The organism is Streptomyces sp. H27-D2, assembly GCF_035828615.1.
GTDB lineage: Bacteria > Actinomycetota > Actinomycetes > Streptomycetales > Streptomycetaceae > Streptomyces.
Map to the genome: position 1 here is coordinate 143,822 of NZ_JAYMZR010000001.1, position 52,635 is coordinate 196,456.

38 protein-coding genes are annotated in these 52,635 nt (G+C 70.5%); 28 read left to right on the forward strand and 10 right to left on the reverse strand.

Annotated features, from left to right (window positions below; genetic code table 11):
• The first annotated feature begins 122 nt into the window (after positions 1–122).
• On the forward strand, positions 123–764 hold the full coding sequence (locus QMK28_RS00655; protein WP_326434922.1) for a superoxide dismutase: 642 nt from the start codon (positions 123–125) through the stop codon (positions 762–764).
• 222 nt (positions 765–986) lie between these two features.
• Here the strand turns inward: QMK28_RS00655 and QMK28_RS00660 are convergent, their stop codons facing one another.
• Positions 987–1,673 (reverse strand): DsbA family protein, encoded by a 687-nt coding sequence (locus QMK28_RS00660; protein ID WP_326434923.1) that lies wholly within the window; start codon positions 1,671–1,673, stop codon positions 987–989.
• A 170-nt stretch (positions 1,674–1,843) separates the two neighbouring features.
• Between QMK28_RS00660 and pepN (QMK28_RS00665) the strand changes: the two genes are divergently transcribed.
• Entirely contained in the window at positions 1,844–4,456 is a 2,613-nt protein-coding gene (gene pepN, locus QMK28_RS00665; RefSeq protein WP_326434924.1) for an aminopeptidase N, read from the forward strand.
• Between the two features lie 153 nt (positions 4,457–4,609).
• Positions 4,610–5,710 (forward strand): hypothetical protein, encoded by a 1,101-nt coding sequence (locus QMK28_RS00670; protein ID WP_326434925.1) that lies wholly within the window; start codon positions 4,610–4,612, stop codon positions 5,708–5,710.
• A 98-nt stretch (positions 5,711–5,808) separates the two neighbouring features.
• Here the strand turns inward: QMK28_RS00670 and QMK28_RS00675 are convergent, their stop codons facing one another.
• The gene (locus QMK28_RS00675; protein WP_326434926.1) at positions 5,809–7,566 is read right to left on the reverse strand and encodes a TIGR03767 family metallophosphoesterase; all 1,758 of its coding nucleotides are present in this window, start codon (positions 7,564–7,566) and stop codon (positions 5,809–5,811) included.
• A 505-nt stretch (positions 7,567–8,071) separates the two neighbouring features.
• Between QMK28_RS00675 and QMK28_RS00680 the strand changes: the two genes are divergently transcribed.
• The 11 genes from QMK28_RS00680 (at position 8,072) to QMK28_RS00730 (ending at position 21,134) form a co-directional block, all read left to right on the forward strand.
• Positions 8,072–11,374 (forward strand): S8 family serine peptidase, encoded by a 3,303-nt coding sequence (locus QMK28_RS00680; RefSeq protein ID WP_326434927.1) that lies wholly within the window; start codon positions 8,072–8,074, stop codon positions 11,372–11,374.
• Positions 11,375–11,614: 240 nt separating this feature from the next.
• Entirely contained in the window at positions 11,615–12,046 is a 432-nt protein-coding gene (locus tag QMK28_RS00685) for a hypothetical protein (RefSeq protein WP_326434928.1), read from the forward strand.
• Positions 12,043–12,714, forward strand: coding sequence for a hypothetical protein (locus QMK28_RS00690; protein ID WP_326434929.1), 672 nt, complete (start codon positions 12,043–12,045; stop codon positions 12,712–12,714). The genes QMK28_RS00685 and QMK28_RS00690 overlap by 4 nt, the downstream gene beginning before the upstream one ends.
• Positions 12,714–17,390: a putative T7SS-secreted protein gene (locus QMK28_RS00695; RefSeq protein WP_326434930.1), complete on the forward strand. Its 4,677-nt coding sequence runs from the start codon at positions 12,714–12,716 to the stop codon at positions 17,388–17,390. Before QMK28_RS00690 ends, QMK28_RS00695 begins: the two co-directional genes overlap by 1 nt.
• A gap of 495 nt (positions 17,391–17,885) precedes the next feature.
• Positions 17,886–18,209 (forward strand): hypothetical protein, encoded by a 324-nt coding sequence (locus tag QMK28_RS00700; RefSeq protein WP_326434931.1) that lies wholly within the window; start codon positions 17,886–17,888, stop codon positions 18,207–18,209.
• 260 nt (positions 18,210–18,469) lie between these two features.
• Positions 18,470–18,964 (forward strand): hypothetical protein, encoded by a 495-nt coding sequence (locus QMK28_RS00705; RefSeq protein WP_326434932.1) that lies wholly within the window; start codon positions 18,470–18,472, stop codon positions 18,962–18,964.
• Between the two features lie 260 nt (positions 18,965–19,224).
• Positions 19,225–19,500 carry a hypothetical protein gene (locus QMK28_RS00710; RefSeq protein ID WP_326434933.1) on the forward strand — a complete coding sequence of 92 codons (276 nt, stop codon included), beginning with the start codon at positions 19,225–19,227 and terminating at the stop codon, positions 19,498–19,500.
• A gap of 15 nt (positions 19,501–19,515) precedes the next feature.
• Complete coding sequence (locus tag QMK28_RS00715) at positions 19,516–20,019, forward strand: Imm50 family immunity protein (protein ID WP_326434934.1); 504 nt, start codon at positions 19,516–19,518, stop codon at positions 20,017–20,019.
• Positions 20,006–20,413 (forward strand): Imm50 family immunity protein, encoded by a 408-nt coding sequence (locus tag QMK28_RS00720; RefSeq protein ID WP_326434935.1) that lies wholly within the window; start codon positions 20,006–20,008, stop codon positions 20,411–20,413. Before QMK28_RS00715 ends, QMK28_RS00720 begins: the two co-directional genes overlap by 14 nt.
• 212 nt (positions 20,414–20,625) lie before the next feature.
• Entirely contained in the window at positions 20,626–20,832 is a 207-nt protein-coding gene (locus QMK28_RS00725) for a toxin-antitoxin system HicB family antitoxin (protein WP_326434936.1), read from the forward strand.
• The gene (locus QMK28_RS00730) at positions 20,829–21,134 is read left to right on the forward strand and encodes a hypothetical protein (RefSeq protein WP_326434937.1); all 306 of its coding nucleotides are present in this window, start codon (positions 20,829–20,831) and stop codon (positions 21,132–21,134) included. The genes QMK28_RS00725 and QMK28_RS00730 overlap by 4 nt, the downstream gene beginning before the upstream one ends.
• Before the next feature lie 114 nt (positions 21,135–21,248).
• Here QMK28_RS00730 and QMK28_RS00735 read toward each other — a convergent pair whose 3' ends face one another.
• Positions 21,249–21,485, reverse strand: a complete 237-nt coding sequence (locus tag QMK28_RS00735) for a hypothetical protein (RefSeq protein ID WP_326434938.1) — start codon at positions 21,483–21,485, stop codon at positions 21,249–21,251.
• A gap of 179 nt (positions 21,486–21,664) precedes the next feature.
• Here QMK28_RS00735 and pepN (QMK28_RS00740) point away from each other — a divergent pair, with 179 nt between their 5' ends.
• A complete protein-coding gene (gene pepN, locus QMK28_RS00740) occupies positions 21,665–24,256 on the forward strand; it encodes an aminopeptidase N (RefSeq protein WP_326434939.1) in 2,592 nt (863 codons plus the stop codon).
• Positions 24,257–24,516: 260 nt separating this feature from the next.
• Here the strand turns inward: pepN (QMK28_RS00740) and alc are convergent, their stop codons facing one another.
• From alc to QMK28_RS00760, 4 genes are all read right to left on the reverse strand, one after another.
• The gene (alc, locus tag QMK28_RS00745) at positions 24,517–25,662 is read right to left on the reverse strand and encodes an allantoicase (protein ID WP_326434941.1); all 1,146 of its coding nucleotides are present in this window, start codon (positions 25,660–25,662) and stop codon (positions 24,517–24,519) included.
• A gap of 127 nt (positions 25,663–25,789) precedes the next feature.
• On the reverse strand, positions 25,790–26,722 hold the full coding sequence (locus QMK28_RS00750; RefSeq protein ID WP_326434942.1) for a LysR family transcriptional regulator: 933 nt from the start codon (positions 26,720–26,722) through the stop codon (positions 25,790–25,792).
• Between the two features lie 178 nt (positions 26,723–26,900).
• The gene (locus tag QMK28_RS00755; RefSeq protein WP_326434943.1) at positions 26,901–27,875 is read right to left on the reverse strand and encodes an acyl-ACP desaturase; all 975 of its coding nucleotides are present in this window, start codon (positions 27,873–27,875) and stop codon (positions 26,901–26,903) included.
• Between the two features lie 375 nt (positions 27,876–28,250).
• A complete protein-coding gene (locus QMK28_RS00760; protein WP_443050477.1) occupies positions 28,251–28,565 on the reverse strand; it encodes a hypothetical protein in 315 nt (104 codons plus the stop codon).
• Positions 28,566–28,912: 347 nt separating this feature from the next.
• Between QMK28_RS00760 and QMK28_RS00765 the strand changes: the two genes are divergently transcribed.
• Positions 28,913–31,264 (forward strand): MMPL family transporter, encoded by a 2,352-nt coding sequence (locus tag QMK28_RS00765; protein WP_326434944.1) that lies wholly within the window; start codon positions 28,913–28,915, stop codon positions 31,262–31,264.
• Positions 31,265–31,271: 7 nt separating this feature from the next.
• On the opposite strand, the gene malQ is transcribed toward QMK28_RS00765, so the two are convergent.
• Complete coding sequence (gene malQ, locus QMK28_RS00770; protein WP_326434945.1) at positions 31,272–33,806, reverse strand: 4-alpha-glucanotransferase; 2,535 nt, start codon at positions 33,804–33,806, stop codon at positions 31,272–31,274.
• Positions 33,806–34,093, reverse strand: a complete 288-nt coding sequence (locus QMK28_RS00775; RefSeq protein ID WP_326434946.1) for a hypothetical protein — start codon at positions 34,091–34,093, stop codon at positions 33,806–33,808. The genes malQ and QMK28_RS00775 overlap by 1 nt, the downstream gene beginning before the upstream one ends.
• A gap of 325 nt (positions 34,094–34,418) precedes the next feature.
• Here QMK28_RS00775 and QMK28_RS00780 point away from each other — a divergent pair, with 325 nt between their 5' ends.
• Positions 34,419–37,772, forward strand: a complete 3,354-nt coding sequence (locus QMK28_RS00780; protein ID WP_326434947.1) for a beta-N-acetylglucosaminidase domain-containing protein — start codon at positions 34,419–34,421, stop codon at positions 37,770–37,772.
• Positions 37,773–37,950: 178 nt separating this feature from the next.
• Here QMK28_RS00780 and QMK28_RS00785 read toward each other — a convergent pair whose 3' ends face one another.
• On the reverse strand, positions 37,951–38,487 hold the full coding sequence (locus tag QMK28_RS00785; protein WP_326434948.1) for an HNH endonuclease: 537 nt from the start codon (positions 38,485–38,487) through the stop codon (positions 37,951–37,953).
• 278 nt (positions 38,488–38,765) lie between these two features.
• Between QMK28_RS00785 and QMK28_RS00790 the strand changes: the two genes are divergently transcribed.
• From QMK28_RS00790 to QMK28_RS00840, 11 genes are all read left to right on the forward strand, one after another.
• Positions 38,766–39,857 (forward strand): mechanosensitive ion channel family protein, encoded by a 1,092-nt coding sequence (locus tag QMK28_RS00790; RefSeq protein WP_326434949.1) that lies wholly within the window; start codon positions 38,766–38,768, stop codon positions 39,855–39,857.
• Between the two features lie 333 nt (positions 39,858–40,190).
• A complete protein-coding gene (locus tag QMK28_RS00795; protein WP_326434950.1) occupies positions 40,191–41,333 on the forward strand; it encodes an ROK family transcriptional regulator in 1,143 nt (380 codons plus the stop codon).
• Positions 41,334–41,460: 127 nt separating this feature from the next.
• Positions 41,461–42,816: an ABC transporter substrate-binding protein gene (locus tag QMK28_RS00800; RefSeq protein ID WP_326434951.1), complete on the forward strand. Its 1,356-nt coding sequence runs from the start codon at positions 41,461–41,463 to the stop codon at positions 42,814–42,816.
• 11 nt (positions 42,817–42,827) lie between these two features.
• On the forward strand, positions 42,828–43,835 hold the full coding sequence (locus QMK28_RS00805) for a carbohydrate ABC transporter permease (RefSeq protein ID WP_326434952.1): 1,008 nt from the start codon (positions 42,828–42,830) through the stop codon (positions 43,833–43,835).
• A gap of 5 nt (positions 43,836–43,840) precedes the next feature.
• Complete coding sequence (locus QMK28_RS00810) at positions 43,841–44,746, forward strand: carbohydrate ABC transporter permease (protein ID WP_326434953.1); 906 nt, start codon at positions 43,841–43,843, stop codon at positions 44,744–44,746.
• A 6-nt stretch (positions 44,747–44,752) separates the two neighbouring features.
• Positions 44,753–46,030, forward strand: coding sequence for a 6-phospho-beta-glucosidase (locus QMK28_RS00815; protein ID WP_326434954.1), 1,278 nt, complete (start codon positions 44,753–44,755; stop codon positions 46,028–46,030).
• 182 nt (positions 46,031–46,212) lie between these two features.
• Positions 46,213–47,235: an N-acetylglucosamine kinase gene (locus QMK28_RS00820; RefSeq protein ID WP_326434969.1), complete on the forward strand. Its 1,023-nt coding sequence runs from the start codon at positions 46,213–46,215 to the stop codon at positions 47,233–47,235.
• Positions 47,236–47,589: 354 nt separating this feature from the next.
• Positions 47,590–49,011, forward strand: a complete 1,422-nt coding sequence (locus QMK28_RS00825) for a hypothetical protein (protein ID WP_326434955.1) — start codon at positions 47,590–47,592, stop codon at positions 49,009–49,011.
• The gene (locus tag QMK28_RS00830) at positions 49,011–50,003 is read left to right on the forward strand and encodes a glutamate ABC transporter substrate-binding protein (RefSeq protein ID WP_326434970.1); all 993 of its coding nucleotides are present in this window, start codon (positions 49,011–49,013) and stop codon (positions 50,001–50,003) included. The genes QMK28_RS00825 and QMK28_RS00830 overlap by 1 nt, the downstream gene beginning before the upstream one ends.
• A gap of 261 nt (positions 50,004–50,264) precedes the next feature.
• Positions 50,265–51,617: a hypothetical protein gene (locus QMK28_RS00835; protein ID WP_443050478.1), complete on the forward strand. Its 1,353-nt coding sequence runs from the start codon at positions 50,265–50,267 to the stop codon at positions 51,615–51,617.
• On the forward strand, positions 51,614–52,635 hold a 1,022-nt coding region (locus tag QMK28_RS00840; RefSeq protein ID WP_326434957.1), incomplete at its 3' end, for a serine/threonine protein kinase. The genes QMK28_RS00835 and QMK28_RS00840, both read left to right, overlap by 4 nt.

Consider the following 52,635-nt stretch of genomic DNA (forward strand, 5'->3'; position numbering starts at 1 on the left):
CTTCAGGACCCACCCCGCCTCCGTCTTTTGGCCTAAGCACGGCACTCTTCCTGCTTACGCTGATCTCTTGCTGGTAGCGTTCACCTGCAAGTTAGTTGCAATAAGCAGTCGGAGGGCTCGGCATGGCCATCTACACACTTCCTGAACTTCCGTACGACTACGCGGCTCTGGCTCCGGTCATCAGCCCCGAGATCATCGAACTGCACCACGACAAGCACCACGCGGCTTATGTGAAGGGTGCGAACGACACCCTGGAGCAGCTCGCCGAAGCTCGGGACAAGGACCAGTGGGGCGCGGTCAACGGCCTGGAGAAGAGCCTGGCCTTCCACCTCTCGGGTCATATCCTGCACAGCATTTACTGGCACAACATGACCGGTGACGGCGGCGGCGAGCCGCTGGACAAGGACGGCGTCGGGCAGCTCGCCGACGCGATCGCCGAATCCTTCGGCTCCTTCGCCAAGTTCAAGGCGCAGCTGACCAAGGCGTCCGCCACCACCCAGGGTTCCGGCTGGGGCGTCCTCGCGTACGAGCCGGTCAGCGGTCGGCTCATCGTCGAGCAGATCTACGACCACCAGGGCAACATCGGCCAGGGCAGCGTCCCGATCCTGGTCTTCGACGCCTGGGAGCACGCCTTCTACCTTCAGTACAAGAACCAGAAGGTGGACTTCATCGACGCCATGTGGGGCGTCGTCAACTGGCAGGACGTCGCGGCGCGTTTCACCGCCGCCCAGACCCGGGCGAACACCCTGCTGCTGGCTCCGTAGTCTCCGCAGCCTCCGGAGCCTTTGGGCCGCAGTTCCGGCCGTAGCATCCGGGGCCACCCCCGGACCGGCCGCACCGAGCTCCTGCGAGCGTGATCGTCTTCTCAACCTTCACCTTGCAGGCGGTAGAAGGAAGGCCCCCGCGCGGTCGATTCGCGCGGGGGCCTTCTGCCATGCTCCCTCAGCCGGGTTCAGTCGAGCTGAGCCGGGGATTCGCTCCGCGCCTCAGTCGAAGATCGGCCCCTGCGTGCGGGTGCGCTTGATCTCGTAGAAGCCGGGGGTGCCGGCGACCAGCAGCGTGCCGTCCCACAGCTTCGCGGCGGCCTCGCCCTTGGGCGCCGGGGTGACGACCGGGCCGAAGAAGGCGATCGGCTCGCCCTTCGCGCCGTCCGGTCCCGGCACCGCGATGACCGGGGTGCCGACCTCCTGGCCGACCAGGTCGATGCCCCGCTGGTGCGAGACGCGCAGCTCGGCGTCGTAGGCGTCGCTGTCGGCGGCGTCCGCGAGCTCGGCCGGCAGGCCCGCCTCGGCCAGCGCGGCGACGATCGTCTCGCGGGTCTGGGGCAGGCCCTGGTTGTGGAAGCGGGTGCCCAGCGCGGTGTAGAGCGCGCCGAGGACTTCGCTGCCGAACTTCAGTTCGGCCGCTATGCAGACCCGCACCGATCCCCAGGCGGTGGTGCGCAGCATCTCCTGGTACTCGGGCGGCAGATCATCGATCTTGTCCTCGTTGAGCACGGCCAGGCTCATCACATGCCAGCGGACCTCGACCGGCCGGACCTTCTCGACTTCGAGCATCCAGCGCGAGGTCATCCAGGCCCAGGGGCACAGCGGGTCGAACCAGAAATCGGCCGGAGTCCTGGCGCTCTGATCGGCTGACTGCGCGGGCGTCCGCGCGGTGGACTGCTCGGTCACGGTGTCTCCTCATGAGAACGGGACAAGAACGGGCCGAAAGGCCCGGCCGGTGGTCGTGACTGCTGGAACGCGGACGGACACGGCGGCCATTCCCCCCACTGCGCGCGGACATCGCCGCGTGCCATGATTCACAACGTTCGAAATATGAGACGAAGACGAGGAGTCCCGTCGTGCCCGGTGAGAACCTGACCCGAGACGAGGCCCGTGCGCGGGCCCAGCTGCTGGCCGTCGACGGGTACGACGTGGTGCTCGACCTGCGGTCCGCCGTCGGCCCCGCCGACGGCCCCGAGCCGCGGACCTTCCGGTCCACCACCACGATCCGCTTCCGCTGCGCCGAGCCCGGCGCCCGTACCTTCGCCGACCTGATCGCGCCGTCGGTGACCTCGGTCGTGCTCAATGGCCGGGTGCTGGCCCCCGCGGCCGTCTTCGACGGCAACCGGATCGCGCTCGACCGGCTGCAGAGCGAGAACATCCTGACGGTGGACGCGCAGTGCGCGTACAGCCGGACCGGCGAGGGACTGCACCGCTTCGCCGACCCGGAGGACGGCGAGGTCTACCTCTACACGCAGTACGAGCCGGCCGACGCCCGGCGCGTCTTCGCCAACTTCGAGCAGCCGGACCTCAAGGCCCCCTTCACCTTCGCGGTGACCGCGCCCGCGGGCTGGACAGTGCTGAGCAACGCCGAGCGCACGGGCGAGCCCGCACCCGTCAAGAGCGACTCCGGGGCCACCGCCACCTGGCGGTTCGCGCCGACCAAGCCGATCTCGACGTACATCACGGCCGTCGTCGCCGGGCCGTACCACTACGAGAGCGAGCTCTACAGCCGCACCTTCGAGGACGGTGCGAAGCTGGAGATCCCGCTCGGCGCGCTCTGCCGCAAGGGGCTCGCCAGGCACTTCGACGCGGCCGACATCTTCACCGTCACCAAGCAGGGCCTGGACTTCTTCCACGACAACTTCGACTACCCGTACCCCTTCGGGAAGTACGACCAGGCGTTCGTGCCGGAGTACAACATCGGCGCGATGGAGAACCCCGGCTGTGTCACCTTCCGCGAGGAGTTCGTCTTCCGCGGCAAGGTGACCCAGGCCTCCTACGAGGGCCGGGCGAACGTCATCCTGCACGAGATGGCGCACATGTGGTTCGGCGACCTCGTCACCATGGAGTGGTGGGACGACCTGTGGCTCAAGGAGTCCTTCGCCGACTTCATGGGGGCCTTCTCGCTGGTCGAGGCGACCCGTTTCAAGGACGGCTGGATCACCTTCGCCAACCGCCGCAAGTCCTGGGCGTACCGGGCCGACCAGCTCCCCTCGACGCACCCGGTCACCGCCGACATCGGGGACCTGGAGGACGCCAAGCTCAACTTCGACGGGATCACCTACGCCAAGGGCGCGTCCGTGCTCAAGCAACTGGTGGCCTACGTCGGCCGGGACGCCTTCCTGGAGGGGGCCCGGCGCTACTTCAAGCGGCACGCCTACGGGAACACCCGGCTGGAGCACCTGCTGGAGGTGCTGGAGGAGACCTCCGGCCGCGACATGAGCCAGTGGTCCCGGTCCTGGCTGCAGACCGCCGGCGTCAACTCCCTCACCCCGCAGGCGACTTACGACGCGAGCGGGCGGATCACCGAACTGGCCGTCCTCCAGGAGGCCGTCCCCTCGCACCCGACGCTGCGTCCGCACCGGATCGCGGTGGGCCTCTACCGGCGGCAGCAGGCCGACGGCGCGCTGGTCCGCTACGCGCGAGCCGAGGCCGACGTCGCCGGCCCCCGTACGGTCGTGTCCGAGCTGGCCGGGGCCGAGCGGCCCGACCTGATCCTGGTCAACGACGACGACCTGACGTACTGCAAGATCCGCTTCGACGAGGTGTCGCTCGACACCCTGCGCAAGCACCTCGGCGAGCTCACCGACCCGCTGGCGCGCGCGCTGTGCTGGTCCGCGCTGTGGAACCTCACCCGGGACGCTCTGATGCCCGCCCGCGACTTCCTGGATCTGGTGCTGCGCTTCGCCGGGCGCGAGAGCGACATCGGCGTGCTCCAGATGCTGCACGCCTGGGTCCGCTCCGCGCTGGTGCACTACGCGGCACCCGACCGGCGCGAGCAGGGCGCCGAGGCGCTCGCCGAGGGTGCGCTGCGCGAGCTGCGGCTCGCCGATCCGGGCAGCGGGCATCAGCTGGCCTGGGCGCGCTTCTTCGCCTCGGTCGCGGTGCGCGACGCCGATTTCCAGCTCGCGCGCGGGCTGCTGGACGGCTCCGCCAGGATCGACGGCCTCGACGTCGACCAGGAGCTGCGCTGGACCTTCCTGGAGCCGCTCGCCGCGCACGGCGTCGCCGACGAGGCCGCCATCGCGGCGGAACTCACGCGCGACAACACCGCCTCGGGCAAGCGCCACCAGGTGCGCGCTCTGGCCGCCCGGCCCTCGGCGGCGGTCAAGGCCGCGGCCTGGGACGACGTGGTCGGCTCCGACGCCCTGTCGAACGCGCTGGTGGAAGCCACCATCTCGGGCTTCGACCAGCCGAGCCAGCGGGAACTGCTGGAGCCGTACGGGCAGAAGTACTTCGCGGTGATCGAGCAGGTGTGGCGGGACCGCTCCATCGAGATCGCGATGGCCGTGGTCAGGGGGCTGTTCCCGATGCTCCAGGGCGACCGCCGGACGCTGGACGCGGCGGACGCGTGGCTCGGCGGCCACCTTGAGGCGGCGCCCGCGCTGCGCCGGCTGGTGCTGGAGGCCCGCGACGACCTGGCCCGCGCGCTGCGCGGACAGGCCTGCGACGAGGCCGCGGGGAAGTAGCGGAGCGGTTGGTTCGGGCGGGGCGCGGGCGGGCAGGCCCCGCGCGCGTCCTCGGTCATCGAACGTCCGTACTTTAGGGCGAGGTTGTCCTGGTTTGCCGACGACTGTGTAACAGCGGTTAGGGAGGGGGGCGGCAGCGGGCATCGGGCGGTCATGAATCACGACACACCCGTCTCCCCCCGCCCCCTCCGTCACCTCGCCGACGCGCAGCGCCGGGTGCTGACCGCGCATCAGCTGCGCGAGCACGGCGTCGCCGCCGCGACCGTCGCCGAGCGCTGCCGCCCCGGCGGCCTGTGGCAGCAGGTCCTGCCGGGCGTCTATCTGCTGCACGCCGGCCCGCCGACGGACGAGGAGCGCCTGCACGCGGCGCTGCTCTACGCCGGGCGGCCGGTCGCCGTCCGGGGCGCGCGCCCCACCGCCGTACCGGAGCAGGCGTGCCCGCTGCGCGCCGGAGCGAACGGCTGGCCGCAGGGCGCGCGGGCGACCGTTCCCGCCCCCGGCGATCCGTACGGCGAGGCCATGATCACCGGCCTGGCGGCGCTCGCCCTGCACCGCTTCTCGTCCGCGCCCCCGCTGCACGCCCTCGACCGGATCGACGTGCTGGTCCCGCGCACCCGCCGGCTGCGCTCCACCGCCCTGGTGCGCCTGGTCCGCGCGCCCGCGCTCCCCCTCCCGGCCACCATCGACGAGGTGCCCGTCGCCCCCGCGCCGCGCGCGCTCGCGGACGCCCTCGCGCAGCTCGCCGACGCCTCGGTGGTGCGCCGGCTGCTCACCGAGGCGGTGCGCGGCGGGCACTGCGAGCCGGCCGCCGTCGTACGGGCGCTCAGCCAGGCCCGGCTGCTGTCCCGGCCGCACGTCATCGACGCCGTGGACAGCCTGCTCGCGGAGGGCCTGGCCATCGCGGAGGGGCGGCTGTACGAGCTGGTGCGCGAGCACGGGCTGCCCGAGCCGGTGTGGAACGTGGACCTGCGGCTGCCCGGCGGCCCCTACCTCGGCGGCCTGGACGCCTACTGGCCGGACCAGGCCGTGGCCGTCGAGATCGACGCCCGCACGCCCCGCCAGGACGAGGACGTCCTCTGGTCGGAGTACGCCCGCAAGCGCGAGCACCTGGAGCGGCTCGGCGTCACCGTCGTGCACGTCACGCCCAAGAAGCTGCGCGAGGCCGCCGAGCAGCAGGCCACGGTGATCCGCACCGCGCTGATCGCCTCGGCGGAGCGGGAGCCGGCCGCGTATCTGGTCGTGCTGCCGCGGTGAGGGCGGGCGGGCCTTTGCCGCCGCCCCGCGCGTCGCCTCCGCCGCTGCCCCGTACGTCGCCGCCCCGTACGTCGCCGCCCCATGCGTCGCCTCCCCGGTCAGCGCCGCAGCAGCAGCAGCTCCGTGTTGCGGTCCCCCGCCGTGCCCGAGAGTTCGGTGCGGGCGCCCGCCGCGTTGAAGGACAGTTCGCGGTAGAGGGCGGCCAGGCCGGTCTGCGAGAGGTCGGCGAAGTCCGTGCGGTGCGGGGCGGCGGACTCGATGAGCGTGGTGAACAGGGACAGCGTCCCGTCGTGGTTGTCGACCAGCTCGATGACGCGGGCGAGCTGCGGGAAGTCGATGTGCGAGGCGGTCGAGATCTCCCAGAAGGCGCCGTGCGGGGTGATCGCGTTCTTGTGGCTGTGGCCGTTGATCCAGGCCGCCACATTGCGGTGCCGCCCCAGCAGCGCGACGAGTTCGTCGCCGCCGTGCCGCCGCTCCCCCGGGCGGGCCGGGTCGGGGCGCAGGTTGCGCATGGACTTGGCGGTGTGGTGGCTGAAGACGAGAACGTGCTCGTCCTTGTGGTCCTTCAGGGTCCGCTCCAGCCAGCGGAGCTGGCCGGTGCCGAGCGAGCCCTCGTAGTGGCCGGCGGAGTCGGTGGTGTCGAGGCTGACGCCGATCACGTCGCGCGCGATGCGGAACGAGTAGTGCAGGTGGTCGTCGGCGAGGTTGGCGGCCGTGTAGCCGTGGCCGACCGGGCCGGGGCCGGTCTGCCGCGGGTCGAGGTGCGCCTGGAGGTACTGGCGCGGGGTGAAGGGCGCCCGGCGCGGGTCGGGGGTCACCTCGCGCATCGACTTCGTCCGGCCGCGCAACAGCTCCGCGAAGAGCTTGCCCTTGGGGTCGCCGCCCCGCTTCACCGTCTTCCAGAGCGCGGCTCCCTCGGCCTCGGGGAGCTGTTCGAGCTTGCGCCCGCCGACCGCGAAGTCCGCGAAGAAGCCGCCCGCCGCGTAGCAGCCGCCGGGCAGGCTGTCGTGGTTGCCGGCGGTCGAGTACCAGGGCACCGTCAGGCCGGGGCTGTTGACGGTGGATATCGCGGCGGCGAGGTAGCCGTCGAGCCGCGGGAAGCCGCGGCGCTTGTCGGCGTCGCGTACGGCGGCGTCGGGCTGCCAGTAGAGCGGCAGGCCGCTGTTCTGCACGCCTTCGTAGCGGCGCGGGTCTCCGGTGTTGGGGGTGATCCGGCCGCCGTTCATCACGCCGAGGAACCAGTCCAGCTCGGCCTGCGAGTTGTTGTCGGTGTTGTCGCCCGTGGTCATGACGAAGGAGAGCGGCAGGCCGGTCACCGGGCCGCCGCTCAGCCCGTTGACCCGTTCGACGAGCGAGGCGGCCCCGGCGACGGACAGCGCCTCCTGGGGCCGCCAGGCGCTCGCCGTGGAGGAGCGCAGGTACTCGTAGCGCAGCGGGTGCTGCACATCGACGATGTGCAGATCGGTGAACTGCGTGAAGGCCGCCAGCGCGGTGCGCCGCTCGGTACGGCCCGCCTTCGCCGCCGCCAGCTCGGTCCGTACGGCACGGGGCCAGGCCGGCCCGTCGCCCAGCCTGCGGTAGCCGCCGGCGCTGCCGCGTGGCGTGGCGACCGTACGCAGGGTGGTGCCGGCCCGCGAGGGAGCGACCGGCGCGGCGGGCGCGGTGAGGGCGACTCCCTGGGCGGCGGCGCGCGCGGCGGCGGCCCCGTTGACCGGCTGGGACGCGGTGGCGGACCCGCCGCCAGGACCGAAAGCCAGCCCGAGCCCGGCTGCGACGCCGGCCCCGCCCGCGGCTGCGATGAAGGAGCGTCGGTTGAGGTGGGCGGCGGCTGGGCGGGTGCGGGCCGTACGGGCCATGCGGGATCTCCCCGAGTGCGAACGCGGTAGCGGCAGGACAGCAGCGCTGTCCGTCACTGGGGATGGTTGGCACCGGGGGTGGCCTGCGCTCTAACGAGACGGGAACGCCTGACGCCGTTCTCCGCAACTGGATCACCGCACCGCGAACGGCCATCCGGTCATGGCCAAGTCATGTCCCGATGGAGCGCTGCCGCTCACTTCGTGTTCATCCGCGAGGGAAGGGGGGTGGCTGTGGGGCGGTCGAGGGGGCGCGCGCCGCACCCGCACGCGCCCGCGCTCGCCGCACCCCTCACGCCCGCGCTCACCACGCCGCGAGCCGTCGCACCCCGGCTCCGGTCACCGCCACCGCGACACCGCTTCGTCCCCTTACAACCGCTATGCCCGCACTGGCGGGTGGCGGGTTTACGCCATCCCTACATTGCGTCTCCACCAACTCTCCCCAAACATCCACCCCTTGGACAAAGGTGATCGGACTATCGGCTCCGTATTCCGAACAAGGGTGCCCATGTCATCTGAATCCATATCCGGGTCCGTATCCGGCCCGAGACGCGTGGCGCGGATCGCGCTCGCCGCCGGTCTGGTGGCCGCGCTCTCCGCGGCCGGTGCCGCTCCGGTGCTCGCCGCGGACGACGACCCCGCGCCCGCTCCGCTGAAGAAGTCGGCCGGCAAGCTCGGTTCGGCCGACGCGACGCTGCTCGCCGAGGCGAAGGCCGACGGCGACAAGAACGTCACGATGATGATCGCGACCGCGCCGGGCGCCACCGAGCAGGTCGCCGACCGCCTCGACGCCGTCAAGGGCGCGTCGGTGGGCCGTACGTACGACAAGCTCGGCTACGTACGCGCCACCGTGCCCACCGGCAGGGCCGAGGCCGCCATCGCGCAGGCCCAGAAGCTCTCCTCGGTGCACGGCATCGATCTCAAGCAGGAGATCAAGCTCCCGGACCCGACGCCGGGCGCGGACCGGGCCAAGGGCGCCAAGACCGGTGAGCGCGGTTCGTACCCCGCGCCCGGCAAGGACACCCCCGCGAAGAACCCGTACCAGCCGTCCTTCGAGACCGGCGCGGTGGACTTCGTCAAGGACCACCCGAAGGCGGACGGCCGCGGGGTGACCATCGGCATCCTCGACTCCGGCATCGACCTCGGCCACCCGGCGCTGGCCAGGACCAGCACCGGCGAGCGCAAGATCACCGACTGGGTGACGGCGACCGACCCCATCGTGGACGCGGACGCGACCTGGCGGGCGATGACCAACGCCGTCTCCGGTCCCAGCTTCGGCTTCAACGGGCGTACGTACACCGCGCCGGCCGGCTCCTACCAGGTGAGCCTGTTCCGGGAGAGCGCGACGACCGGCGGCGACATGAAGGGCGACCTCAACCGGGACGGCGACACCACCGACTCGTGGGCCCTGCTGTACGACGCCGCCAAGGGCACCGTGCGCGTCGACATCGACGACAACGGCGACTTCGGCAACGACGAGGAGATGTCCCCGTACAAGGACAAGTTCCAGGTCGGGCACTTCGGCAAGGACAACCCGAGCACCCCGATCTCCGAGGAGATCCCGTTCGTCGTGGAGGTCCGCAAGGACGTCCCGATGGACCCGTACGGCGGTGACTGGGTCGGCAAGAAGGCCGACTTCGTCAACATCGGCGTGATCGAGTCCGAGCACGGCACGCACGTCGCGGGCATCACGGCCGCCAACGGCCTGTTCGGCGGCAAGATGAACGGTGCCGCCCCCGGCGCGAAGCTCGTCTCCTCGCGCGCCTGCACCTGGAGCGGCGGCTGCACCAACGTCGCGCTTACCGAGGGCATGATGGACCTGGTGGTGAACCGCGGCGTCGACATCGTCAACATGTCGATCGGCGGCCTGCCGGCGCTCAACGACGGCAACAACGCCCGCTCGGAGCTGTACAACCGGCTCATCGACGACTACGGCGTCCAGCTCGTCATCTCCGCGGGCAACAGCGGCCCCGGCGTCAACACCATCGGCGACCCGGCCGTCGCCGGCAAGGTGATCAGCGTCGGCGCGTCGATCTCCCAGGAGACCTGGGCGGCCAACTACGGCTCGCAGGTGACCAAGAAGTACTCGATGCTGCCCTTCTCCTCGCGCGGCCCGCGTGAGGACGGCGGCTTCGCGCCGACCATCACCGCCCCCGGCGCGTCAATCAACACCATCCCGACCTGGGAGCCCGGCGGCCCGGTCGCCGAGGCCGGCTACCAGCTGCCGCCCGGCTACGCGATGCTGCAGGGCACCTCGATGGCGTCCCCGCAGGCCGCCGGCGCGGCCACGCTGCTGCTGTCCGCCGCCAAGCAGAAGAACCTCGACCTGAACCCGGCCGACCTGCGCACCGCGCTCAACAGCACCGCGACGAACATCAGCGGCATGAAGGCGCACGAGCAGGGCTCCGGCCTGATGAACATCAAGCGCGCCTGGGCCGCGATCCGCGACGGCGCGACCGCTCACCGGTACACCGTCAAGGCCCCGGTGAACACCGCGCTCTCCGACAAGCTCAAGACCCCGGGCTTCGGCACCGGCGTCTACGACCGCGAGGGCGGCCTCAAGGCCGGCAAGTCGCGTACGTACGACGTCACCGTCACCCGCACCACCGGCCCGGACCGCGCCGTGCGGCACCAGCTGAAGTGGCGCAACAACGACGGCGCCTTCCGGCTCTCGGGCTACGACGAGGTCAGCCTGCGGCTGAACAAGCCGGTCACCGTCCAGGTCGTGGCCAAGCCCGCCACCGCCGGCTTCCACAGCGCGATCCTGACCCTCGACGACGAGGACACCACCGGCGTCGACCAGCAGATCATGACCTCGGTCGCCGTCGCCGACCCGCTGGCCAAGCCGGCGTACGAGCTGAAGAAGTCCGGCTCGGTGCAGCGCAACAGCACGACGTCCTACTTCGTGACGGTGCCGCAGGGCGCGAAGTCCCTTGAGGTCGCCATGAGCGGCCTGAAGGACAAGAGCCAGACCCGCTGGATCGCGATCAGCCCCTACGGTGTCCCGGCTGACCCGACCTCCACCATCAACTGCTACCCGGACTACCCCAACCCGGCGAACACCTGCCGTCCGGACCAGCGCTCGTACGCGGACCCGATCCCCGGCGTCTGGGAGATCGAAGTCGAGTCCCGGCGCACCTCGCCGCTGCTCGACAACCCGTACACGGTCGCGGCGACCGCCCTGGGCACCACCTTCGACCCGGCCGTGCAGACCGTGGCCGAGGCCAAGGTCGGCGTCCCCGCCCCGGTCGAGTGGACGGCCGCCAACGGCTTCGCCCCGATCGACGGCAAGCTCAAGGGCGCCGAGCTGGGCTCCGCCAAGAACACCCGTCCCACCATCGCGGAGGGCGATTCGCAGCAGACCACGGTCGTCCTCGGTGAGGGCGTCTCCCGCCTCGACGTCGCGATCGGCTCGACTTCCGACGCGGCGGCCGACCTCGACCTGAGCGTCTCCCTGAACGGCGCGGTCGTCGGCTCCTCCGCCGACGGCGACTCCGAGGAAGCCGTCACCCTGCCCAAGCCGAAGGCCGGTACGTACACGATCACCGTGGACGGCTACTCGGTCCCCTCCGGCAACACCGAGTACGACTACGCGGACGTCTACTTCGCGCCGTCGCTCGGCGAGGTCAAGGTCGACGAGTCGAAGGCCGTCAAGCTGGCCAACGGCGCCTCGACCAAGGTCCAGGCCGAGGTCATCGTGGCCGGCGCGGCCCCCGAGGGCCGCGAGTTCCTCGGCGAGGTCAGCCTGCTCAACGGCCGTGGCACGGTCACGGGCGGTGGCAGCGTGCGGATCGAGAAGGTCGTCGGCTGAGGCTCGATGCTCGATGACAGCTTCGACTGAAGCGAACTGAGTTACGCGGGGCGGGTGCTGAGCAAAGCACCCGCCCCGCAGGCGTGTTCGGCAGCGGCGTTCCCGCGATGGCGACGGGAACGGGGGCCGGACCCCGCGAATGCGAAGCCGCTCAGCCCGGCCGCACAGCCCCGTCCGGGAAGCCGTGCGGGCGTGTCGTACGGTGCTGATGGCGTCGAGGGGAAAGCGGGGGCAGCCGAGATGGATTTGCCTGAGGAAATATTGGCCATGCGAGCCGGGGCGGGTGATCCGGCTGCGCTGGTCGGCGAGTTCCGGCGTACGGCAGTGCTGGTGCCGGTCGCCGACGGCGGGCTGATGTCGGGCCATTTCGGCGGAGTCCGCTGGCTCTACGCCTTCACCGACGAGGCGGCCCTCGCGCGCTTCGCGCTGGCGCGCGGCGCGGCGGCCACCGAGGAGTGGGAGTACCGGGCGGTGTTGGGCGCGCGGCTGCTGGACGCCGTGGTCCCCGCGCTGGAGGGCCCGGCGGGGGTGGCGGTCGATGTCGCCGACCCGGAGAGTTCGATGCTGTTTCCGCCGGTGCGGGGCATCGTGCCGGACGCGGTCGCGGTGGACGGCGTCGTGGATGCGCGTGCGTATGCGCATACGGGTGCGGGTGCGGGTGTTGCGCTGTGAGCGACGGCGGTGGCGCGGATCTGGGGATCGACCAGGCGTCGTTGAAGCAGATCACCGAAGGCTTGCGGGGTGCGATCCACGAGCTGAAAGGGATCGGGACGGCCTCCGGGGCGGTGATGGGCGCGGGGTTCGAGGAACTGTCCCTGACCGGAATGGAGGCCGGGCACAGCGGCCTCGCGGGTGACTTCGAGGGCTTCTGCGAGCGCTGGGAGTGGGGCGTGCGGGCGCTGATCCAGGACGCCAATCAGCTGGCGGAGCGTACGGGCATCGCGGCGGGGATGCTCTGGGAAGAGGACCAGTACGCGCAGGGCACGTTCAAGGTGGCGGCCAACGCGGTGGCCGGGAATCCGCACCTGGCCGAGGACGACGTGGAGAAGAAGGGCTGGGGGGAGTTGTTCTCCACCGACACCTACGCGCCGGACTACAGCGCGAAATCCTTCGAGCAGGCGCAAACGGACATCACGCAGAACTGGAAGGACAGCGGGCGGACGTGGTCCACGAACGGGGTGATCGGCGATCAACAACAACAGGTGATGGACGGGGTGGGGGTCAACGAGAAGGGGCGGGAGCTGTTGCTGAACGAAACGTTCGGGCCCTCCCCGGAGGAGCGAGCCGAGGCCGCTCAGCGGCAACAGCAACAGGGACCGTCGGCCGGGAGTGAGGGCTGATGGGCTGGGACCTGATTCCCGACGTCGTCGAGGACACGGTCGAGGACGGCGTGGAGAAGCTCGGCGAGGGCGTCGACTGGGCCGGGGACCAGACCGCGGACGGGCTGGACAACGTCGGTCTGGGAGGCGGCGCGGACTGGGTCCGGGAGAAGAGCGACTCGGCTGCGAACTACCTGGGCGCGGACGTGGCCGAGATGGAGCTGGGCCGGACCGAGAACCCGAAGAAACTCATCTACGGCAGCGTCGCCAGGATCAAGTCCACGACCTCGCATCTCAAGGACTTCCAGAAGTCGTTCGACCAGGTCGGGCGGGGGCTGAAGGGCGTGGATTCGAGCCGGTGGAAGGGACAGGCGGCGGACGCGTTCCGGGAGAAAGTCGCCGTCGAGCCGAAGAAGTGGTTCAAAGCCGCGGACGCGTTCGAGAAGGCCTCCGACGCGATGGAGCGCTTCAGCGAGACCCTGGCGTGGGCGCAGCAGCAGGCGCAGGAGGCCATCGACGCATACAAGAAGGCCCAGGAGGCGTCGGAGAAGGCCCGCGCCGCGCACAACGCCGCGGTAGCCGAGTACAACACGTCGGCCGAGTCGTACAACGCGTCCGCCGCCGAGGGCAAGGAACCGGGAACGAAGCCGGTGAAGCCTGGAGAGTTCTCCGATCCCGGTACGGCCGGGTTGAAGGCGGCGCAGGGCACGTTGGACGAAGCGCGCCGGCAGCGCGACGAGGCGGCGGAGTCGGCGCGTAAGGCGGTCCGGTCGGCCCGGGACGCGGCGCCGGACAAGCCCTCGTACGGTGAGCAGTTCGAGGACGGGCTGACAGGTCTGCAACTGTCGGGGAACCACATCGTCGGCGGCGTCGTCAAGGGCACCGCGGGCATGGTCGGATTCGCGCGCAGCGTCAATCCCATCGACCCGTACAACCTCACGCATCCGGCCGAGTACGCGACGAGCTTGAACAGCACCGTCACGGGACTCGTGACGATGGTCAACGACCCGGTCACCGCGGGCAAGACGATGCTCAGCGGGTTCGCGAGGGACCCGGGAGAGGGCATCGGCAAATTTCTCCCCGAGCTTTTCGGTTCCAAGGGCCTGGGCAGTGCCAGGAGGCTCGCCGATGCGGCCCGGCACCTACCCGAGGGGCACAAACCACCTAAAAGCCCCGGTCGTGCGGGCGCGAACGAAGGCGGCCCCGGAGCGCAAGACAGGCAGGACTGCAAGAGGACGTGCGGTGGCACCGACCCCGTCGACCTGTCGACCGGAAAGATGTACCTGCCGCAGACCGACGTGGCCCTGCCCGGCGCACTGCCGTTGGTGTTCTCGCGTCGGGTGGAGTCCGGATACGCGGCGGGCCGCTGGTTCGGCCCGTCCTGGTCGAGCACGGCCGACCAGCGGCTGGAGATCGACGCGGAGGGCGTCGTTCTCATCAGCGAGGACGGCCTGCTGCTGGCCTACCCACACCCGGCACCGGACGTCCCGACACTCCCGGAGACCGGCCCACGCTGGCCGCTGGAGCGGGACGCGAACGGCGACTACACACTCAGCGACCCAGACACCGGCCACGTCCGGCACTTCACCGGGCCGAGCGGCGCAGAGGGCAACGGTGCTGACGGCATCGCGCGCCTGGAGCAGATATCCGACCGCAACGGCCACTGGATCACCTTCGAATACGACCCCGAAAGCGACCCCGAAGGCGCTCCGACCGGCATCGTCCACAGCTGCGGCTACCACCTCAAACTCTCCACCGCCAACGGCCGGATCACCGCCCTGCACCTCACGGGCGGGGCGTCGGACGGCAGCGACCAGGAGCTGATCCGCTACGACTACAGCGCCGACGGCGACCTGACCGAGGTCATCAACTCCAGCGGCCTGCCGCTGCGCTTCGAGTACGACGACGAGCACCGGGTCATCTCCTGGACCGACACCAACGACCGCCGCTACGACTATGTCTACGACAACCGGGACCGCTGCGTCGCCGAGGGCGGCACCGAGGGTCACATCTCGGTGCGCATCGACTACGACAGCACCGACCCGGCGACCGGCCACCGCGTCACGAACGTCACCACCACCGCCGGCGGTCACACCACCCGCTACCTGTTCAACGCCCTGCGCCAGGTCGTCGCCGTGACGGACCCGCTGGGAAACACGGTCCGCACCGAACACGACCGCTACGACCGGCTGCTGTCCCGCACCGACGCCCTGGGCCGTACGACCGCTTTCGCGTACGACGCGGACGGCCGCCTCTCCACCGTCACCCGCCCGGACGGCCACGAGTCCACCGCCGCCTACGACAGCCTCGGCCACCCGACCACCATCACCGAGGTGGACGGCAGCGTCTGGCAACAGGAGTACGACGAACGCGGCAACCACACCGCCGTCACCGACCCGGCCGGCCACACCACCCGCTACGCCTACAACGACCACGGCCACCTGACGACCGTCACCAACGCCCTGGCCGAAACCCTCCACGTCCACTGCGACCCGGCGGGCCTGCCCCTCCGAATCACCGACCCCCTCGGCGCGACCACCACCTACACCCGCGACCGCTTCGGCCGCCCCACCACCATCACCGACCCGGTGGGCGCCATGACCCGCATGGACTGGACGGTCGAGGGCAAACCGGCTCGCCGCACAGACCCGGACGGCGCGGAGCAGACCTGGACGTACGACGGCGAAGGCAACTGCACGACCCACACCGACGCCAACGGCAGCACCTCACACTTCGAATACACCCACTTCGACCAACTGGCCGCACAGACCGGCCCGGACGGAGTGCGCTATGAGTTCACCCACGACACCGAGCTGCGCCTCACCCAGGTCACCAACCCGCAGAACCTGACCTGGACCTACACCTACGACCCGGCCGGCCGCCTCACCGCCGAAACCGACTTCGACGACCGCACCCAGACCTACCAGCACGACCCCACCGGCCGTCTCATTTCCCGCACCAACCCGCTCGGCCAGACCATCCGCTACGAGCACGACGCGCTGGGCCGCATCGTGCGCAAGGACGCGGACGACCGGATCACCACCTTCGAACACGACCTCGCCGGCCGCCTGCTCCGCACGGCCAACCCGGACGCCGACATCCGCTACCACCGCGACCGGATGGGCCGCGTCAAGTCGGAAACCGTCAACGACCACGTCATGAGCCACACCTACGACCCGCTGGGCCGCCGCACCCGCCGCATCACCCCCCCCGGAGCGAAATCGACGTTCGGCTACGACACGGCAGGCCGCCGCACCACCCTGACCACCGCCGGCCGGACGATCGCCTTCGCCCACGACGCGGCAGGCCGGGAAACCACCCGCCACATCGGCGACACCCTCACCCTCGACCAGACCTGGGACGCGGCGAGCCGCCTGACCGCCCAGACCCTGACGAGCACCCCGACCGCCCCGGCCGCCCCGACTGCCCGGACCGTCCAGCACCGCGCGTACACCTACCGGGCCGACGGCCACCTCACCGGCCTGGACGACCAACTCTCCGGCGCCCGCACCTTCGACGTCGACGCGGCGGGCCGGGTCACCGCCGTCCACGCCCGGGGCTGGACGGAGAGCTACGCCTACGACGACGCCGGCAACCAGACCCACGCCACCTGGCCCGACCAACACGCCTCACCCGACGCCCGAGGCGACCGCACCTACACCGGCACCCGCATCACCCGCGCCGGCGCGATCCGCTACCAACACGACGCCGCGGGCCGCCTCACCCAACGCCAGAAAACCCGCCTCTCCAAAAAACCCGACACCTGGCACTACACCTGGGACGCCGAAGACCACCTCACCGCGGTCACCACCCCCGACGGCACCACCTGGCGCTACCTCTACGACCCGCTGGGCCGCCGCACCGCCAAACACCGCCTCGCCCCGGACGGCTCGATAGCGGAACAGACCGACTTCACCTGGGACGGCACCACCCTCACCGAACAAACCACCCACTCCCCCACCACCCCCAACCCCGTCACCCTCACCTGGGACCACAACGGCCTGCGCCCGCTGGCCCAGACGGAACGCATCCTCTCGGCGGACGTACCGCAGGAGGTGATCGACGAACGCTTCTTCGCGATCGTCACCGACCTCATCGGCACGCCAAGCGAACTCATCGACGAGTCGGGCAGCATCGCCTGGCGCACACGCAGCACGCTATGGGGCACGACGACATGGGCAGCTGCCAGCACGACTTACACCCCACTGCGCTTCCCGGGCCAGTACTTCGACCCCGAAACCGGCCTCCACTACAACTTCCACCGTTACTACGATCCTGAGACCGCTCGGTACGCCACCATCGACCCTCTGGGTCTAGCACCGGCTGCCAACCCCGCCACTTACATCCACAACCCGCACACCTGGACCGACCCGCTCGGGCTTGGGCCGTGCATCGGGGAACCTGATCCTGCGAGCCAGGGCGGCAATCTCAGCATGCTGGCCGACAAGATCGCTGCACACGGAGACATCAACAATCGCGGGATCCCAGGCGTGGATGACCTGGACGTCCCGGAACACCTGGAAGATCTGATGACCAACGCTCCCGGAATCAAGATGCGGGATACCCCGAGCGGAACACCCCGATGGACCTGGTGGGATGACACTTCGGGGACCATGCTGATCAGAGAGGGAAGCAACGGGACATTTATGCAACCGGGTTCCGGTTACGAATATTTCCTGAAACAATTGAGAGAGTAGATTAAAATGTGCGCAAGAAGGCAACCACAGGAAACTCCGGACACAGAAGCGACATGGTCCGTATTGTCGCAGCATGTTCTTGAAAGCATTCAGCAGCGCGACGCAACTCGATTGGCTGTCGAAGTCTCCAGAATCTCACCAAAATTTCATGATCGAATCACAGAGCCCGTCTATTCGGTTAAGAGTATGTTCAAGTACTGGGAGCGACTTATTCGGAGGATGGAATCTGGATGGAAAATTGAAGGACAATACCCAATCAGCGCATACTCCAATGATTTGGATACAAGGGATCAGCTTCAAGCTGTAATGCAGGAAGTTTCAGATGAGGCGCGAGTAGCACTTTCTGGCCTACTGAGCAGTCTAGACGAACGATTCGAATCACAGACAATTCCCGACGAAGCGGGCGAACTCCGCCCTTGGTTGCAGCCCTCCAGCGGGGAGGGGGTTGAGCAAAACGAGTACTGGCGACGCAAGCCTCGGGTGATCCCGTGGTGAGTGCGCGCTGATCAGCTCATGAAACTTATTCGACAGCTGACAGACCCGGATACACGGCAGCGCGAGCTCGGCGCCGACAGAGTGACAGATTGGGTGAGCAGCTATTCCAAGACAGAAAGGCGACTGCTAGCAGGAATCTTGTCGATCTCCGCAGCTTGTGAGCAGCATCATGGCACTTTGGAAGCACAGTTGCACGCACTCCTTGAACTCGGAGCCAGCGGGCTTACAAATTTCGAGAGTATTGCACATCTGCGCGAGATTGATCTCACGACACTGCCCGGCAGCTTGAGTGAATACGTTGAGGATCTCCTGAATACATCTTGACCTCACGTATCAGGAATTTCTGGACTTGCACGACACGGAGGTCCTGGAGGATCTGGGCGTCCAACTCGAGTCTTCAAGGGGGGACACACAGGGACAGATTGAACTACAAGTATTCCCGCGCGTTACAATCGTGGACAGACTGCTATTTGTGTGAGGGAAGAGCTACGCCGAGTTTCTCACTGGTCCACCCAGCGCATCAATGGCCAACTTCTCTAGGCGAGGAACATTTCCACTGACGGTTGAAGACGAGTGGGCTAGAAATGGTTGACCTTGATGGAGAAGATCGGTGGCGCAGAATATCGGCCAGCGGACTCAAAGTGCTCGACACTCCGCCCCCAGAAGACGTTCCAACAGTGCTTCAAGTATGGAAGCATGTGTCCAATATTGAAACGGAGCCTACTGCAACAGTCGGCCAAGAACACCCGGAAGCGCTGGCAGAAGTGGACCGCCAGTGGCTTCTTCAAGCCTCAAGAAATTCCCTCTTCGCTGAAGATGGATCATTTCTGGTCAGCATGGCCGGGCAAGGCAGTCTGGAGCTCGGCTGGATCTGCGTGGAGTGGTCGAAAGGAGCTGAATTGGCTTCACATCTCCAAGATGAAGGATCTCCCGAGTTTTTGGGCATGTCCATTGACGGGGACCACGTTTGCGCGGTGACCACAGAAGAGTACGAATATTGGATTGTGAAGCATCGATTCGGAATATACTCGGAATCATTGGACGCATCAAATCCGGGGATAATCAGGGAAGTTACGTAATTCAAGAACTCCCGGATGATCCGCCAAGCTATCTTGTATTGACAGCCCTTGATCCCGAGTTCAGAAATGGAAGCGGAGACGAATGGGTGGAAGACACACCTTCCCTCCAGCAGTTCTTTAAAGAGGCTCATTGGGATATCGAATGGGAGTAGCGGAATTTTCCGTCCCACCCTCTAGTATCGGCAAGAAGCTAACGGGGATACCACTCGAAGGCAACCCTACCCTCGAATAGAACCTCGATAAATCAACATGGGATTACCATGGATTGGCTTTCAGAAGAGGATGAGTGGCTGCGCGTAGCACCCCGATTGGCAGAAATAATCTCCTCTTGGGATGACATCGGTTACATCGAAGTCTATCGGGCGAACGAATGGCCCGCTCACCAGACGGGGCGCAGAATTAAAGGTGCAGAATTGCAAGCACTCCTCAGGGAGGATTTCACATGGAAGTACGAAGAGATCCCACGCGAAGCAATCAGCCTCCTCGCCACAAAACTAAGTCGCGAGCTGAGCGTGCCGCCGGACCAGAGGAATTGAGCTTATAATTCCCGTATGACACTTCACTGGGCTGAGCAGCTCGTAAACCCAGAACAACTCACCGCTCTCTACCTGACGATTCCATCCCTTCATTCCATCAAAGTGAGATCCATACACCTCGACCGCTGGGGTCCAACTCTCACACTGCGCTTTGACCTGCCGGAATTCCCACACGTTCCACGCGTCGAATGGCAAGAACCAGATTGCGATACGTTTCAGTGCCAGGTGCAGTTCCTGGCCGTAGCGGATGTCGCTATGACTCAATGGCAGCCACCGGTCACCGCGAATATCACCATGCTCCCGCGCGATCTACGCCGCCTGGAGATCAGCGTCGAGGGACTTGGAGTAAATCTTTCGTTCAGCAGCAGCGATTCCTTGATCATCGGACATATGGGCGCGTTTAAAACGACCCCAGAAGGGGCGGACAGCGGTCGACACTGCTACCTGAGCAAGCTCGACGCCATGAGATTCGGCAGCACACCAGCTCCCCACGAGAAGACATTCAATGAGCACATCTGACTGGCCGAAATTCCTCACCGAACCCCGCGAAATTCACGAACTCTTCGACCGTCCACCAGTCCTTAGCCAGTGCGATCTGTTCTATCTGCACATCGACGAGCGCGGAACGAGCGTGACGCTGGGATTTGACACCAAACACCTACCTGACCACCCGTTGCCCGAGTGGACGAAGGGAGAGTTCAACGCGTTTGAATTCTTCCTCACCTTCTCACCCGTTACACACTTGAACATTTCGGGATGGCAAAGTTCACTTTCCAAACAGACCAGGATCTCCCGAAGTCTTGAGGGCAATGTCTCGGTGACCATCACCGGGATCGACGAAGACCTGTCCTTCCAGGCACAATCCGCCTTCCTTACGCGCGCGAGGGTCTACCTCGCCTCACGGAGCGAGTGAGGCTCTCTCACGATCCGAAGCTCAGCACAGAGCTGCACACGCGATAAAACCCGCTCAGCAAAAGAAGAACCGAGCCGCCGAGGTGCCGGCGTTCTACACGTACGCGGAGATCACCGTCCGGCCGTGGCGAACATGGATGCGGCAGCCGTGAGGCGTGGCAGATGGGGTGCGGCACCTTGCGTGGCTTCCGGATCGACTACTACCGTGGTGGCATGAGTGTATTCACCGTGCGCCTATCGGACGACCTCGACGCTGACGTGCGCAAGGCCGCAGCCGACTCCGGCCTCTCTCTCAACGCCTACATGGTGCGCACGCTGCGCCACCAGATGGTCAAGGAAGCCGCTGAGGCCCAGGCCGCCATCGGCGGGGTGCTCCTCGTGGACGACGGTGACGCGGACCCCGCCGGAGACATCCGATGAAGCGCGGGACCGTCTGGGAGCTGCCTCTCTCCGACACCACCCGCACCATCCTGGTCCTGTCCATCGACGAGGCCAACGAGAGCTATCGGACAGCGGTGTGCCTGCTTCTCCACCCGGCCGACGCCTTCCCCGACACGCTCCTGTCCGTCCCCATCACCGATCCGGTGCGAGCGGTCGCCGTGCCCGTGAACCTCACCCAGTACGCCGCTCACCGCTTCGAGAAGGCAAAGCTGCTCGGCGAGGTGCCCCTGGACGCGATGACGCGTGTCGAGCGCGCTGTGCGTTCCGTCCTGGATCTCTGAACCGACGCGATAAGGGGCCCGCGAGGCTCGGCGCCGTCGGAGTCACCGGTCAGGGCGGCCTCGGGGTGACGCGGCACGGCCGTCCAGGGCCGGTCGTCCGGGGCCCGCCCAGTGTCAGACCACGTGCCCGCCGGACGGCTCGGGATCGAGCCCGTCGCCGGTAGTGCACCGCCAAAGACGCGCGTCCTCGCCCTCGGCCCACTCCTGCGCGGCGGCTGCGTAATCCGCTTCCGCGACGGTGTTCTCGGCCCGGACCGTTGCGCGCCGCTGCTCGGCCGCTGAAGCCTTGGCCGGCCAAAGCTCACGCTTCAGCGCCTCGGCCCGAACCTCGCGCCGCGAACGTGCGTTCATCGAATCTCTCCGTCCCATAGGCCACGAACCTAAGGGCAGCTCAGATCCGCTGCCGGCACCCGCCGACACATCGGCCGTCCGGGTGACAGCACCGCCGTACGCCCACCCCGCCGCCCCCCTCCACCGAAGCCCGCCGCCGTGGAAGGATGACAAAAAACGCGACATAAGGAGATGGCCCGGTGCCTGGAACGAACCTCACCCGCGAAGAGGCGCAGCAGCGGGCGCGCCTGCTCAGTGTCGACTCGTACGAGATCGGCCTCGATCTCTCCGGCGCGCAGCAGGGCGGCACTTTCCGGTCGGTGACCACGGTGCGCTTCGACGTTGCCGAGGCTGGGGCGGATACGTTCATCGATCTGGTGGCGCCGGCCGTGCACGAGGTAGTGCTGAACGGTGACGCGCTGGACGCCGGCGCGGTGTTCGAGAACAGCAGGATCGCGCTGTCCGGGCTGCTCGCCGGGCGTAATGAGCTGCGGGTCGTCGCGGATTGCGCGTACACCAACAGCGGTGAGGGTCTGCACCGGTTCGTGGATCCGGTGGACGAGCAGGCTTATCTGTATACGCAGTTCGAGGTGCCGGACGCGCGCCGGGTCTTCGCGTCGTTCGAGCAGCCGGACCTCAAGGGGACGTTCGAGTTCACCGTGACGGCCCCTGAGGGCTGGACGGTCATCTCCAACTCTCCGACGCCGGAGCCCAAGGACAACATCTGGAGCTTCGCGCCGACGCCGCGGATCTCGACGTACATCACCGCGCTGATCGTCGGCCCGTACCACTCGGTGCACAGCAGCTGGGAGGGCGAGGGGCGCAGTGTGCCGCTCGCGGTGTACTGCCGGCCCTCGCTCGCCGAGTTCCTCGACTCGGACGCGATCTTCGAGGTCACCCGGCAGGGCTTCGACTGGTTCCAGGAGAAGTTCGATTACGCGTACCCGTTCGAGAAGTACGACCAGCTCTTCGTCCCGGAGTTCAACGCGGGCGCGATGGAGAACGCGGGCGCGGTGACCATCCGCGACCAGTACGTCTTCCGCTCGAAGGTGACGGACGCGGCGTACGAGACGCGCGCCGAGACCATCCTGCACGAGCTGGCGCACATGTGGTTCGGCGACCTGGTCACCATGGAGTGGTGGAACGACCTGTGGCTGAACGAGTCGTTCGCCACCTACACCTCCATCGCCTGCCAGGCCGACGCGGCGGGCAGCAAGTGGCCGCAGTCGTGGACCACCTTCGCGAACTCCATGAAGACCTGGGCGTACCGGCAGGACCAGTTGCCGTCCACGCACCCGATCATGGCGGAGATCAATGACCTGGACGACGTCCTGGTCAACTTCGACGGCATCACCTACGCCAAGGGCGCCTCGGTGCTCAAGCAGCTCGTCGCCTATGTCGGCAAGGACGAGTTCTTCGCCGGTGTGCAGGCGTACTTCAAGGCGCACGCGTTCGGGAACACCCGGCTCTCCGACCTGCTCGGCGCGCTGGAGCGGACCTCGGGCCGGGACCTGAAGGCCTGGTCGAAGGCGTGGCTGGAGACGGCCGGGATCAACATCCTCCGACCGGAGATCGAGACCGACGCCTCGGGCGTCGTCACCTCGTTCACGGTCCTCCAGGAGGCCCCGGCGCTGCCTGCCGGCGCGAAGGGCGAGTCCACGCTGCGACCGCACCGCATCGCGATCGGCTGCTACGACCTCAAGGACGGCAAGCTGGTCCGCACCAGCCGGATCGAGCTGGACGTGGCCGGGGAGCGCACCGAGGTGCCGTTCCCGAAGGACACCCGCCGCCCCGCGGTGATCCTGCTCAACGACGACGACCTGTCGTACGCGAAGGTGCGGCTGGACGCCGAGTCGCTGCGGGTGGTCACCGAGCACCTGGGGGACTTCGCCGAGTCGCTGCCGCGCGCGCTGAGCTGGGCCTCGGCGTGGGACATGACGCGGGACGGCGAGCTGGCCGCCCGCGACTACCTCGACCTGGTGCTCTCGGGTGTCGCCAAGGAGTCGGACATCGGCGTCGTCCAGTCGCTGCACCGCCAGGTGAAGCTGGCGCTGGACCTCTACGCCGACCCGGTGTGGCGCGAGCGCGGCCTCACCCGGTGGACCGACGCCGCGCTGGAGCAGCTGCGCGCGGCGGCTCCCGGCAGCGACCACCAGCTCGCGTGGGCGCGGACGTTCGCGGCCACGGCCCGTACGGACGCGCAGCTGGACCTGCTGGACGGGCTGCTGAACGGGACCGAGACGGTCGAGGGCCTGGCCGTCGACACCGAGATGCGCTGGGCGCTGCTCCAGCGGCTGGCGTCGACCGGGCGGGCGGACGAGAAGGCCATCGCGGCCGAGCTGGAGCGCGACAAGACCTCGGCGGGCGAGCAGCACGCCACCTCGGCCCGCGCCTCCCGGCCGACGGCCGCGGCCAAGGCGGAGGCCTGGGCGTCGGTCATCGACTCGGACAAGCTGCCGAACGCGGTGCAGGAAGCGGTGATCGGCGGCTTCGTCCAGATCGACCAGCGCGAGCTGCTCGCGCCGTACACCGCGAAGTACTTCGCCGCGGTCAAGGCGGTCTGGGACTCGCGCAGCTACGAGATGGCGCAGCAGATCGCGACCGGTCTGTACCCGGCGCTCCAGGTCTCGCAGGAGACCCTGGACGCGACGGACGCCTGGCTGGCCTCGGCCGAGCCGTCGGCGGCGCTGCGCCGGCTGGTCACCGAGTCGCGCGCTGGCGTGGAGCGCGCGCTGCGCGCCCAGCGGGCGGACGCGGCGGCGGGCGGGACGGCCGGCGCGGACAAGGGCTGAGCCCTTTCCGGGCGCTGAGCGGAGCGCCCGGCCCGAGTTGAACGCTGGTGCACGACGAGGCCCCCGTCCCCCGACGGGGGTCTCGTCGTCTCCCCGCGGACCGGCGACCCATGTCAACCGGTCGGCTGGTCAGAGGGCGGCGGCTGCCCAGTGGATGCGGCGGGCCGCCACCAGGCGGTGCGCGGCCGGGCGGTGAGCGGCCGGGCGGTGAGCGGCAGCCGCGGCTGCCGAGCCCGTCGACTCGTCAGCCCATCGACGCGTCAGCCCGTCAGCTGCTCGAAGCGCCGCGCGAGCGCCGCGCCGCCCGCCTCGGTGAGGCTGCCGTGCAGCCGCAGCCGGGCGATGCCGCCGTCCGGGAAGACGTCGACCCGTACGTGGGTGGCCGTGGCGGGGGCGTCGAGGCGGAAGCGGTGCGAGGTGTCCGGCTGGAGCTTGGTGCGCCGCAGGATCTCGGTCCAGGAGCCCGCGTCGGCCGGGTCGGCGGTCGTCGCGTCGCAGACGGAGACGGCGGCCCAGCCCGCGGAGTTTCCCTTGAGGTAGGCGGTGTCGATCTCCAGGGCGCGGATGACGCCCTGGCCCGCGAGGCGGAAGCGCACCCAGTCGTTGGTGGCCTTGACCCGGCGGCGGCGGTTCTCCCAGCCGTCGTCCATCTTCCGGGAGAGGTCGGGCAGGATGATGCTGGTCGGCGAGGAGTAGAAGCGGTCGGAGGCGTCCTCGACCGCGCCGCCGTGCAGCACCGCCGCGAGGTCGAAGGTGCCGAGCAGCTCCAGCCACGCCGGGTCGGCGACGACCTCGCCGTGCACCCGCAGCCGGGCGATGCCGCCGTCGGGGTGCTGGTTGAGCCGCAGGTGGGTGTAGCGGCGCTCGCTGGAGACGGTGAAGCCGTTGGCGGCGTGGCCGCGTACCGGCGTGCGCGGGACGATCTCCTCCCACTTCACGTCGGCGGCGAGCAGCTGCTCGGGGCTGGGGCTGCCCTCGACGGCCGCCGCCTGGACGGAGACCTGCTGCGGGTAGTTGCCGCGGAAGTGGGCGGTGTCGACGATCAGGCCGCGGATGACGCCGGGGGCGGCGAGCCGGATGAGCGCCCAGTCGTGGTCTTCGTCGGTCGGGAAGGGGTGTTCCGCGTCCGCGCCGCGCCGCCGCCTGGTCTCCCAGCCGTCCATGATCTTGCCCTTGTGCCCGAAGTGCTCCGGGTCGAAGACGGCGGGCGTCGCGACGAGCAGGTTCTCCCGGTCGGCGAAGAACTCGTCGTTCGCGGCGATGACTCCGGCCCCGAGACGACGGTCGGCCAGGTCCACCAGGTCGGTGAACGGGAAGTCGCCGCCGCGGTAGTCGGCGTACGGGTCGCCGCCGCCGTACGGGTCGGCGTCATTGGCGTGCGGGTCGTGGGACGGGGTGGAAGTCATCCTTCGCCTCTCTGCGGTCGGTGGCACGGCTGGGCCGGGGGTCCGGACCGGCGTCCGGGCCGGTGTGCCGATGTCCCCGACTCTCACAGAGGCCATTACTCAGGTCTAGCGAAAGTTTCTGACACATCTATTCAGCTGAGCTGAACATTCGAGCGTCCGCCGCCTGCCGCAGCGCACCCAGTACCCGGGCCAGCCCCGGCGCCTCTTCGGCCCCGCGCCGGACCGCGGCCACCACATGGCGGCGCGGCTGGTCGGCGTGCAGCACCCGTACCGCGACCCCGGCCGCGGGCCCCGCGACGGCCACCGCCACCGCCATCCGCGGCACCAGCGCGACGCCCAGGCCCGCGCCGACCATCGCGAGGATCGCGGACCAGTCGGCCGCCGCGTGCGCCTGCTCAGGTACGAATCCGGCGGCCTCGCAGGCCGCCCTGGTGATCTCCGACCACGGCCCGCTGCTGCCGAAGATCCAGGGCTCGCCCGCGAGGTCGGCGAGCCGCAGCCCGGCCGCCGAGACGAGCGGGTGGCCTGCGGGGAGGGCCACGTCGAGGGGGTCGGCGAGCAGTTCGATCCGGGTGAACTTCGGGTCGCGGGGCGTCGGGGCGTGCGCGGCGAGCGAGAGCGCCAGCTCGACCGCGCCGGCCGAGAGCAGCTCGTACGCCTCGGCCGCCTCCGCCTCCCGTACGGACACGGTCAGCCCGGGGTGGCTGCGCCGCAGCTCCAGCACGGCGGGCACCACCAGGGCCGGGATCGAGGTGCTGAACGCGCCGACCCGCACCTGGCCGGCCTCTCCCTGGAGGTAGCCGGCCAGCTCGGCGTCGGCCCGCTCCAGCTGGGCGAAGACCGCCTCGGCGTGCCGCAGTACGAGGTGGGCGGCGTCGGTCAGCCGGACCCGGCGGCCATGCGCCTCCAGCAGCACCACGCCGAGCTGCTTGGCGAGCCCGGAGAGCTGCTGGGAGACCGCCGAGGGCGTCATACGCAGCGCCTCGGCGGTGGCGGTGACGGTGCCCAGCTCACTGAGCGTGCGCAGGATGTGCAGCTTACGGATCTCCCAGTCGACCATGAAGGCACGCTACAAGGTGCGGTCGGGAGATCAGCGATCGGTGGATCGACGGATCGACGGATCAGTGCTTCAGCTTCATCGCGCCGAGGTGACACAGACGCGGTCTCGACCTCGACCTCGACCCTGGTCTCGACCTCGACCCTGGTCTCGGCTCCGGCGGATCAGCGCTACGCCGCCGTCAGACCTTCGCCGCGCGGGCCGCGCGGCGGGCCAGCAGCGCGGCGCGCCGCTCGTCGAACTTGACCGCCTGCTCGTCGAGGCCGCCCATGTACATGCCGAGCTCCTCCTGCGCCTTGAGCCCGTCCGGACTCAGGCCGGAGATGTCCATGACCTTGAGGTAGCGCAGCACGGGCTGCAGTACGTCGTCGTGGTGGATGCGCAGGTTGTAGATGCCGCCGATGGCCATCTGGGCGGCAGCGCGCTCGAAGCCGGGCATGCCGTGGCCGGGCATCCGGAAGTCCACGACGACGTCCCGGACGGCGCACATCGTCTGGTCGGGGGCCATCTCGAAGGCCGCGCCGAGCAGGTTGCGGTAGAAGACCATGTGCAGGTTCTCGTCGGTGGCGATCCGGGCCAGCATCCGGTCGCAGACCGGGTCGCCGGACTGGTGGCCGGTGTTGCGGTGCGAGACGCGGGTCGCGAGCTCCTGGAACGCGACGTACGCGACCGAGTGCAGCATGCTGTGCCGGTTGTCGGACTCGAAGCCCTCCGACATGTGCTGCATCCGGAACCGCTCCAGCTGGACCGGGTCGACGGCGCGGGTGGTCAGCAGGTAGTCCCGCATGACGATGCCGTGCCGGCCTTCCTCGGCCGTCCAGCGGTGCACCCAGGTGCCCCACGCGCCGTCCCGGCCGAAGAGGGAGGCGATCTCGTGGTGGTAGCTGGGGAGGTTGTCCTCGGTGAGGAGGTTCACCACCAGGGCGATCCGGCCGATGTCGGTGACCTTCGACTGGTCGACGGACCAGGCGTCGCCGCCCATGATGCCGTCGAAGTTCCGGCCGTCGCTCCACGGCACGTACTCGTGGGGCATCCACTCCTTGGCGACCCCGAGGTGCCGGTTGAGCTCGGTCTCGACGACTTCTTCCAGTGCGTGCAGGAGCTGAGCGTCACTCCACGCGGCCTGGCCGTGAGGGCGGGAAGGGGCGATGGTCACAGCATCTCCTGGGTACGACGAAAACTTCCTACGGGTCCGTAGGTTACGCCATCGTAGGTTAGGTCCGCGTTAGGGAACGTGTCAGTGGGATGCCAGCGGACATCAGCGGCCCCACCATCCCCAGGGGCCACAGTCGCCGGCCCCCGGCGGCACTCCGTGGGGACACCGGCGGGACTCCGCCGGGGCTCCGCGAGTACCCAGGCATCCTGAGCGCCAACCGTCACCGGTGTCCAGGGCGCGTCCGGAACTCCGTCGCCGGGGAGCAAGAATCCGTCGCGGGGCGGAACGGCGGAAGGCCAGAGGCGGAAAACGACGAGGGCACCCACCGGCCTGTGTGGACCGGTGGGCGCCCTCGGACGTCGGAGGTGGGTGCGATCAGCTCTGCTGCGGCTTGCCGGCCGCGACTTTCTCGCCGGTGGCCTCGCCGGCCGCCTTGCCGGTGGCTTTGCGCGCGAGAATCGGGTTGTCGGACTCGCCGCCCAGCATCACCAGACCGGCGATGACCAGGAACAGCACGATCGGCAGCGCGACGTAGAGACCGAGCGTCTCCACGATGCTCAGGCCCGGACCCGGGTCGTCGCCGTCGTCGGGCGTGACCGCGAAGGCAGGGGACGACATCAGCATCATCAGCGTCGTTCCGGCGGTGACCGTGCCGGCGCGCAGTGCGTTCTTCTTGACCATGTTTCCCACGGCCTCAACCTAGCGAACTCCGGAACACACCGCGCGCCCGGGGTGGCTTTACGGCCGAGGTGTCACGGAACGGGGCTCCGGCGGTCCGGAGGGTGACTTCACCGGTGCCGGCTTGACGCGACGGCGACCGGGCGGTGCCCAACCCGTCGCCGGTGAGACGGCGCAGGTCGGCGTTGACCCGGCGCCGCGACACCTCGGTGCCGAGCCCCCGAGCCCCCGAGCGGCAGGGCGCGCCCGGCGAGGCCATAAACGGCACCGTTTCTCCCGAAATATCTACAATGCCGATATTTGCCAAGACTGGCTGAATTTGCCAAGGCCGGCTGATGTTCGCACCCTCCGGGGGACACATGACTTCGCAGAGCGGTACGGAAGCCGGAGCACCGGGAAGCGGGGGCGGAACGGGGCGGCTACAGAGGCTGGGCGAGTGGTGCGCCCGTCATTTCGTTGTCGTCATCGTTCTCTGGCTGGTCGGCCTCGGCGGGCTGCACGCGTTGCAGGGGGCGTTCGGCGGTACGTACTCCGATGACTTCTCGCTGCCCGGTACGCAGTCGAACCAGGGGGCGGCGGTGCTCAGAGAGCACGCTCCCGACGCGGGCGGTACGGGAGCCCAAGTCGTACTGCACGACGCGCAGAAACCCCTCACCGCCGTCCAGAGCCAGGTGGACCAGACGGTCGCCTCCCTCCAGAAGCTCCCGCACGTCCTGTCCGTGGACAGTCCGCTGCCCGCTACCTCCTCCTCGCCGCCCACGGGCGCGCTGTCCTCCGACGGAAAGCGCGGGTACATCACCGTCCGGTTCAGCTCCAACCCCACCTCGTTCGGAGACTCCTATCTCGACGGGGTCGACAAGGCGGTGAAGCCGCTGCGCACGGCCGGCGTGGATGTCGAGTACGGCGGCCCGCTCGGTGAACTCGCCCGGCCCGCGTCCAGCGACCTGACCAGCGAGGCGATCGGGTTCGCCGTGGCGGTGGCAGTCCTGCTGATCGGGTTCGGCAGCGTCATCGCCGCCGGCCTCCCGCTACTCACCGCCCTGATCAGCGTCATCGTCGGCCTGAGCTGTCTGAGCCTGATCGCCGCCGCCTTCACCTTCGCGAGCGTCTCGCCGACCCTCGCCACGATGATCGGGCTGGGCGTCGGCATCGACTACGCCCTGTTCCTGATCACCCGTCACCGGCAGCAGGCCATGGACGGCGCGGACCCGGTGACGGCGGCCGGCCGCGCGGTCGCCACCAGCGGGCGCGCCGTGCTGGTCTCGGGGTGCACGGTCATCGTCGCGCTGGCCGGACTGTACGTCTCCCAGGTCAGCTTCATCGGAAAGCTGGGCGCCGCCTCCGCGGTCACGGTCGTCACCGCGGTCATCGGCTCGATCACCCTGGTGCCCGCGCTGCTCGGACTGGTCGGACACCGGATCGACCGCTACCGGGTCCGGCGACCGGTCGCGGAGGGCGTAGCGGAGGGCGTAGCGGAGGGCGTCACGGAGCCGGGCAGCGGCGGCGGGCCCCAGGAGGACACCCGTACGCGGCCTGCGACCGCGGACACGGCCGGCACGGAGCCGCGCGCCGATGCGCAGAGCGGCTGGCACCGCTATGCCCAGCGGCTGGAACACCGCCCCTGGTGGTTCCTGCTCGCCGGACTCGTGATCGTCGGCGTCCTCGCGATTCCGGTGTTCTCCATCCGCCTCGGACACATCGACGACGGCGCAGACCCCACGAGCTTCACGGACCGGCGCGCGTACGACATCATCGCCACCGGCTTCGGCCCCGGCGCCAACGGTCCGCTCACGATCGTCGTCGACCAGAGCAAGGTGTCCTCGGCCGACCGGTCCGCGCTCGCCTCCGATCTCAAGAAGGCACTCACCGACGTTCCGGGCGCGGCCAGCGTCAGTCCCCTCCAGGCCACCGGCGACGGCAAGGTGCTGACCGGCACAGCCGTCCCCAAAGGCGCACCGCAGGACGCCGGCGCCACCACCCTCTTCAACCATCTCAAGGACGACGTCCTGTCCCAGGCCGTCTCCAGCACCCCCGCGACCACCTATCTGACGGGCACGACCGCCGCCCAGGACGATTTCCTCGACGTCATCTCCGTGCGACTCCCGCTCATCATCGCCGTCGTCGTCGCCCTCGCGTTCCTCATCATCCTGATCGTCTTCCGCGGGCTCCTGGTCGCTCTCAAGGCCGCTGTGCTCAACCTCCTGTCGATCGCCGCGTCCTACGGCGTGGTCGTCGCGGTCTTCCAATGGGGCTGGGGCGGCCCGTCGTTGGGCGTCAACGGAACAGTGCCGATCGAGAGCTATGTGCCGATGATGATGTTCGCCATCATCTTCGGCCTGTCCATGGACTACGAGGTCTTCCTGCTCGCCCGGGTCCATGAAGCCTGGCTGCGCACCCGCGACGGCAAGGGCAGCGTCGCGCACGGGCTGGAAATCACAGCCCGCGTGATCAGCTGCGCCGCACTCATCATGGTCAGCGTCTTCGCCGCGTTCATCCTCAGCGACGACATCGTCGTCAAGATGCTCGGCCTCGGCCTGGCCGTCAGCGTGCTCATCGACGCCACGATCGTCCGCCTCCTGCTGGTACCAGCGGTGATGACGCTGCTCGGCAGGAGCGCGTGGTGGCTGCCCCGATGGCTGGACCGGCTCCTGCCCCATCTGGACACCGAGGGCGGCTCTGCTCAGCCGACCCCGGCGGGGCGGGCCCACTGAGCGGGGGTCACGCTTCCGCAGACTCAGACTCAGACGCAAACGCAGACTCAGACTCAGACACAGCCGGGCCCGAGCCCGCCAGGTCCCGCAGGGGCCGGAGCACGTCCATCAGCGCGTGCAGTCGCGGCGAGGCCGCCAGTTCCTCCAGGCCGACGGGTCTGCCGGTCGCGTCCGCGATCGGCAGCCGCCAGTTCGGGTACTGGTCCCAGGTGCCCGGAAGATTCTGCGGACGCCGGTCGCCCACCGCGTCCGGCAGCCACACCCCGAGCATCCGCGCCGGGGTCCGGGTCAGGAAGCGGTGCACCGCCTTGATCGCCGCCTCCTCGTCGCAGGTCCCCTCCGGGAGCAGCCCGAGCCTGCCCAGCAGCGCCAGCCACTCGGCGACCTCGACCGCCTCCGCCGCCTGCTCCTCGGCGAGCGGGCGGGAGAGCAGCCCGAGCCGGTGCCGCAGCCCGACGTGCTCGCCGGTGAGCCGGGCGGCGGTGCTCGGCAGGTCGTGCGTGGTGACGGTGGCCAGGCAGTCGGCGCGCCACGCTTCGGGCGGCAGCGGGCGCGGTCGCCCGGCGAGCTCCGCGGCTTCGCTGCGCGCTCCCGAGTCCCGCGCAGCGGCCTCGCAGGCGGCCGGGGCCGGGTCCGCCAGGGCCGGGTCCGCCAGGGCCGGGTCCGCCAGGGCCGGGTCCGCCAGGGCCGGGTCCGCCAGGGCCGACAGAGCCAGGCCCGCCGACGCCCCCGGCGCGACCGCCGCCTCACTCCGGTAGTCCCGCTCGAACCACATCACCGACGTACCCAGAATCCCCCGCCCGGCCAGGGCCTCCCGTACGCCCGGCTCGACCGTTCCCAGGTCCTCTCCTATGACGACCGCGCCCGCGCGGTGCGCCTCCAGGGCGAGGACGCCGAGCATCGCCTCCGCGTCGTAGCGGACGTAGCAGCCCTCCGTGGGGTCCCGGCCCTCCGGGACCCACCAGAGGCGGAACAGGCCCATCACATGGTCGATGCGCAGCGCGCCGGCGTGTCGCAGGACCCCGCGCAGCAGGTCGCGGTACGGGGCGTAGCCGGTCGCGGCGAGGGCGTCGGGGCGCCAGGGGGGCAGGCCCCAGTCCTGGCCGCGGGAGTTGAAGGCGTCCGGTGGCGCGCCGATCGACATGCCGGTCGCGAAGGCGTCCTGTTGCGCCCAGACGTCCGCGCCGCAGGGGTGCACGCCGACCGCCAGGTCGTGGACGACGCCGATGCCCATGCCCGCGTCCCGCGCGGCCCGCTGGGCGGCGCCGAGCTGGGCGTCGGTGAGCCAGGCGAGCCAGCAGTGGAAGTCGACGCGGTCCAGGCTCTCGCCGCGGGCGCGCGCGGTGCGCGAGGAGCGCGGGTCGCGCAGTCCGGCAGGCCAGGAGTGCCAGTCGGAGCCGTGTCTCTCGGCGAGGGCGCACCAGGTGGCGTGGTCGTCGAGGGGCTGGCCCTGTTCGGCGAGGAAGTCGCAGTACGCGGCGCGGCGGCCGGGGCTCAGCGGGACGGCCCTGAGCAGTTCCAGGGCCTCGCGTTTCAGCGCCCAGACGGCGTCGCGGTCGATCAGCCCGTCCTCGTGCAGCACCGCGTGGCGCAGCGCGGCGGCGCGGGTCAGCAGGTCCTCGGCGCGGCGGCGGTCGGCCGGCTCCAGGTGGGCGTACTCGGGGATGTCCTCGATCCGCAGATAGACCGGGTCGGGGAAACGGCGCGAGGACGGCCGGTACGGCGAGGGGTCGGTCGGCGCGCCGGGCACCGCCGCGTGCAGCGGGTTGACCTGGACGAAGCCGGCGCCGAGCGAGCGGCCGGACCAGGCGGCCAGCTCGGCCAGGTCGCCGAGGTCGCCCATGCCCCAGGAGCGGGCGGAGAGCAGTGAGTAGAGCTGCACCATGAAGCCGTACTGGCGGCCGGGCGGCTCGGGCACCCGGTCCGGGGCCACGATCAGGCTCGCGCGGGCCGATCGGCCGTCCGGGGCGTGCGCGCGGAGTGTGTGGCAGCCGAGCGGGAGGGGGCGCGGCGCGCCCTGCCGTCCGGGGCCGGCCCGGAAAGCGGCGGGCCGGGTTCCGGAGGCGGGAGGCCCGGTTCGGGAAACGGCGGGCCTCGTTGCGGAGGCTGCGGGCCCGGTTCCGGAGGCTGTGGACCGGCCGGAGGCCGCGGGCCGCCCGTCCGCCCCTAAGGCCGCGGGCCGCTCGTCGGCGCTGCCCGGGCCGGGAGGCCGCCCGTATTCGGCCGGGTCGAACCCCCAGTCGAGGCTTTCGCCGGTGTCGGTCTCGACCCGCAGGGCGGTGCCCTCGGGGAGGTCCGGCAGCGGGGCGGGGCCGCTGAGGCGGCCGGCGCGCAGCACGACTGTCGCCGGGAGCAGCCTGAGCCGCTCCCGGTGCGCGTGGCGGTCCAGGGCCGCGCGTACGGCACGGGGCGTCGAGGCGTCGACGCCCAGCGCGGCCAGTACGGCGACGAGGGTCTCGTCGGGGACCTGGACGGTACGGCCCGGGCCGGGTTCGTACGAGGTGGCGACTCCGTGCAGAGCGGCGAGCCGCGTACGGCCCATCAGACCTCCATCGACTCCGCGCCGGCGCCGAAGCCGTTGGCGGTCGGTTCACTGGTCAGGGGGAGCTCCGCGGAGATCGGGATCTCGGCGGTCAGCGGTGCGGTGTCGGCGAGCGGGGGCTCACTGGTGAGCGGGGACTCATGGCCGACGAAGAGATCGCATCCGTCGAGGCCGGAGTCGGGGTCGGAGACGCCGAGGAGCGCGTCGCGCTCGTCGGGGAACTCCGGTTTCACCCCTCCGGCCGGATAGGAGAGGGCGGACATCAGAAGCTGAGCGGACGCGACCACGCGATCCTCCAGGTGTAGGCGGTCAGTGGGACACGTCTGCCCTACCCACTGACGGCGGTCGCAGACGTTCTGATCCCCTCAACGTGTTCCACGTCACATTCTGTTCCCGACAGGCGATTCAGCGGTCGGACGCGCTGCTGGACGCAGGGAGAGGGGCTCCAGGCGGCCTCAAGCCGCTGGTTTTGCGGTGATCGCGCACGGACGGTGTGCACGGATCACCGCCCGGCAACCCTAGTTCAACCTGGCAATCCCGGCACTTCGGTCACTCTCATTGACACCCGTGTCCGGGGGTGGTGGGCTCAACGCCAATCGGCGTCACACCAGCATGAGCAAGGAGCAGGCCGTGCAGTTCCGGGGGAGCAAGGCTGCGGGGGCCACAGCTCTGGCCGCCGCCGTGATCGGCGGACTGCTGGGCGCGCCCGGCGCGGTCGCCGCCCCGGTTCCGCCCGGGGGGCTGGTGGCCGGTACGCCGGACACGGCGGCCGACGGCGGACTGCCCTCCGTATGGCCCCGGCCGCACGCGATGCGCGCGCAGGGCGCGCCCGCGCCCATCGGCGACGAGGTCACCCTGGTCGCCGCCCCCGGCGCCGACCCGTACGCCCTGGACGTGCTGCGCGCGGTGCTGCGCGACGCCGGGGTGGGCACCGTGCATGAGCAAGCCCCCGACCGGCCGCTGCCCGCGCGCGGCCTGATCGTGCGCGCCGACGGCGCGTACGCGGACGCGGCGCTGCGCGCCCTGCGCGCCCCCGAGCGCGGCGACCTGCCGCTGGGCGGGTACCGGCTCGCGGTCGGCCGGGTCGAGCAGCGCGATGTGGTGGCGCTCTCCGGCACCGGGACCGACGGCCTCTTCCACGCCGTGCAGACGCTGCGCCAGCTGGTGCAGGTCCAGCCGGACGGCAGCCGCTCCTTCGCCGGGGTGCAGCTCCGCGACTGGCCGGGGACGGGCGTGCGCGGCATCACCGAGGGCTTCTACGGCGAGCCGTGGACCCTGCGCCAGCGCCTCGCGCAGCTCGATTTCATGGGCCGTACGAAACAGAATCGCTACCTCTACGCGCCCGGCGACGACCCGTACCGCCAGGCGCGCTGGCGCGACCCGTACCCGGCCGCGCAGCGCGCGGACTTCCGGGCGCTCGCGGACCACGCCCGCCGCAACCATGTGACGCTCGGCTGGGCGGTCTCCCCCGGCCAGGCGCTGTGCTTCTCCTCGCGCGACGACCTCAAGGCGCTGACCCGCAAGGTCGACTCGATGTGGGCGCTGGGGGTGCGCTCCTTCCAGCTCCAGTTCCAGGACGTCAGCTACAGCGAGTGGCACTGCGCCGCGGACTCCGAGGAGTTCGGCAACGGGCCCAAGTCGGCGGCCAAGGCCCAGGCGAAGATCGCGAACGCGGTCGCGGACCATCTCGCCGACCGCCACCAGGACGCCGCCGCGCTCTCCCTGATGCCCACCGAGTACTACCAGGACGGCGTCACCGAGTACCGGCGCGCGCTGGCCGGGGAGCTGGGCGACCGGGTCGAGGTGGTGTGGACCGGTGTCGGCGTGGTGCCCAGGACCATCACCGGCGGCGAGCTGGCGGACGCCCGCGCCGCCTTCGAGCACCCGCTGCTCACCATGGACAACTACCCGGTCAACGACTACGCCCAGGACCGGATCTTCCTCGGCCCCTACACCGGCCGCGAGCCCGCCGTGGCGACCGGCTCGGCCGGGCTGCTGGCCAACGCGATGGAGCAGGCGGCGGCGTCCCGCATCCCGCTGTTCACCGCGGCCGACTACTCCTGGAACCCGCGCGGCTACCGCCCCGAGGAGTCCTGGCAGGCCGCGATCGACGACCTCGCGGGCGGCGACCGGCAGACCCGCGCCGCGCTGCACGCGCTCGCCCGTAACGAGGCGTCCTCGGTCCTGGGCGGCGACGAGTCCGGCTACCTCCAGCCGCTGATCGCCGACTTCAGAGCCGCGCTGGCAGGCCCGGACGCGGCGGGCCCGGCCGGCCGGAAGCTGGAGACGGCCGCCCGCAAGCTGCGCGCGGCCTTCCGCACCATGCGCGACGCCCCGGACAAGCTCACTTCGGGGTCGGACGGCTCCGGCGGGACGTCCGGCTCCGCCCCGGCCGACGGCGCCTTCGGCCGGGAGGTGCGGCCCTGGCTCGACCAGCTCGCGCGCTACGGCGAGGCGGGCGAACGAGCGGTGGACCTGCTCAGCGCCCAGGCGCGCGGCGACGGGGCGGCGGCCTGGCGCGCCCAGCTCGACGTCCAGCGGCTGCGCGCGGAGATCGCGAAGAGCCCGGCCACCGTCGGCAAGGGCGTGCTGGCCCCCTTCCTGAGCGACTCCCTGAAGCAGGCGGCCTCCTGGGCCGGCACGGGCACCGGAAAGCGCGCGGACCGCTCGGGTTCCGGAGCCGGCTCGGGTTCGGTCACCGGCGGCCCCGCCGCTGCCGCCGGCTCCCCGCTCAAGGCCGCGGCCGACGGCGACCCGGCCACCGCCTTCCGGGCGGCGGGCGCGCCCGCCGCGCCCGGCTCGGCTTCCGGGTCCGCTTCCGGGTCCGCTTCCGGGTCCGCTTCCGGGTCCGCTTCCGGGTCCGCTTCCGGGTCCGCTTCCGGGTCCGCATCCGGGCCGGCCTCCGGCGCGCCCCGTACGCCCGGCGACGACTCCCTCGTCCTGAAACTCGGCTCGGCCCGCCCGCTCTCCGCGGTGACCGTGATGACCCGGCCGGGCACCGGGACCCCCGCCACCGTCGAGGCCCATGTCCCGGGCCGGGGCTGGCGGAAGCTGGGCGCGCTGTCCGCCGGCGGCTGGACGCATACCTCGGGCGGGGGCGCGCGCGCCGACGCCGTACGCCTGGCGTGGGGCGCGGGCGCGCGAGCCCCGGTGGTGCACGAGATCGTCCCCTGGTACGCGGACGCCCCGGCCGCCGGGATGAAGCTGGAGCACGAGACGGTGGACGCCGAGATCGGCGGTCGCACCACCGTCGGAGCGACGCTGACCTCGCTGCGCCCCGGCGATGTCCGCGGCAAGCTCACCGTGGGCAAGCCGAAGGGCATCGAGGTCACCGCGCCGGCGGAGGTCACCGCCCCGCGCGGCGGCTCGGCGACCGCGCGGATCGGCATCGCGGTCCCGGCGAACGCCAAGGCGCGCAGTTTCGAGATCCTGGTGCGGTTCTCCGACGGGCACGGCGTGAGCGTGGAGCGCACGCTGACCGTGCGCGCCTTCCCGCGCACCGGCGGCCCGGACCTCGCGCGCCGTGCGAAGGCGAGTTCGTCGGCCGACGAGACCGCGGGCTTCCCGGCCTCCGCCGCCGTCGACGGCGACCCGAAGTCCCGCTGGTCCTCCCCGGTGGAGGACGACGCGTGGCTCCAGGTCGAGCTGGCCCGTCCGGCCCACGTCGGCAGGGTCGTGCTGCACTGGCAGGACGCCCACCCGGCCCGCTACCGCGTCCAGACCTCGGCCGACGGCCGCAACTGGCGCACGGCCGCGACCGTCCACGACAGCAGGGGCGGCCGGGAGTCGGTCCGGATGGACGCGCCCGACGCGAAGTTCGTCCGCGTCCAGGGCGACAAGCGGGCCACGCGCTTCGGCTATTCACTCTGGTCGATGGAGACCTACGCGGTGGCGGCGTCCTCGGCGCACTCCTCGTCACCCGCCTCGGCGCACAGCCCGGCGAAGCCCCCGGTCGAGGACGAGTAGTCCAGCCGGGCCGCATGTGCGGCCATGGGGCGCACGCCCCCAGCGCGCCGGACCCCCCGTACCGCCGCGCCGCGAACCGCGAGCGGGACAGCCGGATCGACTGTCCCGCAAGAGGTCACACCCGCCGGCCCGCCTGCCGCCCCGCCGGTACCGCGCACGGCAGCGCGAAGGCCCGGTCTCAGGCGGGTATGCCGTCGATCCGGGCCATCGCGTCGTCCGCGCCGAAGGGCTGCAAGTAGGGCAGCCACTGCGGATCCCTGAGCCCTGTCCCGATGATGCGCCAGGCCAGGCCGGAGGGCGGCGCGGGTTGATGGTGGAGTCTCCAGCCGAGCTCCGCGACATGCCGGTCGGCCTTGACGTGGTTGCAGCGACGGCACGCGGCGACCACGTTCTCCCAGGCGTGCTGACCGCCGCGGCTGCGCGGGACGACGTGATCGACGCTGGTTGCGACGCCACCGCAGTACGCGCACCGTCCGCCGTCACGGGCGAACAGGGCGCGGCGGGTGAGCGGGACCGGTCCCCGAAAGGGGACTCGCACGAAGCGCTTCAGGCGGACGACGCTGGGTGCGGGTATCGCGCGGGTCGCACTGTGCATGAGGGCGCCTGAGTCCTCGAGGCTGACGGCCTTGTCATTGAGGACGAGAATGAGCGCGCGGCGGAGCGGTACGACGCCGAGCGGCTCGTACGACGCGTTGAGGACCAGGACATGCGGCACGGGTGCCTCCTTGTACGCCGGCGGCGCGTGGCTCGCGCCGGGACGATCTCCCCTCAGTGTCCCCTGGCCTCTGGTCGCAGCGCCACCATGACCGGGTAACGGGCTACGGGTGTTTTCCGGCACACCGCGTCACTCCCCGCCGATCCGGTCCCGGTCCCCACCGCCGCCCCACCCCGCTGCCGAGCGACGGCAACAGAACACGCCCGTTGCCCCGTTAGTGTGGTTGGTCTGCCCGCGCGCGGCTTCGGCGGGCATGTCCCACACGGAAGGTTCCCGCTGTGTTCTGGTCCGCTGTCGCCGATGGCGATTCGCCGAGCGCGTCGCCCGGCACTTCCTCGATCGACGAGGCACAACAGAATGCCACCAACGCCGCCGGATGGGTGGAACAGAACTGGTCGGACTGGCTGAGCGCCGGTCTGCGCATCGTTCTGATCATCGTGATCGCGGTGGTGCTCCGCAGTGTCATCCGGCGCGGCATCACCAAGCTCATAGACCGGATGAACCGCACCGCGCAGAGCATGGACGGCACCGCGCTGGGCGGGCTGCTCGTCAACGCGGAGCGGCGGCATCAGCGCTCCGAGGCCATCGGTTCGGTGCTGCGCAGCGTCGCTTCGTTCGTGATTCTCGGCACAGCGGCGCTGACCGTGCTGTCCGTGCTCAACATCAATCTGGCGCCGCTGCTCGCCAGCGCGGGCGTCGCGGGCGTCGCGCTGGGCTTCGGCGCGCGCAATCTGGTGACCGACTTCCTGTCCGGCGTCTTCATGATCCTGGAGGACCAGTACGGGGTCGGCGACACCATCGACGCGGGCGTCGCCTCCGGCCAGGTCATCGAGGTCGGGCTGCGGGTCACCAAGCTGCGCGGCGACAACGGTGAGATCTGGTACGTCCGCAACGGCGAGGTCAAGCGGATCGGCAACCTCAGCCAGGGCTGGGCCACCGCGGCCGTGGATGTGACGGTCCGCTACGACGAGGACCTGGACAAGGCCCGTGCGGTGATCACCGAGGCCGGCGAGGAGATGGCGAAGGCGGAGCCATGGGACGAAGCGCTGTGGGAGCCGGTGCGGGTGCTCGGCCTCGACTCGGTGACCCTCGACGCGATGGTGATCCGGGTGTCGGCCAAGACGATGCCCGGCAAGGCCCTCGGCGTCGAGCGCGAGCTGCGCTGGCGCATCAAACAGGCGCTGGACGCGGCGGGCATCCGGATCGTCGGCGGCATCCCGGCCGCGATCGAGGAGGCGCCCGCCGCCGACCCGTCGGCGGGGGTGTCCGCGCCCTCCGCGCTGGCGAGCCCGACCTCGCCGCAGTCGCTGGCGGCGTCCCCGATAGCGCAGCCGGTGCAGTCGGGCAACGGCCCCAACCTCTCGAAGTAGCTCTCACGGGCCACCCGACCCGTACCCGTACACCTCCATGACCTGCGCGGCCTTCGATGCGCAGGTCCCCGCTCCTTCGCGGCACGCCTTCGAGACGGCCCCCGGCCATCAGCCGGGGGCCGCTTCGCATGGCCGGTCCATAACGCTTTGGTCGAGCTGATGACCGGACCATTGACGGAGTGCCAACGGCGGTCGTACGTTCCTGCACATCGATAGGAAAGTTTCCTAACAGATCACCGGGGACGACGGCGTCACCGGTCCAGCCGAAGGACGGTCGCGCGAGCCATGGCAGGAGCAACGGGAACGCCGGGGACACCGCGCGTACTGCGTGCGATGAACGACCGGGCGGCCCTCGACCTGCTGCTGGAGCACGGGCCGCTGTCCAGGACCCGGATCGGCGAGCTGACCGGGCTGTCCAAGCCCACCGCCTCCCAGCTGCTCGGCCGGCTCGAAACGGCCGGGCTGGTCCGCACCACCGGCACGGTGAGCGGCGGCCCCGGGCCCAACGCGCAGCTGTACGAGGTCGACCCGTCCACCGGCTACGTCGCCGCCCTCGACGTGGACCCGGACGGCATCACGGCTGTCGTCGCCGACATCACCGGACGGCACGTCGGCGAACACCACGTCGTCGCCGACGCCGAGGGCCGGACCGCGACGCTGGTGACCGAGGCCGTCGACGGCGCGCTCGCGGCTGCCGGACTGCGCCGCGCGGACCTGCGGCGCACCGTCATCGGCACACCCGGCGCGCTCGACCCGCACACCGGCAAACTGCGCTACGCGCCGCACCTGCCCGGCTGGCACTCCCGGACGCTGCGCGACGATCTCGCGGGCGCGCTGGGCACACCCGTCGTCATCGAGAACGACGTCAACCTCGCGGCCATCGCCGAACAGCGCCGCGGCGCCGCCCAGGGCTGCGAGGACTTCGTCCTGCTGTGGGCCGACGAGGGCGTCGGCGCGGCCATCGTGCTCGGCGGCAATCTGCTGCGCGGGGCGACCGGCGGCGCGGGCGAGGTCGGCTACATGCCGATGCCCGGCGCGCCGCTGGCCCGCGGCGGCCCGGAGTCCACCTGCGGCCCCGACGGCGGCGGCGGCTTCCAGCGGCTGGTCTCGGCGCCCGGCGTGCTCGGGCTCGCGCACATCCACGGCTTCCACCCGAAGACCGTGGCCGAGGCGCTCGAACTGGCCCTCAGCACACCCGGCGAGGGCGACGCCGTGCTGGACGAACTCGCGCACCGGCTGGCCACCGGGCTGGCCGCCGTCATCGCGGTGGTCGACCCGGAACTCGTCGTGCTCTCCGGCAGCGTGCCGCAGGCCGGCGGTGAGCGGCTGCGGGCCCTGGTCGAAGCGGAACTGACCGGTCTCGCGCTGCCGTTGCCCCGGCTGCGGATGAGCGCGGTCGAGGGCTCCCCCATCCTCATCGGCGCGTTGCAGTCCGCGCTCGCCGACGCCCGCGACGCGGTCTTCGACACCAGCTGACCGGCCGCGCTCCCCCGTCCGTCCCCACCCGTCTCCCGCCGCCACACGCGAAACCCCCGCACCTCTCCCTACCGCCCCCTGCCCTGAAGCGATCCACGAACCGCCCCCGAGACGAAGGAAGCCCGCCATGCGACGACCGCGCCGGCGCCCGCCACGCGCGACGGCCGCCCTCGCCTCGGTGCTCACCGCCGCCGCCCTGCTCGCCGCAGGCTGCGCCAACCCGAGCACCGGGAGCGACCAGGACGACCCGACCGAACCCGTCACGCTCAAGTTCTGGCACGGCTGGGCGGAGAAGAACGAAGTCAAGGCGATCAACGAGAGCATCGACCGCTTCGAGAAGCTCCACCCGAATATCCACGTCAAGGCGATCGGCAACGTCACGGACGCCACCATGAACCAGGCGCTGCGCGCGGGCGGGGACGACGCACCCGACGTCGTCTCCTCGTTCACCACCAACAACGTGGGCCAGTACTGCTCGTCGGGCATGTGGGCCGATCTCGACCCGTTCATGAAGAAGAGCGGCCTGGACAAGCACAAGGTCTTCCCCAAGACGCTGCTGGACTACACGAGTCACCGGGGAAATCAGTGCGCCCTGCCGTTCCTCGCCGACGCGTTCGGCATGTACTACAACAAGGACGCGTTCGAGAGGGCCGGCATCACCAGGCCGCCGCGCACCATGTCGGAGTTCAGCCGGGACGCGGTCAAGCTGACCGAGCGGGCCAAGAACGGCTCGTACGAGCAGCTCGGCACGATGCCGAACTTCCGGCTCTACCAGAACAGCCCGGACCGCTTCCTCGCCCAGTGGGGACCGAAGTACTTCGACGCGAACGGCAAGTCGAACCTCGCCCGCGACCCGTCCACCAAGAAGTTCTTCAACTGGCAGCGGGACCTCATCGGCAAGCTCGGCGGCTACACCGCGCTGGAGAAGTTCCGCACCACCATCGGCGACGAGATGTCCTCACAGAACGCCTTCCTGAAGGGGAAGGTCGCCATGCACCTGGACGGCGAGTGGCGCGGCCTGATGCTCAACCAGGCCAAGGCCGACTTCGAGTGGGCCACCGCCCCGATGCCGGTCCCCGACGACCGCCCCGAGACCTACGGGCGCGGCTTCATCACCGGAACGGTCGCCGGCATCGCGCACAGCAGCCGGCACCAGAACGCCTCGTGGGAGCTGGTGAAGTTCCTGACCGCCGACACCGACCAGGTCGTCGCGTTCGCCAACGCCATCCACAACGTGCCCTCCACCAAGGCCGCGCTGAAGTCGCCGAAGCTGGACGCCGACCCGACGTTCCGCACCTTCCTCGACATCGCCCAGAACCGGTACAGCACGGCGCTGCCAGCCTCGCTCAACGGCGGCCAGTACGTCGTCTCGCTGATGGACTTCTCCTACGCGGCCGAGGCGGGCAAGGTCCACGACCTGGACAAGGGCCTGCGCGAACTCGACCGAGTGATCGACGCCGACAACCTCCAGTCGAAGAACTGACGGAGTCACCCATGGCCATATCCAACGCCGCCGCCGCTGCTCCGCCGGCCACGCCCGCGTCCACGTTCACAGCCGAGCCCAAAGCGCCCGAGCTGCGCCGCAAGCACAACCGCGACCGGCTGCGCACGATCGGCTTCCTGTCCCCCTGGCTGGTCGGCTTCACGGTCTTCTTCGGCTACCCGCTGATCGCCACCGTCTACTTCTCGTTCATGCACTACAACCAGATCCAGGAGCCGACCTTCGTCGGGCTGCGGAACTGGAAGTACGTGCTCACCCAGATGCCGCTGTTCGGCCCGGCCCTGTGGAACACGCTGTGGCTGGTCGTCGTGATGGTCGGGCTGCGGGTCGTCTTCGGCCTCGGCATCGGGCTGCTGATCACCAAGATCAAGACCGGTGTGGGCTTCTTCCGCACCGCCTTCTACATCCCCTACCTCGCCCCGCCGGTGGCCGCCACCGTCGCCTTCGTCTTCCTGCTCAACCCCGGCTCCGGGCCGGTCAACGAGCTGCTGTCGTCGGTCGGCGTCAGCGCGCCCAACTGGTTCAACGACCCGAACTGGGCCAAGCCCTCGCTGGTGATGCTCTCGCTCTGGGGCATCGGCGACCTGATGGTCATCTTCATGGCGGCGCTGCTGGACGTGCCCAAGGAGCAGTACGAGGCCGCCGAGCTGGACGGGGCGGGAGTCTTCACCAAATTCCGCTACGTCACCTGGCCGGCCATCACGCCCATCGTGATGTTCGCGGTGGTCACCGGCGTCGTGCAGACCATGCAGTACTACACACAGGCGCTGGTCGCCGGGAAGCTCGCCTCCGGCGTGAGCATCGGACCCGGCTCGGTCATCCAGCCGGGCTACCCCGACCACTCCACGCTCACCGTGCCGCAGCTCGTGTACTCGATCGGCTTCCAGAACTTCAACACCGGCGCGGCGTCCGTGCTCTCGCTCGTACTCTTCGTCATCGCCATGGCCGTGACCACGCTGCTGATGCGCAAACGCGCCGGCCTGCTCTCGGCGGAGGACTGACCGACATGACCTCTACGACCCTCACCCCGCCCCGTACCCCCGCCCCGGTGCGCGGCGGCTCGCGCGCCGCCGCGGCCGCGCACCGGCGCAAGCGAGTGCTGCACTGGATCGCCGTGCACGCCGTCGCCGTCGCGGTGGCGCTGTTCTTCGTGCTGCCGTTCGTCTTCGTCTTCCTGACGTCCGTGATGAGCGACAGCCAGGCGATGAGCGGCGAGCTGTGGCCGCACGAGTGGAACTGGTCCAACTACGCCGAGGTGTTCAAGACGCCCGGCTTCCTGGACTGGTGGCGCAACTCGCTGATGTACGCGGTGCTCGGCACCGCCTTCACGCTGCTCTCCTCGATCCCGGTGGCGTACGCGCTGGCCAAGTTCCGCTTCCGGGGCCGCCGCACCGCGATGATGCTGGTCATCTCCACGATGATGCTGCCCCCGCAGGTCATCGTGATCCCGATGTACCTGGTGTGGGCGCAGCAGTTCCACCTCTCCGGCTCGCTCTGGCCGCTGATCATCCCGATGGCGTTCGGCGACGCGTACTCGATCTTCCTGCTGCGGCAGTTCCTGCTGACGATCCCCAAGGAGTACCTGGAGTCGGCGAAGGTCGACGGCTGCGGCGAGATGCGCACGCTGCTCAAAGTCGTCATCCCGATGGCCAAGCCGGGCATCGCGGCGGTCGCCCTGTTCCAGTTCTTCTACTGCTGGAACGACTACTTCGGCCCGCAGATCTACGCCTCGCAGAACCCGGGCGCCTGGACCCTCTCGTTCGGCCTGGAGAGCTTCAAGAGCGCGCACAGCGTCAACTGGAACCTCACCATGGCCGCGACACTGCTGGTCATGGCGCCCGTCATCATCATTTTCTTCTTCGCACAGAAAGCCTTCGTCGAAGGCGTCACGCTCACCGGAGTGAAGGGCTAAAGAACCATGAAGCTCGCAGTAGTCGGCGGAGGATCGACCTACACCCCCGAACTCATCGACGGGTTCGCGCGGCTGCGCGACGTCCTGCCGCTGGAAGAACTCGTCCTCATCGACCCGGCGGCGGACCGGCTGGACCTGGTCGGCGGCCTCGCTCGGCGGATCTTCGCCAAGCAGGGCCACCCGGGCAAGATCTCCTGGACCGCGGACCTGGACGCGGGGGTGGACGGCACGGACGCCGTGCTGCTCCAGCTCCGGGTCGGCGGGCAGGCGGCCCGCCGGCAGGACGAGACGTGGCCGCTGGAGTGCGGGTGCGTCGGCCAGGAGACCACCGGCGCGGGCGGCCTCGCCAAGGCGCTGCGCACCGTGCCGCTGGTGCTCGACATCGCCGACCGGGTGCGCCGCCGCAACCCGGACGCCTGGATCGTCGACTTCACCAACCCGGTCGGCATCGTGACCCGCGCGCTGCTCACCGCCGGGCACAAGGCCGTCGGCCTGTGCAATGTGGCGATCGGCTTCCAGCGGAAGTTCGCGAACCTGCTCGGCGTCACCCCGGAAGAGGTCTTCCTGGAGCACGTCGGCCTCAACCACCTCACGTGGGAGCGGGCGGTGCGCCTCGGCGGGCCGGACGGCGAGGACGTGCTGCCGAGGCTGATCGCCGAGCACGGCGACGCGATCGCTGACGATCTGCGCATGCCGCGCAGCCTGGTGGAGCGGCTCGGCGTCGTCCCCTCGTACTACCTGCGCTACTTCTACCAGCACGACGCGGTCGTCCGGGAGCTGAGGACGAAGCCCTCGCGGGCCTCCGAGGTCGCCGGGATGGAGAAGAAGCTGCTGGAGATGTACGGCGACCCGGCGCTGGACGAGAAGCCGGAGCTGCTGAGCAAGCGCGGCGGCGCGTTCTACTCCGAGGCCGCCGTCGCCCTCACCTCCTCGCTGCTGCGCGAGCGCGGGCGGGACGAGGCCGGCGAGGTGCAGGTGGTGAACACGTTCAACAACGGCACGCTGCCGTTCCTGCCGGACGACGCGGTCATCGAGGTACCGGCCACGGTGGACGGCGGGGGCGCGAAGCCGCTGCCCGTACGCCCCCTGGAGCCGCTCTACTCCGGCCTGATCGCGAACATCACCGCCTACGAGCAGCTGGCGCTGGAGGCCGCTCTGAAGGGCGGTCGCGACCGGGTCTTCGAGGCGCTGCTCGCCCACCCGCTGATCGGCCAGATCGACTACGCCGAGAAGCTGACGGACGACCTCATCGCGCACAACCGGGAGCACCTCAAGTGGGCCTGAACGACCCTCTGCCGCCCGACGACCGGGCTGCCGGCCCCCGTGCCGACACCCGTGCCGACACCCGTGCCGACACTCCTGCCGGCACCTCTGGCAGCGGCTCCGGCAGCGCCCGCCCCGACACCACCGCGCCCGGAGCGGGCGGGCAGGACCCCGCGCCGCCCGGTCCCCGCTGGCCGGGAGCGATCCTCGCGATCGACGCGGGCAACAGCAAGACCGATGTGACGTTGGTGGGCCCGGACGGCACCGTGCTCGGCACGGCGCGCGGCGGCGGCTTCCAGCCGCCCGTCGTGGGCGCCGGCCCCGCCGTCGCCGAGCTCGCGCCGCTGGTCGCGCGAGCGACGGCGCAGGCCTGCGCGGCGACCGGCCTGCCGGGCGATCCGCCGGCCTCCGGCCCGCTGGTCGAGCATGTCTCCGCGTGCCTCGCCAACGCCGACCTCCCGGTCGAGGAGAGGGAGTTGACGCACGAGATCGAGTCGTACGGCTGGGGGCGCACGGTCGACGTCGCCAATGACACCTTCGCGCTGCTGCGCGCCGGCGTACCGGACGGCAGCGAGCCCACCGGCGTCGCCGTGGTCTGCGGAGCGGGCATCAACTGCGCCGGCCTGGCCCCCGGCGGACGCGTCGCCCGTTTCCCCGCCATCGGCCGGATCTCCGGCGACTGGGGCGGCGGCGGCTTCCTCGCCGAGGAAGCCCTGTGGTGGGCGGCCCGAGCGGACGACGGTCGCGGCGAGCCCACCACGCTCGCCAGGGAACTCCCCGCCCACTTCGGCCTCTCGACGATGCCGGCGCTGATCGAGGCGATCCACCTGGGCCGCATCGACTACCCCCGCAGGCACGAACTCACCCCGGTGCTCTTCGCCGCGGCCGAGGCGGGCGACGCGGTGGCCCGCGCTATCGTCGACCGGCAGGCGCACGAGGTCGTGACCATGGCGACGGTCGCCCTGACCCGCCTGGACCTCCTCTCCGAACCGGCCGTAGTGATCCTCGGCGGCGGCATCCTGGCCGCCCGCCGCCCCCTGCTGCACGACCGCATCACCCAACTGCTCACCGAGCGCGCCCCCAAGGCCGTCCCCCAGGTCGTCACCGCACCCCCCGTCCTGGGCGCGGGACTCCTCGGCCTCGACCGCACGGGCGCGCCCAGTTCGGCGCACCGGCGGCTGCGGGAGCACTACGCGGCTGCCGGGAGGGCCGCGTCGGCGCTGTAGGGGGCTTCCCCGGCTGCGGGCCGTCCCCTTGAGCGGACTGGGGGGCGGGCCGCAGTGTCGCTCCATGCCTGCCGGCCCGCCCCTTCGCCCCCCGGTAGCCTCTCCTGAGCAGGGAGGGAACCGAACGCCCCGGAAACACGTGTTCAAGGTCAGGGGGATGGCGCGGAGATCGGCACGGGATCGTCGAAGAGGTCCTGTACGGGGTCCTGAGCGGGTTTCGGCCGGCCATGATCCGAACAAGATCCAGGCAATCCCGGTGTGGATGTCGGTCCCTACGGCCATACTGCTGGCCGTGCACCTGTGCCCCGCCGCGTCGGGGACCGAGGCACCGTCAGCGACCAAGGGGGAGGTCCCGTGACTCACACGCCGCTCCGCGGTGCGTCGCCGCCTGTGCCTGCCGCCCGGCGGACCGCCTGGGCCGAGGGCATCGACCGGCTGCGCGCTTCGGCGACCACCGAACCCGGTCGGCTACGGATCATCGGAGCCGTCGTCGCCGTGCTGGTGGTGGTGTTCGGGGCCGTGACGGCCTGGCAGGTCTCCGACCGGGAGACCGCCGCGAGCGCCGTGGTCAGCCGCAGCCAGCCGCTCAGCGCGGACGCCGCGAGCATCTACCGTTCGCTCGCCGACGCCGACTCCACCGCCGCTAGCGGATTCCTGGCCGGCGGCCAGGAGCCCCGCGCGGTGCGCAAGCGCTACGAGCGGGACGTCAAGCTCGCGTCGGAGCTGCTGGTGAAGGCCGCGGCCAACACCGAGGGCTCCGACTCCGCGCGCCGGCAGATCGCCAAGCTCAACCATCAGCTGCCGCTCTACACCGGGCTGGTCGAGACCGCGCGCGCCAACAACCGGCAGGGGCTGCCGCTCGGCGGCGCCTATCTGCGCTACGCCAACGACAAGATGCGCACCGAACTGCTGCCCGCCGCCCGCGAGCTGTACGAGGCGGAGACCGCCCGGCTCGGCGAGGACTACGCCGACGCCAAGGCGTGGCCGTGGGTCGCGCTGGGTGTCGGCGTCATCGCGCTGGGCGGCCTCGGCTGGGCCCAGCGCCGTAACTTCCAGCGGACGAACCGGGTCTTCAACCCCGGCCTGCTGGCCGCGACGGCCGCGTCCGCCGCGGTGCTGCTGTGGCTGGTGGTCGGGCACAGCGTCGCGCGGTCCGGCCTCGGCGACTCGTACGAGAACGGCGCGAAGTCGCTCCAGGTGCTCAACGAGGCCCGGATCGGCTCGCTCCAGTCGCGCGGGGACGAGAACCTCACGCTGGTCGCGCGCGGCGCCGTGCTCACCAAGGACGGCGAGGACGCGTACGAGGCCGGCTTCCAGTCGGGGATGCGCAAGCTGGTCGGTGACACCAAGGGATCGGCCGGCGCCAAGGGGTCGGCGAAGCCCGCCGCGGCCGATCCCGCGGCCGGCAGCCTGATGGCCCGCGCCCAGTCGCTCGCCGACGACTCAGCGGGCCGCGAGCCGATCCAGAAGGCGCTCGACGGCGTCCGCGCGTGGCAGCAGCGGCACGGCGCGGCCCGCGCCACCGACGACGCGGGCGACTACGCGGGCGCGCTGGACAAGGTGATCGGCGCGAAGGGCACCACGGGCGAGTGCTTCGACGTGGTGGACGCGAGCCTGAAGACCGCCGTCGCGCACGAACAGCGGGAGTTCACCCAGGCGGCGGAGAGCGGCCGCGGCGCGCTCTCCGGGCTGGCGATCGGCGCCGCCGTACTGGCCGTGCTCGCCGCGGCCGGCGCGGTGCTGGGCATCGGCCGCAGACTGTCGGAGTACCGATGATGGGGGGAGCCGTGAGCGGACCGAGCAGGTTGCGCGGCTGGGGCGGCGTCGCCGGGATGACGGTCGCGTGCGCGCTGGCCGCCTGTGTCTCGGTGCTGCCGCTGGCGCAACGGGACACGCCGTCGCAGACGGCCTCCACCACCTCGTACGGACAGGACGCGGCCCACGCTCGGGGGGCGCGCGCGGCGGATTGCGAGACCCCGGAGGCAAGCCTGCGCCCCTCGGACGTCAGCGGTGCGGCGGTGAAGCGGATCAAGGAGCGCGGCCGGCTGATCGCCGGCGTCGACCAGAACAGCTTCCGTTGGGGCTACCGCGATCCGGCCACCGGCGAACTCGCGGGCTTCGACATCGATCTGGTCCGCGCCATCGCCAAGGACATCCTGGGCGACGCGGACAAGGTCACCTTCCGCACCATCCCCACCAATCAGCGCATACCGGCCCTGGAGCAGCGCAAGGTGGACGTCATCGCGCGGACGATGACCATCAACTGCGACCGGATCAAGCAAGTCGCCTTCTCGACCGCCTACTTCGAGGCCGGTCAGCAGGTGCTGGTCCCCGAGGGGTCCGCCATCAAGGATTTCGACGACACGCTGCGCGGCAAGAAAGTCTGCACCGCCAAGGGCTCCACGGGCGAGGCCGAACTGAAGGAGGAGTCGCACGGAGCGCGGGTGCTGACCGTCGACAACCAACTGGACTGCCTGGTCAGGCTGCAACTGGGTCAGGTGGACGCGGTGATCACCGACAGCGCGCTGGCGGCCGGGCAGGCCGCCCAGGACCCGTCGGTCAAGCTCGTGGGCGAGCCGTTCACCGCGGAGCCGTACGGCGTGGCGATGAACCTCAAGGACGAGGATCTGGTGCGCCGGGTGAACAAGGTGCTGGACAATTACCGCAAGGGCGGCCAGGCCAGCCCCTGGATGAAGTCCTACCGCAAGTGGCTCTCCGATGACCTCAAGGGCATCGAGGGACCACCGGAGCCGAAGTACAAGCCCTGACCCGGGCGGGGTCGGACGGTGCGAGGCCGGACGGGCGGGGCTCGAACCGGGCAGACTCGAACCAGCCGGACCGCACGGGGCGGTCCCGGACCGGACAGCCGCACCGTAAGGACCCGCGAAGAACAGTCAGGAACAGCACCGCACGAATCAGCACCGGACGGCACAGCGCCGCAGGCAGTCGCACCACACGGCAGGGCGCCGCAGGCAGCGCACACAGCGGAGAGGTGATCGATGGGGGTCGCGGAACCCACGGGTCCGGTCATGGACCGGGATGAGGTGGACCGTGCGCTGGCGCGGCTCGGCGCCGAACACGAGGCGATCGAGTCCTCGCTGCTCGCCCTCCAGGACCACGCGGGCCGCCGGCTTCTCGACGGCGCTTCGCTGACCGGCGCCACCAAGGAGCGCTGGGCCGCCACCGAGCAGGCCATCGCGCTGCTCTGGGCGCACTTCGACGCGTACACCGATGCCCTGACCTCCGCCCGCGAGCTGCGCGCACGGCGGCGCTGGCCGAACCAGAGCGACCTCGCCGAGCTGACCGACCTGCTGCGCGGCAGCGGCGTGCAGGTGTCCGGCGGCGCGCTCCCGGACACCGCGCGGCAGTTGACCGGCCCGGCCCGGCTCAGCGAGCGGCTGAGCCTCGAAGCGCTCGTCGAGCGGATGAACTCCTGGTACGCCGAGGCGCTGGACCTGGTCACCGCCTGCGACTCGGTGTGGTCCGCGCTGCCCGCCCGGATCGACCTGCTCAGCGCCGAACTGCGGCGCACCCGTTCGCTCGCGCACTCCGTCGGCGTACGCCCCGGCGAGCATCCCTCCGGCGACGACCTGGAGCGGATCACCGACGAACTGACCTCGCTGCGCGCCGAGGTGATATCCGACCCGCTCGCCTTCTGGGTGCACGCCACCCGCAGCTCCGCCCCCGGCGGCGGCCGTCCCGACACCGACCGCTACGACCACGCGGCCCGCGCGCTGGACGACATCCGGCGCGAGGTCGAGGCGGTGCTGGACGTCCGGCAGGACGCCGAGCAGCGGCTGCTGCGGCTGCGCGACGTGCTCTCCCGCGCGGACCGCACGCTCACCGAGGCGCGGCAGGCCCGCGGCGAGGTGCTCGCGAAGATCGCCGCGTCCGAGGTGCCCGCCGTGAGCGGCCCCTCGACCGCGCTGCACGAGCAGCTGTCCGCGGCCTCCGACTACCGCAGGCACGCCCAGTGGCACCGGCTGTCCCCGCTGCTGGACAGCCTGGAGCGGCGCGCCGAGGACGAACTGATGCGCGCCCGCGAGTCGTTGACGGCGGTGACCGCGCCGCTCGCGGTCCGCGCCGAGCTGCGCGGGCGGCTCGACGCGTACAAGGCGAAGGTGGCCCGGCACGGCATGGCGGAGGACCCGCTGCTGATCGAGCGGTACGACGCGGCCCGCCGGATGCTGTGGAGCGCGCCCTGCGACCTGCGCGCCGCCGACCAGGCGGTGCTGCGCTACCAGCGGGCGACGGCGGAGGCGCTGGTTCCGGGGCAGAGCGGCCCGGCGGACCGGCCGGGCGCGCCGGGGCCGCCGGGACAGTCCGGGCAGCCGGGTCACACGGGGCAAGCGGGATCAGCACACGGCAGGGGGGACGTATGAGCGACAAGTGCCAACGACCGGGCTGCGACGGGTCGTACGAGGACGTCGGCGAGGGCGAGCTGTACTGCGACACCTGCGGGCTCGCGCCGGTCGTCTCCCCCGGCGGCATGGTCGGCTCCGCCCCCACCGGCATCACCGGCGGCGGCGCCCGGGGCGGCGCGTCCGGCTCGGCCGGCTCGTCGTCGCAGAGCTCGCGCGGCAGTTCGCGCTCCAGCTCGCGGTCGTCGACCTCGCGCCGTTCGGTCTCCGGGCGGCTCTCCCGTTCACTGTCGGGCTCCGCCGCCGCGCGCTCGGTGTCGGTGCGCAGCTCCCGCTCGTCCACCGCGTCGTCCGGCCGGGGCAAGCTGGGGGCCGGGCTGGTCAGCGTGCCGGACGTGCCCCGTCCCGACCCGCGGGGCGCGGTGCTGGAGAATCCCGAGGTCCCCGAGCGGAAGCGTTTCTGCAGCCGTGGCGACTGCGGCGCGCCGGTGGGCCGCAGCCGCGGCGACCGGCCGGGGCGCACCGAGGGCTTCTGCACCAAGTGCGGCCACCCCTACTCCTTCGTGCCGAAGCTCAACCCGAACGACATCGTGCACGGCCAGTACGAGGTGGCCGGCTGCCTCGCGCACGGCGGGCTCGGCTGGGTCTACCTCGCCGTGGACCGCGCGGTCTCCGACCGCTGGGTGGTCCTCAAGGGCCTGCTGGACACCGGCGACGAGGACGCGCTCGCGGCGGCCGTCTCGGAGCGCCGCTTCCTCGCCGAGATCGAGCACTCCAACATCGTCCGGATCTACAACTTCGTCGAGCACCTCGACCAGCGCACCGGCAGCCTCGACGGCTACATCGTGATGGAGTACGTCGGCGGCAAGTCGCTCAAGGAGATCGCCAACGAGCGGCGCGGCGAGCGCGGCCGGCGCGATCCGCTGCCGGTCGAGCAGGCGTGCGCGTACGGCATCGAGGCGCTGGACGCGCTCGGCCATCTGCACAGCCGCAATCTGCTGTACTGCGACTTCAAGGTCGACAACGCGATCCAGCAGCG

Bases quoted from the DNA above. Each gene is read 5' to 3' on its own strand.
- QMK28_RS00705 (WP_326434932.1), top strand. From the start codon at position 18,470: ATGGTTGACCTTGATGGAGAAGATCGGTGGCGCAGAATATCGGCCAGC.
- QMK28_RS00835 (WP_443050478.1), top strand. From the start codon at position 50,265: ATGGACCGGGATGAGGTGGACCGTGCGCTGGCGCGGCTCGGCGCCGAA.
- QMK28_RS00815 (WP_326434954.1), top strand. From the start codon at position 44,753: ATGAAGCTCGCAGTAGTCGGCGGAGGATCGACCTACACCCCCGAACTC.
- QMK28_RS00725 (WP_326434936.1), top strand. From the start codon at position 20,626: ATGAGTGTATTCACCGTGCGCCTATCGGACGACCTCGACGCTGACGTG.
- QMK28_RS00685 (WP_326434928.1), top strand. From the start codon at position 11,615: ATGGATTTGCCTGAGGAAATATTGGCCATGCGAGCCGGGGCGGGTGAT.
- alc (WP_326434941.1), bottom strand. From the start codon at position 25,662: ATGACTTCCACCCCGTCCCACGACCCGCACGCCAATGACGCCGACCCG.
- QMK28_RS00810 (WP_326434953.1), top strand. From the start codon at position 43,841: ATGACCTCTACGACCCTCACCCCGCCCCGTACCCCCGCCCCGGTGCGC.
- QMK28_RS00830 (WP_326434970.1), top strand. From the start codon at position 49,011: ATGGGGGGAGCCGTGAGCGGACCGAGCAGGTTGCGCGGCTGGGGCGGC.
- QMK28_RS00710 (WP_326434933.1), top strand. From the start codon at position 19,225: ATGGATTGGCTTTCAGAAGAGGATGAGTGGCTGCGCGTAGCACCCCGA.
- QMK28_RS00720 (WP_326434935.1), top strand. From the start codon at position 20,006: ATGAGCACATCTGACTGGCCGAAATTCCTCACCGAACCCCGCGAAATT.
- QMK28_RS00765 (WP_326434944.1), top strand. From the start codon at position 28,913: ATGACTTCGCAGAGCGGTACGGAAGCCGGAGCACCGGGAAGCGGGGGC.
- QMK28_RS00675 (WP_326434926.1), bottom strand. From the start codon at position 7,566: ATGGCCCGTACGGCCCGCACCCGCCCAGCCGCCGCCCACCTCAACCGA.
- QMK28_RS00655 (WP_326434922.1), top strand. From the start codon at position 123: ATGGCCATCTACACACTTCCTGAACTTCCGTACGACTACGCGGCTCTG.
- QMK28_RS00715 (WP_326434934.1), top strand. From the start codon at position 19,516: ATGACACTTCACTGGGCTGAGCAGCTCGTAAACCCAGAACAACTCACC.
- QMK28_RS00730 (WP_326434937.1), top strand. From the start codon at position 20,829: ATGAAGCGCGGGACCGTCTGGGAGCTGCCTCTCTCCGACACCACCCGC.
- QMK28_RS00805 (WP_326434952.1), top strand. From the start codon at position 42,828: ATGGCCATATCCAACGCCGCCGCCGCTGCTCCGCCGGCCACGCCCGCG.
- QMK28_RS00795 (WP_326434950.1), top strand. From the start codon at position 40,191: ATGAACGACCGGGCGGCCCTCGACCTGCTGCTGGAGCACGGGCCGCTG.
- malQ (WP_326434945.1), bottom strand. From the start codon at position 33,806: ATGGGCCGTACGCGGCTCGCCGCTCTGCACGGAGTCGCCACCTCGTAC.
- QMK28_RS00680 (WP_326434927.1), top strand. From the start codon at position 8,072: ATGTCATCTGAATCCATATCCGGGTCCGTATCCGGCCCGAGACGCGTG.
- QMK28_RS00670 (WP_326434925.1), top strand. From the start codon at position 4,610: ATGAATCACGACACACCCGTCTCCCCCCGCCCCCTCCGTCACCTCGCC.
- QMK28_RS00735 (WP_326434938.1), bottom strand. From the start codon at position 21,485: ATGAACGCACGTTCGCGGCGCGAGGTTCGGGCCGAGGCGCTGAAGCGT.
- QMK28_RS00750 (WP_326434942.1), bottom strand. From the start codon at position 26,722: ATGGTCGACTGGGAGATCCGTAAGCTGCACATCCTGCGCACGCTCAGT.
- QMK28_RS00780 (WP_326434947.1), top strand. From the start codon at position 34,419: ATGAGCAAGGAGCAGGCCGTGCAGTTCCGGGGGAGCAAGGCTGCGGGG.
- QMK28_RS00800 (WP_326434951.1), top strand. From the start codon at position 41,461: ATGCGACGACCGCGCCGGCGCCCGCCACGCGCGACGGCCGCCCTCGCC.
- QMK28_RS00695 (WP_326434930.1), top strand. From the start codon at position 12,714: ATGGGCTGGGACCTGATTCCCGACGTCGTCGAGGACACGGTCGAGGAC.